45 protein-coding genes (2 of these 45 only partly in view) are annotated in these 57,671 nt (G+C 73.0%); 27 read left to right on the top strand and 18 right to left on the bottom strand.

Translation table 11 applies throughout. The features are described from left to right. From ACH4E8_RS10830 to era, 10 genes are all read left to right on the top strand, one after another. A protein-coding gene (locus ACH4E8_RS10830; protein ID WP_398447275.1) for a carbohydrate kinase family protein crosses the window boundary here: on the top strand, window positions 1-139 show its final stretch. Its footprint begins 905 nt before the window's first position; 139 of the gene's 1,044 nt are visible here — the last part of the coding sequence; the start codon falls outside the window, past its left edge; the stop codon is at window positions 137-139. Between the two features lie 368 nt (window positions 140-507). Then, complete coding sequence (locus ACH4E8_RS10835) at window positions 508-1,608, top strand: PhoH family protein (RefSeq protein ID WP_398446531.1); 1,101 nt, start codon at window positions 508-510, stop codon at window positions 1,606-1,608. 14 nt (window positions 1,609-1,622) lie between these two features. Then, the gene (gene ybeY / locus ACH4E8_RS10840; protein ID WP_361965577.1) at window positions 1,623-2,120 is read left to right on the top strand and encodes an rRNA maturation RNase YbeY; all 498 of its coding nucleotides are present in this window, start codon (window positions 1,623-1,625) and stop codon (window positions 2,118-2,120) included. Further along, a complete protein-coding gene (locus ACH4E8_RS10845) occupies window positions 2,117-3,418 on the top strand; it encodes a hemolysin family protein (protein WP_398446533.1) in 1,302 nt (433 codons plus the stop codon). Before ybeY ends, ACH4E8_RS10845 begins: the two co-directional genes overlap by 4 nt. Window positions 3,419-3,432: 14 nt before the next feature. Next, a complete protein-coding gene (locus ACH4E8_RS10850) occupies window positions 3,433-3,786 on the top strand; it encodes an MmcQ/YjbR family DNA-binding protein (RefSeq protein ID WP_398447276.1) in 354 nt (117 codons plus the stop codon). Between the two features lie 65 nt (window positions 3,787-3,851). Next, on the top strand, window positions 3,852-4,229 hold the full coding sequence (locus tag ACH4E8_RS10855; RefSeq protein WP_398446535.1) for a cytidine deaminase: 378 nt from the start codon (window positions 3,852-3,854) through the stop codon (window positions 4,227-4,229). 412 nt (window positions 4,230-4,641) lie between these two features. After that, window positions 4,642-5,118: a hypothetical protein gene (locus ACH4E8_RS10860; RefSeq protein ID WP_398446537.1), complete on the top strand. Its 477-nt coding sequence runs from the start codon at window positions 4,642-4,644 to the stop codon at window positions 5,116-5,118. A 200-nt stretch (window positions 5,119-5,318) separates the two neighbouring features. Then, on the top strand, window positions 5,319-6,686 hold the full coding sequence (locus ACH4E8_RS10865) for a beta-xylosidase (RefSeq protein ID WP_398446539.1): 1,368 nt from the start codon (window positions 5,319-5,321) through the stop codon (window positions 6,684-6,686). 61 nt (window positions 6,687-6,747) lie between these two features. After that, on the top strand, window positions 6,748-7,710 hold the full coding sequence (locus ACH4E8_RS10870; protein WP_398446541.1) for a WxL protein peptidoglycan domain-containing protein: 963 nt from the start codon (window positions 6,748-6,750) through the stop codon (window positions 7,708-7,710). Window positions 7,711-7,770: 60 nt separating this feature from the next. After that, window positions 7,771-8,724: a GTPase Era gene (era, locus tag ACH4E8_RS10875; protein WP_398446543.1), complete on the top strand. Its 954-nt coding sequence runs from the start codon at window positions 7,771-7,773 to the stop codon at window positions 8,722-8,724. Window positions 8,725-9,018: 294 nt separating this feature from the next. On the opposite strand, the gene ACH4E8_RS10880 is transcribed toward era, so the two are convergent. Next, the gene (locus ACH4E8_RS10880; RefSeq protein WP_398446545.1) at window positions 9,019-9,285 is read right to left on the bottom strand and encodes a protealysin inhibitor emfourin; all 267 of its coding nucleotides are present in this window, start codon (window positions 9,283-9,285) and stop codon (window positions 9,019-9,021) included. 37 nt (window positions 9,286-9,322) lie between these two features. Further along, a complete protein-coding gene (locus ACH4E8_RS10885) occupies window positions 9,323-10,378 on the bottom strand; it encodes a M4 family metallopeptidase (RefSeq protein WP_398446547.1) in 1,056 nt (351 codons plus the stop codon). A gap of 364 nt (window positions 10,379-10,742) precedes the next feature. Between ACH4E8_RS10885 and leuA the strand changes: the two genes are divergently transcribed. After that, the gene (gene leuA, locus ACH4E8_RS10890; protein WP_398446549.1) at window positions 10,743-12,503 is read left to right on the top strand and encodes a 2-isopropylmalate synthase; all 1,761 of its coding nucleotides are present in this window, start codon (window positions 10,743-10,745) and stop codon (window positions 12,501-12,503) included. Window positions 12,504-12,723: 220 nt separating this feature from the next. Beyond that, window positions 12,724-13,428 (top strand): TerB family tellurite resistance protein, encoded by a 705-nt coding sequence (locus tag ACH4E8_RS10895; RefSeq protein WP_398446552.1) that lies wholly within the window; start codon window positions 12,724-12,726, stop codon window positions 13,426-13,428. Between the two features lie 12 nt (window positions 13,429-13,440). On the opposite strand, the gene ACH4E8_RS10900 is transcribed toward ACH4E8_RS10895, so the two are convergent. Then, on the bottom strand, window positions 13,441-14,913 hold the full coding sequence (locus ACH4E8_RS10900) for an MFS transporter (RefSeq protein ID WP_398446554.1): 1,473 nt from the start codon (window positions 14,911-14,913) through the stop codon (window positions 13,441-13,443). Window positions 14,914-15,027: 114 nt separating this feature from the next. Between ACH4E8_RS10900 and ACH4E8_RS10905 the strand changes: the two genes are divergently transcribed. From ACH4E8_RS10905 to ACH4E8_RS10930, 6 genes are all read left to right on the top strand, one after another. Beyond that, complete coding sequence (locus tag ACH4E8_RS10905; RefSeq protein ID WP_398446557.1) at window positions 15,028-15,795, top strand: AraC family transcriptional regulator; 768 nt, start codon at window positions 15,028-15,030, stop codon at window positions 15,793-15,795. A 397-nt stretch (window positions 15,796-16,192) separates the two neighbouring features. Next, window positions 16,193-18,325, top strand: a complete 2,133-nt coding sequence (locus ACH4E8_RS10910; protein ID WP_398446559.1) for an MMPL family transporter — start codon at window positions 16,193-16,195, stop codon at window positions 18,323-18,325. A gap of 74 nt (window positions 18,326-18,399) precedes the next feature. Continuing rightward, window positions 18,400-19,638 carry a sensor histidine kinase gene (locus tag ACH4E8_RS10915; protein ID WP_398446561.1) on the top strand — a complete coding sequence of 413 codons (1,239 nt, stop codon included), beginning with the start codon at window positions 18,400-18,402 and terminating at the stop codon, window positions 19,636-19,638. Continuing rightward, window positions 19,635-20,342: a response regulator gene (locus tag ACH4E8_RS10920; protein ID WP_398446563.1), complete on the top strand. Its 708-nt coding sequence runs from the start codon at window positions 19,635-19,637 to the stop codon at window positions 20,340-20,342. The genes ACH4E8_RS10915 and ACH4E8_RS10920 overlap by 4 nt, the downstream gene beginning before the upstream one ends. A 63-nt stretch (window positions 20,343-20,405) precedes the next feature. After that, the gene (gene recO, locus ACH4E8_RS10925; RefSeq protein ID WP_361965609.1) at window positions 20,406-21,152 is read left to right on the top strand and encodes a DNA repair protein RecO; all 747 of its coding nucleotides are present in this window, start codon (window positions 20,406-20,408) and stop codon (window positions 21,150-21,152) included. A 72-nt stretch (window positions 21,153-21,224) separates the two neighbouring features. Beyond that, entirely contained in the window at window positions 21,225-22,061 is an 837-nt protein-coding gene (locus ACH4E8_RS10930; RefSeq protein ID WP_398446565.1) for an isoprenyl transferase, read from the top strand. A 64-nt stretch (window positions 22,062-22,125) separates the two neighbouring features. On the opposite strand, the gene ACH4E8_RS10935 is transcribed toward ACH4E8_RS10930, so the two are convergent. The 4 genes from ACH4E8_RS10935 to ACH4E8_RS10950 all read right to left on the bottom strand — a co-directional run bounded on the left by ACH4E8_RS10935 (window position 22,126) and on the right by ACH4E8_RS10950 (window position 25,931). Continuing rightward, window positions 22,126-22,557 carry a transcriptional repressor gene (locus ACH4E8_RS10935; protein ID WP_361532000.1) on the bottom strand — a complete coding sequence of 144 codons (432 nt, stop codon included), beginning with the start codon at window positions 22,555-22,557 and terminating at the stop codon, window positions 22,126-22,128. Window positions 22,558-23,205: 648 nt separating this feature from the next. Then, complete coding sequence (locus ACH4E8_RS10940) at window positions 23,206-24,090, bottom strand: metal ABC transporter permease (protein WP_398446567.1); 885 nt, start codon at window positions 24,088-24,090, stop codon at window positions 23,206-23,208. Window positions 24,091-24,093: 3 nt separating this feature from the next. Then, the gene (locus ACH4E8_RS10945) at window positions 24,094-24,870 is read right to left on the bottom strand and encodes a metal ABC transporter ATP-binding protein (protein ID WP_398446569.1); all 777 of its coding nucleotides are present in this window, start codon (window positions 24,868-24,870) and stop codon (window positions 24,094-24,096) included. After that, window positions 24,867-25,931 (bottom strand): metal ABC transporter substrate-binding protein, encoded by a 1,065-nt coding sequence (locus ACH4E8_RS10950; protein WP_398446571.1) that lies wholly within the window; start codon window positions 25,929-25,931, stop codon window positions 24,867-24,869. Before ACH4E8_RS10950 ends, ACH4E8_RS10945 begins: the two co-directional genes overlap by 4 nt. Before the next feature lie 144 nt (window positions 25,932-26,075). Here ACH4E8_RS10950 and ACH4E8_RS10955 point away from each other — a divergent pair, with 144 nt between their 5' ends. Further along, complete coding sequence (locus tag ACH4E8_RS10955; protein WP_398446572.1) at window positions 26,076-27,461, top strand: glycine--tRNA ligase; 1,386 nt, start codon at window positions 26,076-26,078, stop codon at window positions 27,459-27,461. A gap of 216 nt (window positions 27,462-27,677) precedes the next feature. Then, a complete protein-coding gene (locus ACH4E8_RS10960) occupies window positions 27,678-27,914 on the top strand; it encodes a DUF6243 family protein (protein WP_398446574.1) in 237 nt (78 codons plus the stop codon). Window positions 27,915-28,025: 111 nt separating this feature from the next. On the opposite strand, the gene ACH4E8_RS10965 is transcribed toward ACH4E8_RS10960, so the two are convergent. Beyond that, the gene (locus tag ACH4E8_RS10965) at window positions 28,026-29,471 is read right to left on the bottom strand and encodes an MFS transporter (protein ID WP_398447278.1); all 1,446 of its coding nucleotides are present in this window, start codon (window positions 29,469-29,471) and stop codon (window positions 28,026-28,028) included. A 73-nt stretch (window positions 29,472-29,544) separates the two neighbouring features. Here ACH4E8_RS10965 and dusB point away from each other — a divergent pair, with 73 nt between their 5' ends. From dusB to ACH4E8_RS10980, 3 genes are all read left to right on the top strand, one after another. Then, a complete protein-coding gene (gene dusB, locus ACH4E8_RS10970) occupies window positions 29,545-30,753 on the top strand; it encodes a tRNA dihydrouridine synthase DusB (RefSeq protein ID WP_398446576.1) in 1,209 nt (402 codons plus the stop codon). A 434-nt stretch (window positions 30,754-31,187) separates the two neighbouring features. Beyond that, window positions 31,188-33,905, top strand: coding sequence for a pyruvate, phosphate dikinase (gene ppdK / locus ACH4E8_RS10975; RefSeq protein ID WP_398446578.1), 2,718 nt, complete (start codon window positions 31,188-31,190; stop codon window positions 33,903-33,905). Window positions 33,906-34,583: 678 nt separating this feature from the next. Then, complete coding sequence (locus ACH4E8_RS10980) at window positions 34,584-35,633, top strand: ArsR/SmtB family transcription factor (RefSeq protein ID WP_398446580.1); 1,050 nt, start codon at window positions 34,584-34,586, stop codon at window positions 35,631-35,633. Window positions 35,634-35,681: 48 nt separating this feature from the next. Here the strand turns inward: ACH4E8_RS10980 and ACH4E8_RS10985 are convergent, their stop codons facing one another. Beyond that, window positions 35,682-36,842 (bottom strand): alkaline phosphatase PhoX, encoded by a 1,161-nt coding sequence (locus ACH4E8_RS10985; RefSeq protein ID WP_398446582.1) that lies wholly within the window; start codon window positions 36,840-36,842, stop codon window positions 35,682-35,684. 163 nt (window positions 36,843-37,005) lie between these two features. Beyond that, the gene (locus ACH4E8_RS10990) at window positions 37,006-39,051 is read right to left on the bottom strand and encodes an APC family permease (protein WP_398446584.1); all 2,046 of its coding nucleotides are present in this window, start codon (window positions 39,049-39,051) and stop codon (window positions 37,006-37,008) included. Window positions 39,052-39,264: 213 nt separating this feature from the next. Between ACH4E8_RS10990 and ACH4E8_RS10995 the strand changes: the two genes are divergently transcribed. Further along, on the top strand, window positions 39,265-39,894 hold the full coding sequence (locus ACH4E8_RS10995; protein WP_398446586.1) for a hypothetical protein: 630 nt from the start codon (window positions 39,265-39,267) through the stop codon (window positions 39,892-39,894). 218 nt (window positions 39,895-40,112) lie between these two features. Then, window positions 40,113-41,126: a HemK family protein methyltransferase gene (locus ACH4E8_RS11000; RefSeq protein ID WP_398446588.1), complete on the top strand. Its 1,014-nt coding sequence runs from the start codon at window positions 40,113-40,115 to the stop codon at window positions 41,124-41,126. Here ACH4E8_RS11000 and ACH4E8_RS11005 read toward each other — a convergent pair. Next, the gene (locus tag ACH4E8_RS11005; protein WP_398446590.1) at window positions 41,053-41,727 is read right to left on the bottom strand and encodes a class F sortase; all 675 of its coding nucleotides are present in this window, start codon (window positions 41,725-41,727) and stop codon (window positions 41,053-41,055) included. The genes ACH4E8_RS11000 and ACH4E8_RS11005 overlap by 74 nt on opposite strands. A 156-nt stretch (window positions 41,728-41,883) precedes the next feature. Then, window positions 41,884-42,441, bottom strand: coding sequence for a hypothetical protein (locus tag ACH4E8_RS11010; RefSeq protein ID WP_398446592.1), 558 nt, complete (start codon window positions 42,439-42,441; stop codon window positions 41,884-41,886). 257 nt (window positions 42,442-42,698) lie between these two features. Here ACH4E8_RS11010 and ACH4E8_RS11015 point away from each other — a divergent pair, with 257 nt between their 5' ends. Beyond that, window positions 42,699-43,334: an NADPH-dependent FMN reductase gene (locus ACH4E8_RS11015; protein ID WP_398446594.1), complete on the top strand. Its 636-nt coding sequence runs from the start codon at window positions 42,699-42,701 to the stop codon at window positions 43,332-43,334. A 39-nt stretch (window positions 43,335-43,373) separates the two neighbouring features. Beyond that, window positions 43,374-43,760, top strand: a complete 387-nt coding sequence (gene cutA, locus ACH4E8_RS11020; protein ID WP_398446597.1) for a divalent-cation tolerance protein CutA — start codon at window positions 43,374-43,376, stop codon at window positions 43,758-43,760. A gap of 592 nt (window positions 43,761-44,352) precedes the next feature. Here the strand turns inward: cutA and ACH4E8_RS11025 are convergent. From ACH4E8_RS11025 to ACH4E8_RS11050, 6 genes are all read right to left on the bottom strand, one after another. Continuing rightward, on the bottom strand, window positions 44,353-44,940 hold the full coding sequence (locus ACH4E8_RS11025) for a TIGR03086 family metal-binding protein (protein ID WP_398446599.1): 588 nt from the start codon (window positions 44,938-44,940) through the stop codon (window positions 44,353-44,355). 113 nt (window positions 44,941-45,053) lie between these two features. Beyond that, the gene (locus ACH4E8_RS11030; RefSeq protein ID WP_398446601.1) at window positions 45,054-45,770 is read right to left on the bottom strand and encodes a vancomycin high temperature exclusion protein; all 717 of its coding nucleotides are present in this window, start codon (window positions 45,768-45,770) and stop codon (window positions 45,054-45,056) included. A gap of 87 nt (window positions 45,771-45,857) precedes the next feature. Further along, complete coding sequence (locus ACH4E8_RS11035) at window positions 45,858-47,855, bottom strand: hypothetical protein (protein ID WP_398446603.1); 1,998 nt, start codon at window positions 47,853-47,855, stop codon at window positions 45,858-45,860. Beyond that, window positions 47,852-51,430 carry a DUF5682 family protein gene (locus ACH4E8_RS11040; RefSeq protein WP_398446605.1) on the bottom strand — a complete coding sequence of 1,193 codons (3,579 nt, stop codon included), beginning with the start codon at window positions 51,428-51,430 and terminating at the stop codon, window positions 47,852-47,854. Before ACH4E8_RS11040 ends, ACH4E8_RS11035 begins: the two co-directional genes overlap by 4 nt. Further along, the gene (locus ACH4E8_RS11045) at window positions 51,417-52,604 is read right to left on the bottom strand and encodes an AAA family ATPase (protein ID WP_398446607.1); all 1,188 of its coding nucleotides are present in this window, start codon (window positions 52,602-52,604) and stop codon (window positions 51,417-51,419) included. Before ACH4E8_RS11045 ends, ACH4E8_RS11040 begins: the two co-directional genes overlap by 14 nt. After that, on the bottom strand, window positions 52,601-57,671 hold the 3' portion of the coding sequence (locus ACH4E8_RS11050) for a hypothetical protein (RefSeq protein ID WP_398446609.1). Its footprint extends 17 nt past the window's final position; 5,071 of the gene's 5,088 nt are visible here — the last part of the coding sequence; its start codon lies off the right edge, out of view; the stop codon is at window positions 52,601-52,603. Before ACH4E8_RS11050 ends, ACH4E8_RS11045 begins: the two co-directional genes overlap by 4 nt.

Genomic DNA, 57,671 nt, shown 5'->3' on the forward strand with positions numbered 1-57,671 from the left:
GCAGTACGCGCGGGATGCGCGGGACCAGGACCCCGCGGCGCTGCGGCGGTACGCCTTCCTCGACGACCTGCTCCCCACCCCCGCGACCCCCCGCCCCCTGCGCCGCGCGGTCCCCACGATCGGCTTCCGCCACGCCTGACGCTCCGCTGGGGCGGCTTGGACCTGCCCGCCGTTGTGGTTGCGGCGCGTTGGTCTCCGCGACCCGGTGGTGGGCTTGCCGCGCAGTTCCCCGCGCCCCTGAAAACCCATGCCCTGCGGGCATGAGCGCCCCAGCGCCCGCAGGGCGCAATAGGGGCGCGGGGAACTGCGCGACGAGCCACAGATCAGCCGCAGAGCACAACGCGCCCGCAGGGCTACGGCGAGTAGGCCCGCACCCCGCCCCGCACCGCACTCCGCGGGAAAAGGCTTCCGCTGTTGCGGCCGGGGGGACGTACGCTGGGGTACCAGAGGTTGTCGAGTGGCGAGAACCCCGCACGAGGAGGTCAGGCAGGCCCGTCGGGCCGGACCATGACTCAGACATCCACAGCACAGACCTCGGCGCCAGGTCAGGCGCGAGCCTTCTTCACCGTCCCGCCCAAGCACCCCATGGTGACGGTCCTCGGCTCGGGTGACGCACTGCTGCGCGTGATCGAGGCGGCCTTCCCGGCGGCCGATATCCACGTCCGGGGCAATGAGATCAGCGCGGTCGGAGACGCGGCGGAAGTCGCCCTGATACAGCGACTGTTCGACCAGATGATGCTCGTGCTCCGCACGGGACAGCCGATGACGGAGGACGCCGTGGAACGCTCGATCGCCATGCTCAGGGCGGAGGCGAACGGCGACGGAGACGGCGCCGAGACCCCCGCCGAGGTGCTCACCCAGAACATCCTCTCCAGCCGCGGTCGCACCATCCGCCCCAAGACCCTCAACCAGAAGCGCTACGTCGACGCCATCGACAAGCACACGATCGTGTTCGGCATCGGCCCCGCCGGCACCGGCAAGACGTACCTCGCCATGGCGAAGGCGGTCCAGGCGCTCCAGTCCAAGCAGGTCACCCGGATCATCCTGACCCGGCCCGCCGTGGAGGCGGGGGAGCGGCTCGGCTTCCTGCCCGGCACGCTCTACGAGAAGATCGACCCGTATCTGCGCCCGCTGTACGACGCGCTGCACGACATGCTCGACCCCGACTCCATCCCGCGCCTGATGGCCGCGGGCACGATCGAGGTCGCGCCGCTGGCGTACATGCGTGGCCGTACGCTCAACGACGCGTTCATCATCCTCGACGAGGCGCAGAACACGAGCCCCGAGCAGATGAAGATGTTCCTGACGAGGCTCGGCTTCGACTCGAAGATCGTCATCACCGGCGACGTGACCCAGGTCGACCTGCCGAACGGCACCAAGAGCGGCCTGCGCCAGGTCCAGGACATCCTGGACGGCGTCGAGGACGTCCACTTCTCCCGGCTCACCTCGCACGACGTGGTCCGGCACCGGCTCGTCGGACGTATCGTCGACGCGTACGAGAAGTACGACGGCCGCAACGGTGCGCAGGCCGGCGGTGCCCAGCACGGCCAGCAGGCCGCGCACCAGCACCACCACCAGCACTCCGGCCGCAACGCCCAGGGGAAGTAGAGCACCACCACACCATGTCGATCGACGTCAACAACGAGTCCGGAATCGAGATCGACGAGCAGGCGGTGCTCGACGTGGCCCGCTACGCGCTCGCCCGGATGCGCATCCACCCGCTCTCCGAGCTCTCGGTGATCGTCGTGGACGCCGAAGCCATGGAGCAGTTGCACATCCAGTGGATGGACCTGCCCGGCCCGACGGATGTCATGTCCTTCCCGATGGACGAGCTGCGCCCGCCGGTCAAGGACGACGAGGAGCCCCCGCAGGGGCTCCTCGGTGACATCGTGCTCTGCCCCGAGGTCGCCCGCCAGCAGGGCGAGCAGGCGCCCACCGGGCACTCCATGGACGAGGAGCTCCAGCTCCTCACCGTCCACGGAGTGCTCCACCTGCTGGGGTACGACCACGAGGAGCCGGACGAGAAGGCGGAGATGTTCGGGCTCCAGGCCGCCATCGTCGACGGCTGGCGGGCCGAGCGGGGGCTGACCGGCCCGTCCCCCGCGCCGACCGTGTCATGAGCGGCTTCCTGATCGCCGGGGCCGTCCTGCTGGTCGTCGTCGCCTGGCTGGCGGCGTGCGCCGAGGCCGCCCTCGCCCGGGTCTCCAGCTTCCGTGCGGACCAGGCGGTGCGCTCGGGCCGGCGCGGTGCGGCGAAGCTCGCGCAGGTCACCGCGGACCCCACCCGCTATCTGAACGTCGCCCTGCTGGTGCGGGTGGCCTGCGAGATGGCCGCCGGCGTGCTCGTCACCTACGTCTGCCTCCGGTCGTTCCCGGAGACCTGGGAGGCGCTGACCGTCGCCATCGCGGTGATGGTCCTCGTCTCGTACGTCGCCGTCGGCGTCTCCCCGCGGACCATCGGCCGCCAGCACCCGCTGAACACCGCGACCGCCGCCGCCTACGTACTGCTCCCGCTGGCCCGGATCATGGGTCCGATCCCGCAGTTGCTGATCCTGATCGGCAACGCCCTCACCCCCGGCAAGGGCTTCCGCAAGGGCCCCTTCGCCAGTGAGGCGGAGCTGCGGGCGCTGGTCGACCTCGCCGAGCAGGAGTCGCTGATCGAGGACGAGGAGCGCCGCATGGTGCACTCCGTCTTCCAACTGGGCGACACCCTGGTGCGCGAGGTGATGGTGCCGCGCACCGACCTGGTCTGCATCGAGCGGTACAAGACCGTCCGTCAGGCGCTCACCCTCGCGCTGCGCTCCGGCTTCTCCCGGATCCCCGTCACCGGGGAGAACGAGGACGACGTCGTCGGCGTCGTGTACCTGAAGGACCTGGTGCGCAAGACCCATGTGAACCGCGACGCCGAAGGCGACCTGGTCGCCACCGCGATGCGGCCTGCGGTCTTCGTCCCCGACACCAAGAACGCCGGCGACCTGCTCCGCGAGATGCAGCAGAAGCGGAACCACGTCGCCGTCGTCATCGACGAGTACGGCGGCACCGCCGGCATCGTCACGATCGAGGACATCCTGGAGGAGATCGTCGGCGAGATCACCGACGAGTACGACCGCGAGCTGCCGCCCGTCGAGGACCTCGGCGGCGGACGCTTCCGGGTCACCGCCCGCCTGGACATCGGCGACCTGGGCGAGCTGTACGGCGTGGGCGCGTTGGACGACGAGGACGTGGAGACCGTCGGCGGGCTGCTCGCCAAGTCGCTGGGCCGGGTCCCGATCGCGGGCGCGACCGCGCTGGTCGACCTGCCCGACGGCCGGTCGCTGCGGCTCACCGCGGAGTCCCCGGCCGGCCGCCGCAACAAGATCGTCACGGTGCTGACGGAGCCGGTCAAGGACCGTCCCGAGGCCGAGGTGGCGGTCGGATGACCACGCCCCGCCCGCTGACCGCGGCCCGGCTCCGGGCGTTCTGCCTGGAGTTCAACGACGCCGTCGAGACCTTCCCCTTCGGCCCGGAGAACTCGGTCTTCAAGGTCGCGGGGAAGATGTTCGCGCTCTGCGCGCTGGACGGCCGGCCGCTGACGGTCAATCTGAAGTGCGAGCCGGAGAACGCGGTGCGGCTGCGCGCCGAGTACCCCGCGATCACCCCCGGCTACCACATGAACAAGCGCCACTGGAACACGGTCGCCGTCGCCGACCTGCCCGCACGCCTGGTCAAGGAGCTGATCGAGGACTCGTACGACCTGGTGGTGGCCAAGCTCCCCAGGGCGGAACGACTCCGCCTGGACCGGCCCTGACCTGCCGCGTCCCGCCGGGTGGCCCGACCAGGAGGCGCCGGCGGGACGCGATCTATGCTTCGGGCATGACCCTTAGCAGCGAATCCCAGGGTGCCGACGGGGCGGATCTCGGCGCCGAGGACCGCAAGATCATCACGTTGGCGCGCAGCGCCCGGGCCCGCAACGCGGTGCCCGAGGGCGCCGCGGTGCGCGACGAGACCGGACGGACCTACGTCGCCGGGACGGTGGCGCTCGACTCGCTGAAGCTGAGCGCGCTCCAGACGGCCGTCGCGATGGCGGTGGCGAGCGGGGCGACGTCGCTGGAGGCCGCGGCGGTGGTCTCGGAGTCCGCCGCCGTCTCGGAGCAGGACCGGGCGGCCGTACGGGACGCGGGCGGGCCCGCCACCCCGGTGCTGCTGGCCGGCCCGGACGGACGGCTCAGGGCCAGCGTCACGGCCGGCTGAACCCCCGCCCCGTACCTCGCGCCCACCCCCGTACGCCCTCGCGAATCGACCCGTCCCGCCGGTCCCGCCGTGGATTCCCAGAAGGATCACGGCCGTCCGTCTTGCCTTCGTCGGCCGGTTGCGCATCAATGAACAGCAGCTCGAACCGACGGATCGTCAGATTCACCCGCTCCACCCCCTGACGGCCCGGTCCGGGACCCCGATCCGCGGTCCCGAGCCGAGTCCGGCCGTCCCTTCGTCCGTGCGGCGTGCGCACCCCGCCCGCGGAGTTCGCCGACGATCCACGCACACCCTTGTGACGCGGCCCGCGACCCGGCGCGTCCGTGCGCGATGACGTCCACGTGTCACCACGCGCGGTCCGCCGCGTGCGGCGGGCTGCCCCGACCATCCCTGGCAAGGGAAAGGGGAATCCATGCGAGGCAGCAGACTGGGCATCGGCGCCGCAGTGGCGGCGGGGGTGCTCGCCGTCACGTCCCTGGCGTTCGCGCCGGGCGCCGGGGCGGTCACGCCGACCGAGGCGACCGCCGACTACGACTGCGGCATGTGGGGCGGCGGCCAGGCGAGGCTGACCGCCACCCAGAACGGCACCGCGGCCACCATCACCCTGCGCTCGGCGGTGAAGACGCCGGTGGCGGTGGGCGCCGACACCATCAACGCGACGCTCACGCTGGCGAAGGCGGGCGGCGGCACCCGGCAGTTCACCGGGCAGAAGAACCCGGCGCTGGCGGCCGGCTCGTCCGTGGAGATCGGCCCGTTGAAGGCGACGGTCGCGCTCGGCGAGAGCCTCAACTCGTACTTCGCCGGGCCCGCCCTGACGATGACGATCTTCGGGTTCCCGGTGAGCTGTGACGCCGTGAGCTCGCAGTCGCCGGGGCCGTTCGTGTTCTGACCGTCCCTCCTGTCGTACGGAGCCGGGGTCGGCGTCGCCGTGCGCGGCGCCGGCCCCTCCGGCACCGTTCCACCGGGGCCGCACGCACCGATCTTGACAGCAACTGATGGGTCATCAGTTGGCGGATTTCGCTTCCCTTGACTTCTTTTGAGCACCCCTGGTCAATGGCCGTCCGCTTTCCTCCGAAGGGGGCACACCACATGGCCTCAGCCACCCGCAACGCCGGGCGAAGACCAGCGGCCCGCCGTCGCGCGGCCGGGCGTCGGCGGTGGACCGCCGCGCTCGGCGGCCTCGCGCTCCTCGCCGGCGCGGCCGCCCTGGCCGCTCCCGCACGCGCGACGCCCGCCGCGTCCGCACCGGTCGACTTCGCGACCCGCTGCGTACCGCCGCCGATCGCCGGCATCCCGCCCATCAACGGCACCACGACCGCCGAGATCACCGTCGACAACGCCGCGCCCAAGGTCGGCGACGCGGTCACGGTCACCTACCGGGTCACCAAACCGGCCGCCAGCAACCCGGTCGACCTCGCGCTCCCGGCCGACATCATGACCCCCACCGGCAAGGTCACCATCGGCGGCGCCCAGACCGGCGCCCTCACCGTCGCCGGCCCGAAGAAGAACCCGCCGGTGCCCGGCAAGGGGGAGTTCCCGCCGTTCGCCATGACCGGCACGTTCACGGTCACCGCGGCCGGCTCGATCACCCTCTCGCCCGGCGACTACAACATCCACACCAGCTACATCATGGAGCTGGACACCCCCTGCGCGGTCAGCAGCCCGCCGGCGCCCGTCTCCAGCACGATCGTGGCGAGCGAGCGGCCCGGCGCCAACGAGCGCGCGATCTCGCTGGGCACGGCGTCCGGCAAGCCCGGCGAACGCGTCACCGTCACCGGTACCGCGTTCACCCCGCTCGCCGACGTCACCGTCGCCGGCCGGGCCGGCGGGGCCGAGACCGCCGACAAGATGACCGTCAGGACCGACGCGGCCGGCGGCTTCACCGCCCGGCTGAAGGTGAACTCCAAGGGGACCAGCGGAGTCGTCGCGTACGAAGGCAGCTCCTGGTCCGCCGACAAGGGCGCGGGGCCGGCCGCGTACACCGTCGTCGACGACACCCCCGTGCCGGGCAACAGCCAGCAGCTCACCGCGTCCGTCGTCGCCGGCACCCTGTCCATGACGCAGGCCGGGGACGCCGTCCGACTCTCCGCGGTGAACTTCGGCGCCGGCGGAGCGGCCACCGGCGACCTCCAGAAGGTGACGGTCCGGGACTTCCGCGGCGGGCCCGCGGGCTGGTCCCTCACCGGGAAGGTCACCGACTTCACCGGCCCCGGCGGCCGGATCGAGGCGGGGAAGCTCGGCTGGACCCCCGCCTGCGCCACCGAGACGGGCAGCCCCAGCACCTGCGTGCCGGGCTCCGCGGGGACCGTGGGGAGCGCCGGTGCGACCCTCGCCTCCACGCCCAACGGCACCGTCACCGGCGGAGAGTTCGCGGTGGACGCGAAGGTCTCGCTCGACGTCCCGGCGTTCACCCCGCCCGGTGCGTACACCGGCGTCCTCACCCTCACCCTCACCTGACCGCACGGCGGGCCGGGCGCGCACCCGGTCGGCCCGCCCCGACCCCGGGGGTCCCGCACCCATGACGAGAGCCCGCCGAGCACGCGCACGGGCCGTCCTGCCGGCCCTGCTCGCCGCGCTGCTGGCCCCGACGGCGCCCGCCGCCCGGGCCGCCGAGAACGGCGAGTGGTCCGTCTACCCCGCCGCGTCCGAGCTGGGCAGCCGGCCGTACTTCTACCTCACCGCCGAACCGGGGGCCACCCTCACCGACCGGATCACCATCGGCAACAAGACCGCGACCCCCCTGACCTTCCGGCTGTACGCGGCCGACGCGTACAACACCGAACGCGACGGCGGCTTCGCCGTGCGCGCCCCGGACGAGCAGCAGCGCGGCATCGGCGCCTGGGCCAGGCCCGAGCGGGAGCGCGTCACCGTACCGCCGCGCTCCTCGGTCACCGTGGGCTACGCCCTCACCGTCCCCGAGGGCGCCGAGCCCGGGGACCACCCGGGCGCCCTGGTGGCGCTGGACGAGCGCGTCGGCCGGGTCGGCGGGGACGTCGCGCTCGGCGTGCAGCAGGCCGTCGGCGCCCGGGTGTACCTGCGGGTGAAGGGCCCCGCGGTGCCCGCGCTCTCCGTCGAGGACGTCACCCTCAGCCAGGACCGCCCGCTGCTGCCCGGCGCGGGCGAGAGCAGCGCCGTCATCTCGTACACCCTGCACAACCGGGGCAACGTGACCCTGAACCCGCAGGTCGCCCTGAAGGCCGAGGGGCTCTTCGGCCGCGATCTGCTGGCGCGGGAGCTGCGGAAGGTGCCGTCCGAGCTGCTGCCGCGGCAGAAGATCCGGCTCACCGAGCGCTGGCGCGGCTCCCCGCAGGCCGACTGGGGCGAGATCCGGCTCACCGCGACCGCGAAGGACGTCCGGGAGTCGGCCGCGGTCTCCTTCTTCGCCCTGCCGTGGCTCCTCGCCGCGGTCGTGGCGGCGCTGCTCGGGGGCGGCGGAGCGTGGGCCCGCGCCCGGCTGAAGGCCCGCGCACGGGCCCGGTGAGCACCCCTCGCGGCGCCGAGTGGGGCACGGCGGGCACGGGCGCGGCGGGCATCAGCGACAATGAACGGCATGAGCGTGCGTAACCAGCCCACCGAGTCCGCCCCCCACCGGTCGGGCTTCGCCTGTTTCGTCGGCCGACCCAACGCCGGCAAGTCCACCCTCACGAACGCTCTGGTCGGTCAGAAGGTGGCGATCACCTCGAACCGCCCGCAGACCACCCGGCACACCGTGCGCGGCATCGTGCACCGGCCCGAAGCCCAGCTAATCCTGGTCGACACCCCCGGCCTGCACAAGCCGCGCACCCTGCTCGGCGAGCGGCTGAACGACGTGGTGCGCACCACCTGGGCCGAGGTCGACGTGATCGGCTTCTGCATGCCGGCGAACGAGAAGGTGGGCCCCGGCGACCGCTACATCGCCCAGGAGCTGGCCGGGATCAAGAAGACCCCGAAGGTCGCCCTCGTCACCAAGACGGACCTGGTCGACTCCAAGCGCCTCGCCGAGCAGCTCCTCGCCGTCGACCAGCTCGGCCGGGAGCTGGGCATCGAGTGGGCCGAGATCATCCCGGTGTCCGCGACCGGCGGCCAGCAGGTCACGCTCGTCGCCGACCTGCTGGTCCCGCTGCTGCCCGAGGGCCCCCCGCTCTACCCGGAGGGCGACCTCACGGACGAGCCCGAGCAGGTCATGGTCGCCGAGCTGATCCGCGAGGCGGCGCTGGAGGGCGTACGGGACGAGCTGCCGCACTCGATCGCGGTCGTCGTCGAGGAGATGCTGCCGCGGGAGGGCCGCCCGGCGGACAAGCCGCTGCTGGACATCCACGCCAACGTCTACATCGAGCGCCCCAGCCAGAAGGGCATCATCATCGGCCCCAAGGGCAGCCGGCTGAAGGAGGTCGGCAGCAAGTCCCGCAAGCACATCGAGGCGCTGCTCGGCACGCCGGTCTTCCTCGACCTGCACGTGAAGGTCGCGAAGGACTGGCAGCGGGACCCCAAGCAACTCCGCAAGCTCGGCTTCTGAGCGCCGACGGCGCTCCCTCGCGGCTTCGGCCGGAGCGGCGCTTTGCTCCGCGGGTGCGTTGGTCTCTGCGGCCTGGGACACCGGCGCCGTTCGCGCACGAGTGCGTTGGTCTCTGCGGACCGTGGTGGGCCTGTCGCGCAGTTCCCCGCGCCCCTGTATCGCTGCCCCCGTGCCGGCAGGGCACAGGGGGAGGAACTGCGCGACAGGCCCACCACCGGGCCGCGGGGAACGCCGCGGGGAACAACGCTCCCGCAGAGGCACCGCGGCTACGGTCGGACGCGCCGCGGAGAGGGACTAGGCGCCTTCCTTCAGTACGCGGGAGACCAGCTCGCGCTGGGCGTCCGTCAGACGGGGGTCCGCGGTGTGCAGCGTGCGGCCGTCGACGGTGATCTCGTACGCGAAGCCGTCCGGCACCCCGGCGCGCGGGGCGAGGGACGCGCCTGCGAGTGCCTCGTCGGCCAGCGCGCGCCAGGCGTCCCCGTCGGACCGGCCCGTGGTGTCCACCGTCGCGGACCGCTCGATGCCGGCGAATCCGCCGGTGCGCCGTACCTGGATGCGCATGGGCTCCGCTCCCGTGTGTTCGGCCGCCCCGGGCCCGCTACGCGGTGGGCACGCCCACCGTGGACCACGCCTTGAGCACGGCCTCCGTCTCGTCGCCCTCACCGTAGCGCGCGCGTGCCGCGGCCACCGTCTGCCGGGCGAAGTCGGTGAAGTCCGCGTCGCTCGAAAGCTCCCCGCCGGTCAGGGTGTCGAACCAGATCTGTCCCGCGCGCTCCCACGACTTGCCGCCGAGCCGGGTGGCCAGCAGGTAGAAGGCGTGGTTCGGGATGCCGGAGTTGATGTGGACGCCGCCGTTGTCCCGGCCGGTGCGCACGTAGTCGTCCATCGTCGCCGGCTGCGGGTCCTTGCCGAGGACGTCGTCGTCGTACGCGGTGCCCGGGGCCTTCATGCTGCGCAGGGCGACCCCGCTGACGTCGGGCGCCAGCAGCCCGGCGCCGATCAGCCAGTCCGCCTCCTCCGCGGTCTGCTCCAGGGTGTACTGCTTGACCAGCGAGCCGAAGACGTCCGACACGGACTCGTTGAGGGCGCCCGACTGGCTGAAGTAGTCGAGGTTCGCGGTGTACTGGGTGAGCCCGTGCGCCAGTTCGTGCGCGATGACGTCGACGGGGATGGAGAAGTCCAGGAAGATCTCGCCGTCGCCGTCGCCGAAGACCATCTGGGCGCCGTCCCAGAAGGCGTTGTTGTAGTCGCGGTCGTAGTGGACGCTCGCCTTCAGCGGCAGCCCGGCGTCGTCGAGGGAGCTGCGCCCGTAGGACTTCAGCAGCAGCTCGAAGGTGGCGCCGAGGCCCGCGTAGACGCGGTTGACGGTGGCGTCCTGGACCGGTGCGTCGCCCTCGCCGCGGACCTTCTTGCCCGGCAGGTCGGTGCGGTGCTCGCAGTCGTACACGGTGCGCTGCGGGGTGTCCCCGGGGCCGGGCGGTGCGGCCGCCGCGGTCAGGCCGCGCACGGTGGTGATCCGACGGCGGGTGCGCTGGAGCGCGTCCAGCTCCAGGGTGCGGTGGGCGCGCCGGGCGACCTCGCCCGCGGCGGAGCGCGCGATGCTGTCGAGCAGATGAGGGGGCACGACGGTGCAGAAGACGGTGTGGAATGCCATGTCTGGCAATGTGGCACCGCGTCACCGAACTGTCACTAGCTGCGACGGCCTTTAGTGAAATGGAGTGAAGCGTCCGCTTCCGCTGACGCCCCCGACGCCACTTGCACCCCCGCGGCCCAGGGTCGCCCCCCCTGCGGGAATGTTCGGCGGACATTCCAGGTTCCGCATACTGATACGGGCGGGTCCGACTCGCGGAGCGTCGGTTACGATGCCAGGCATCATGCGTTTCGGGCTGCTTCTTCTTAGCTGCCGCGGCGAGGGCCTGTAGTCGTAGGCCGACCCCCTCCCCGCGGGACCTGCTGCTGCTTCGAACCGTCGGCCGGTTGAGACCTTCCATCCATCCGGATTCCGAGGAGCCCGCGCAATGTCCGACACCACCGTTGGTCGTCCCACCCCGCTGACGAACGCGAGTCACACGCAGAAGCCGTCCGGGATGCCGATCCACAAGTACCGCCCCTTCGACGCGGTCGACATCGCCGACCGCACGTGGCCGGAGAACCGCATCACCGAGGCGCCCCGCTGGCTCTCCACCGACCTGCGCGACGGCAACCAGGCGCTGATCGACCCGATGTCCCCGGCGCGCAAGCGCGCGATGTTCGACCTGCTGGTCCGGATGGGCTACAAGGAGATCGAGGTCGGCTTCCCGTCGTCCGGCGATACCGACTTCGCGTTCGTGCGCTCCATCATCGAGGAGGGCGCGATCCCGGAGGACGTGACGATCTCCGTACTCACCCAGGCGCGCGAAGAGCTGATCGAGCGCACGGTCGAGTCGCTGAAGGGCGCGCACCGGGCCACCGTCCACCTGTACAACGCCACCGCGCCCACCTTCCGCCGGGTGGTGTTCCGCGGCTCCAAGGAGCAGGTCAAGCAGATCGCGGTGGACGGCACCCGGCTGGTGATGGAGTACGCCGAGAAGCTGCTGGGCCCCGAGACCGTCTTCGGCTACCAGTACAGCCCGGAGATCTTCACGGACACCGAACTGGACTTCGCCCTGGAGGTCTGCGAGGGCGTCATGGACGTCTGGCAGCCGGAGGACGGCCGGGAGATCATCCTGAACCTGCCGGCGACGGTCGAGCGGTCGACCCCGTCCACGCACGCGGACCGCTTCGAGTGGATGTCGCGCAATCTGTCCCGGCGCCAGTACGTGTGCCTGTCCACGCACCCGCACAACGACCGCGGCACGGCCGTGGCCGCCGCCGAACTGGCCGTGATGGCGGGCGCGGACCGGGTCGAGGGCTGTCTGTTCGGGCAGGGCGAGCGCACCGGCAACGTCGACCTGGTCACCCTGGGCATGAACCTGTTCTCGCAGGGCGTCGACCCGCAGATCGACTTCTCGCAGATCGACGAGGTCCGGCGCACCAGCGAGTACTGCAACCAGATGGAGGTCCACCCGCGCCACCCGTACGCGGGCGACCTGGTCTACACCGCCTTCTCCGGCTCCCACCAGGACGCCATCAAGAAGGGCTTCGACGCGCTGGAGGCGGACGCGGCGGCGGACGGCAAGACCGTCGACGACGTCGAGTGGAACGTGCCGTACCTGCCGATCGACCCCAAGGACGTGGGCCGCTCCTACGAGGCGGTCATCCGGGTCAACTCGCAGTCCGGCAAGGGCGGCATCGCGTACGTCCTGAAGAACGACCACAAGCTGGACCTGCCGCGCCGGATGCAGATCGAGTTCTCGAAGATCATCCAGGCGAAGACCGACGCCGAGGGCGGCGAGGTCACCCCGGGCGCGATCTGGGGCGTCTTCCGGGACGAGTACCTGCCCAACCCCGACAACGCCTGGGGCCGGATCCAGCTCCGTTCGGGCCAGTCCACCACCGACACCGACGGCGTGGACGCGCTGACCGTGGACGCGGTCGTCGACGGCGTCGAGACCCGGCTGGAGGGCGCGGGCAACGGTCCGATCTCCGCCTTCTTCGACGCCCTCCAGGCCATCGGGATCGACGTGCGGCTGCTGGACTACACCGAGCACACCATGAGCGAGGGCGCCTCCGCGCAAGCCGCTTCGTACATCGAGTGCGCCATCGACGGCAAGGTCCTGTGGGGGGTCGGGATCGACGCCAACACCACGCGGGCCTCGCTGAAGGCCGTCGTGTCGGCGGTCAACCGCGCCGCCCGCTGACCGCATTGGCCCGGCGTCCATCCGTGCGACGCCGGGCGTCCGCACCCCGTGCCCCGGGCCGTTCCCGTACGGATACGGCCCGGGGCACGGGCGTCGTGACGGTCGTCGGGAATCGGCCATGTGCCGTCCGGCTGGCTCCGAGGTGCTGACGGCCCCCCGTCCATGTGGCTAACATCACGCCAACGCGGCGGTGCCGCGGGGAGCATGGCGGAGGTGCTGAGTGCGGACTGGCCGAGGAGTATTTGGCCGGAAGGTAGTGGTCTGCGGCGTTCACACCTCGTGGCACACCGTCGCCGACGGGGAGTTCTTCTGCACGGCGTGCGGCGGCGACCGCAACTACCGCCGGCGCACCGGCCGTAGGCGCTTCACCCTGCTGGGCATCCCGCTGCTGCCGCGCGGCTCGGCCGGACCCGTCGTCGAATGTGCCGCCTGTCACGGCCACTTCGGCATGGACGCGCTCGACCACCCCACCACCGCGCGCTTCTCCGCGATGCTGCGCGACGCGGTGCACACCGTCGCCCTCGCCGTCCTCGTCGCCGGCGGCGTCTCGTCGCGCTCCGTACGGGAGACGGCCCTGGCCACCGTCCGGGCCGCCGGTCTGCACGACTGCACCGAGGACCAGCTCACCGCGCTGATCGAGGCGCTGGCCGCCGACACCGGTCGGTTCGTCACCGACGCCGGCCCCTACGGGGGCGCTGCCGCCGCCCTCGCCATCGAACTGCACGAGGCGCTGGAGCCGCTGGCGCCCCACCTCGCGCCGGCGGGGCGGGAGTCGATCCTGCTCCAGGGCGCCCGGATCGCGCTCGCCGACGGGCCCTACACCCCGGCGGAGCGGGAGGTGCTGACGACGGTGGGCACGGCGCTGCGGCTGCCGGCCGCCGACACCGTACGACTGCTGGACACCGCCCGCACCCACTCGCCCTGACCGCGGGCGCGTTCAGCCGTCGGCGTCCGATGACGCCGCTGCCGTCGGCGCCTCCTTCGCGTCGCCCGGCCTTCCGTCGGTCGGCGTGCGGCCCGGCATCAGCGTCGCGATGGCCACCGCGCCGAGCGTCATGAACCCGGCCGCCACCACCATCGCGAGCGCGAAGCCGTCCGTCGCCGCGTCCCCGCCGCCGTGCACCGGGTCGCCCTGGCTGGACGCCAGCGACACCAGTGCCGCGATGCCCACCGCGCCGCCGATCTGCTGCACGGAGCTCAGCAGCGCCGACCCTAGGCCCGCGTCCCGCTCCGTGGTGTCGGTGACGGCGGCGATCGCCAGCGCCGGGAAGCCCAGCCCCGAAGCGACGGAGACGACGATCACCCCGGGCAGCACCGCGGTGGCGTAGCCGTCGCCCTCCGACACCCGCGACAGCATCAGCATGCCGATCGCGCTCACGACGAACGACACCACCAGCGGCGGACGCACACCGAAGCGCGCGACGGTGCGCGCCGAGAGCCAGACGCCGGTCAACACGCCGCCCGCGTACGGCAGGTAGGCCATGCCCGCGCCCAGCGGGCTGTACCCCAGCACGTTCTGCAGGTGCAGCATGATCAGGAAGGTCAGGGCGAAGAAGGCCGCGGTGAACAGCAGGGACGTGCCGTACGCCACGGCCCGGACCCGTACCGCCAGGAACGCCAGCGGCACCAACGGCTCGGCGGTGCGCGCCTCCACGACGAGGAACGCCGCCCCCAGCACCAGCGCCAGCAGCAGGGACACCGCGGTCTGCGGGTCCCAGCCCGACTCCGCCGTCCGCAGCAGACCGTTGACCAGCGCCAGCAGGGCGCCCGTACCCAGCAGCGCGCCGGGAACGTCGATGCGGGGCCGGTGGGCCGGCCGGCCGCCGGGCAGCAGACGCGGCGCCAGCAGCAGCGCGCCCACCGCGATCGGCACGTTGATGAAGAAGGCCCACCGCCAGGACAGCAGGTCCGTGAGCACGCCGGAGACCACCAGGCCCGTCGTGCCGCCCAGGGCTGCGACCCCGCCCCAGACGCCCATGGCCTTCGCCCGCTCGCCCTCGCCCGGGTACATCAGCGTGATCATCGACATCGCGGCCGGGCTCGCCAGCGCGGCGCCGGTGCCCTGGAGGAACCGTCCCGTCACCAATTGCCAGGGCTCCTGCGCCAGTCCGCACGCCAGGCTCGCCGCCCCGAACAGGCTCACGCCGGCGACGAACACCGCGCGGCGGCCCAACAGGTCGGCGGCGCGCCCGCCGGGGAGCAACAGGGCGCCGAAGGTGAGGAAGTAGGCGTTCACCACCCAGGCGAGGCCGGCGGTGCCGAATCCGAGGTCGTCCCGGACGGTGGCGAGAGCGACGTTCACCACCGAGTCGTCGAGGACCAGCATGAAGTGGACGAAGGACAGCAGGACCAGCGCCGCGGTGCGGCGACTGCCCCGGATGACCTGCGTCGTCGTTGTGATTGCAGTCATACGACGACGCTATTCAGCAGGTCAGATGGCCGCGATATGCTACCGGGCCAGGCAATAGCGCATTGAGGACACGGTGGTGTGCGCCGGCGCGCGCCACGGGAGGTGACGAGCCGGGTGGCCATCCCCGAACCGTGCGACGCCCCCGTCGGCATAGGCGCCATCGTCGTCGGCAGCTTCCCGCTCACCTCGGGCGAGTGGTTCGAGGCGCACAGCCACTCCCAGCACCAACTCGCCTGGAGCAGCCGCGGGGTGATCTCGGTCGCCGTCGACGACACCTACTGGGTGCTGCCGCCCACCCGCGCCCTGTGGATACCGGCCGGCACCGTCCACCGGCCCGGTGCCACCCGTGAAGCGGTCCTCAGCTCCCTGTACTTCCGACCCGAACTCTGCACCGTCGACTGGTCCGAGCCCACCCCCGTCGCCGTGGACGGACTGCTCGCCCGGCTCATCGTCCACCTGGGGCGCACCGACCTCGCCGACGACGCCCGGCTGCGGGCCGAAGCGGTCGTACCGGACCTGCTGCACCCGCTGCCCGCCGCGCCCATCGACGTGCCGAGCCCGTGCGACGAGCGGGTGCGGGCCGTGGCGGACGCCCTCCTCGCCGACCCCGCCGACCCCCGCACCCTCGACGCCCACGCCCGCGCGGTCGGCGTCAGCCGGCGGACCCTCACCCGGCTCTTCGTCCACGACACCGGCATGCACTTCGACCACTGGCGCACCCACGCGCGGCTGCGCGCCGCCCTCCCGCTGCTCGCCGAGGGACAGCCGGTGTCCCGGGTCGCGCACGCCGTCGGCTACGCCACCGCCAGCGCCTTCCTCGCCGCGTTCCGCCGCACCGTGGGCACCTCGCCCGGCCGCTACCTCAGCGGTACCGCGGACTAGGTCGTGTCTTCAGAGTCCCGTCTGCCTGGCGGGGTCTGGCACGCACGCTCTCCCCCGTAGCCCTTCGGGCACGGAGGCACCCCCAGCGTTGTCGTCATTCGCCAATGCACCGCATTGACTCCCTCCTCCGCCTGGAGGTCCCCCCGTGCCCTCTGGGCACAGGGGGAGATCGCACGCACCAGACCCCGCCAGGCCCGCCCCAAGGGCGGACGACGCCACTTTGAAGACACTCCCGAGCCGCTGGCCGTACTCCCCGGGGAGTAACCGGCCGGGCGGACCCACCGCCGCAGTACGCCCCATCTCGCCCCACCGTCCGACGAATCCACCGCGCAACGGCGGGAGTCTGGTGGCCTCGGACGGGCGAGGCACCGTCCGGTCACGAAGGGGGAAACGACCCATGGGTTCGACCACACCTGCTCCCGTCGAGCAGCCGCCGCCGACGCCCGCGACCAACGGGCCGGGCGCAGCGGGCCGGCGACGGCGGACCCTGCCGTGGGCCCTCCTCGCGCTGTGGGTCGCCGTCGTCGCCGTCGCGCTGCCCTTCGCGGGCAAGCTCGAAGAGGTCCAGCGGGACAACGTCGTCGACTACCTGCCGGCCAGCGCCGACTCCACCCAGGTGGCGAAGGTCGAGCAGAGCCTGCCCGGCGGCGCGACGACCGAGGTCGTCCTCGTCTACACCCGGGACGGCGGCCTCACCGAGGCCGACCGCGGCGCCGTCGAAGGCCAGGTGGCGGCGATCGCCGCCGAACACCGGTTGACCGTGCCGCCCCAGTCCGTGCCGTCGACGGACGGCGGCACGCTGATGGTGCCGCTGGTCACCACCGAGCCCGGCAACGACGAGGAGAAGCAGGCCGAGTTCGTCGCCGACATCCGCGACGCCGTATCGGGCGGCGACGGGCTGCGGGCGGAGGTCGGCGGCCCCGCCGCGCTCCAGGCCGACATGGAGGAGGTCTTCTCCACCATCGACGGCACCCTGACCTTCGCCACCGTGGCCGTGGTGACCGTGCTGCTGATCATCACCTACCGCAGCCCCTTCCTGTGGCTCGTGCCGCTGCTCACGGTCGGCGTCGCCGCCCTGCTGACCCGGGCCGCCGTCTACGGCCTCGTGGAGGGCTTCGGCCTCACCGTCACCAGCCAGAGCGCCGGCGTGATGACGGTCCTCGTCTTCGGCGCCGGCACCGACTACGCCCTGCTGCTGGTCGCCCGCTACCGCGAGGAGCTGCGCCGCCATCCGCTGCCGTACGACGCGATGGTGGCCGCGCTGCGCGGCTGCGGGCCCGCCGTCCTCGCCTCCAGCGGGACGGTCGCGGCCGGACTGCTCTGTCTGCTCGCGGCCGACCTCAACAGCGTCAGCGGGCTCGGCCCGGTCGGCGCGATCGGCGTCGTGGGCGCCCTCGCCGCGATGATGACGCTGCTGCCGGCGCTCCTCGTCCTGCTGGGGCGCCGGGTCTTCTGGCCGCTGGTCCCGGCGTACGGGGCCGCGGCGCCGAACCGCACCTCGCTCTTCGCCCGGATGGGCGGCTCCGCCGGCCGCCGGCCGCTCGCGGTGCTCGTCACCGGCGTCACCCTGCTCGGCGCGCTCGCGCTCGGTGCGTTCAACCTGCCGGGCGGGTTGAAGACGGAGGACGGGTTCACCGACCGGCCCGAGTCCGTGTCGGCGATGGAACGGCTCGCCGACGCCTACCCGGAGCGCAGCGCCCAGCCCATCAGCGTGATCGCGCCCACCGGCCGCGCGGACGAACTGCGGGCCGAGGCCGCGGCCGTGGAAGGGGTCGCCGGAGTGGAGCGCGGTCGCAGCGCCGACGGTTGGACCGAACTCGCCGTCTTCGCCGAGGACCCGCCCGAGTCGGCGGGGGAGACCGCGACGATCGAGGAGTTGCGGGACGCACTTTCGGGGGCGTACGTCGGCGGGCCCAGCGCCCAGGCGCTCGACCTGGCGGACACCAACGCCCGGGACCGTGCGATCGTCATCCCGCTCGTCCTCGGCGCGGTCCTGCTGATCCTGATCGCCCTGCTGCGGTCCGTGGTCGCCGCCGCCCTGCTCACCGCCGCGGTCGTCGCCGTGTGGGGCGCGGCCTGGGGCCTGGGCGGGCTCGTCTTCGAACCGCTCTTCGGCTTCGAGGGCGTCGATCCGACCATGCCGCTGCTGTCCTTCGTCTTCCTCGTCGCCCTCGGAGTCGACTACGGCATCTTCCTGATGCACCGGATGCGGGAGGAGGCGCTCGCCGGGAAGGAGCCGGCCGACGCGGCGCTGACCGCGCTGCGCACCACGGGCGGCGTGATCGCCTCCGCGGGCGTGGTCCTCGCCGCGACCTTCGCGGTGCTGATGAACCTGCCGCTGGTGGCGCTGGTCGAGATGGGCTTCCTGGTCGCCGTCGGCGTCCTGTTGGACACCTTCCTGGTGCGGACGTACCTGGTGACCTCCGCCAGCCTGCTGCTGGGGCGGGCCGTTTGGTGGCCGGGGAAGCTGTCCAAGCCGGTGACCGTGCGCGAACGGCCCGTGGTGGAGCGGGAGTCCGTCGGCACCTGACCGCCGGAGCGATCCGGGCGGACGAGTGCGCCCCCGCCCTCCCCACCACCCGACCCGTGACCCAGGATGGAGCGATGCAACCGAAGCCGTCGAAGGACGCCGCACGGGGTGGGGGCCGGCTCGGGGGCGTGCTCACCGCGGTGAGCCGGGATCCGCTGTCCACCCCGCACCGGACCCGCAACGACGCCCTCATCACCGCCGTCATCGCGGTGGCCGCCGTTGCGGCGGCCTTCCTCGCCGGCGAGGAGCGCCGCCCCGACGCCCTCGGCTGGACGCTGCTGGCCGGCGCGATCCTGCCGCTGGTGTGGCGGCGCTCCCACCCGTACGCCGTGCTCGTCGTCTGCGTGCTGTGCGTGGCGCCGTACCACGCGCTCGACAACGCGCACGGCGCCCCGATGGCCGGGTCGGTGCTCGCGGTCTACACCTTCGCCTCGCTCGTCCGCCCGCTGCACGCCGTCGTCGTCGGGGGCGCCGTCGTCGGCCTCACCTTGACGACCATGTTCACCGTCGGCGCCCACGAGGGCCTGGAGTCGCTGCGGACCTCAGGCTGGATCATCGTCTTCCTCGTCGTCGGCATGGACGTGCGGATCTACCGGCAGTACGTCGCCTCCATGGTCGCCCGCGCCGAACACGCCGAGCGCACCCGGGAGGAGGAGGCCGCCCGGCGCGTCGCCGAGGAGCGCATCCGCATCGCCCGCGACCTGCACGACCTCCTCGCCCACTCGATCACCCTCATCGGCGTGCAGACCTCCGTCGCCTCCCACGTGCTGACCGTCGACCCCGACCGGCTCGACCGCGCGGCCATCGCCAAGGCGCTCGACGACATCGCCGACACCTGCCGCGCCGCCCGCGGCGAACTGCGCACCACGCTCACGGTGTTGCGCACCGACACCACCGGCGCCCCCAGCGGCCCGCTGCCGGAACTCGCCTCGCTGCCCGAACTCACGGCCGCGTCCGGCGCCCGGCTGACCCTGCGCCCGGGCGGGGAACGCCTCCCGCCGGCCGCCGAGGTGGCCGCGTACCGCATCGTCCAGGAGTCGCTGACGAACGCCGTGCGCCACGGGGGTGCGGGCGTGGGCATAGAGGTCTCGGTCGAACGTCGCGGCGAGGCCCTGCACGTCGCGGTGAGCGACGACGGCGCCGGCGAGCCGCTGCCCGCCGCCGCCCCCGGCCAGCCGCCCGGCTTCGGCATCGTCGGCATGCGCGAGCGGGCCCGCAGCGTCGGCGGCACCCTGCTGGCGCGCCCCCGCCCCGACGGCGGCTTCGAGGTCCTCGCCGTCCTGCCCCTGAGACAACCGGAGCCCGCCGCATGAGACCCGCCCCCGCAGACCCGGCTGCCACGGCCGCCCCGATACGCGTCCTCCTCGCCGACGACCAGCACCTCGTCCGCGCCTCCTTCGCGCTGCTCGTCTCCTCCGCCCCCGACATGGAGGTCGTCGCGCAGGCCGGCAACGGCGCGGAGGCCGTCGAACTCGCCCGCAGCGAGCGCGCCGACGTCGCCGTCATGGACATCCGGATGCCGCACCTCGACGGCATCGAGGCCACCCGGCGGATCGCCGCCGACGACGACCTCGCGGGCGTCCGGGTCCTCGTCCTGACCACGTACGACACCGACGAGTACGTGGTCGAAGCGCTGCGCGCCGGCGCCTCCGGCTTCCTCGTCAAGGACACCCGTCCCGCCGACCTGCTGGCCGCGATCCGCACGGTCGCCGCGGGCGAAGCGCTGCTCTCGCCGGGCCCCACGTCCCGGCTCATCGCCCGCGTGCTGGCCGCGCCGAGCCCGCCCGTACCGAACGCCGGCGCCGGACCCGACCACCTCACCGACCGCGAGCGCCAGGTCCTCGCCCTGGTCGCCCGCGGACTGAACAACGCCGAGGTCGCCGATGCGCTCGCCCTCTCACCGCTCACCGCGAAGACCCACGTCAGCCGGATCATGGGCAAGCTGGGCGCCCGCGACCGGGCACAGCTCGTGATCGTGGCGTACGAGTCGGGCCTGGTCGTTCCCGGGGAGGGGTAGCCCGGCCCGGCCGGCGGCCCGGGCCGTCCGAGGGGCCCGTCGCGCTGGGGGACAATGGGGCCCATGAGTCTGTTCCGCGACGATGCGATCGTGCTGCGCACGCAGAAGCTGGGCGAGGCCGACCGCATCATCAGCCTGCTGACGCGGGGGCACGGACGGGTCCGGGCGGTGGCGCGCGGGGTGCGGCGGACGAAGTCGAAGTTCGGGGCCAGGCTGGAGCCCTTCTCCCACGTGGACGTGCAGTTCTTCGCCCGCGGCAGCGAGCTGGTGGGCCGCGGCCTGCCGCTGTGCACCCAGAGCGAGACGATCGCCCCGTACGGCGGCGCCATCGTGGCCGACTACGCCCGCTACACGGCCGGCACCGCGATGCTGGAGACCGCGGAGCGGTTCACCGACCACGAGGGCGAACCCGCGGTCCAGCAGTACCTCCTCTTGGTCGGCGGGTTGCGCGCGCTGGCCCAGGGCGAGCACGCGCCGCACCTCATCCTGGACGCCTTCCTGCTGCGCTCGCTGGCGGTGAACGGCTACGCGCCCAGCTTCGTGGACTGCGCCAAGTGCGGCCTGGAGGGGCCGAACCGCTTCTTCTCCGTCGCGGCGGGCGGCGTCATATGCGGCGACTGCCGGGTGCCGGGGAGCGTCGTACCCTCGGCTGAGGCCATCACGCTGCTCAGCGCGCTGCTGACCGGCGACTGGCCCACGGCGGACGCCTGCGAGGCGCGCCACGTCCGGGAGGGCAGCGGGCTGGTCTCCGCCTATCTGCACTGGCACATGGAGCGCGGGCTGCGCTCCCTGCGCTACGTCGAGAAGTGATCGAAGCAGTACGAGCGACACCCGCAGAACACGCAGAAGCAGTACGAGCGACACGTAGGAGAAGTGAGCCGCATGGCACGACGCGGAATCCTGGGCCGTTCCCGCCGCGAGTACAAGGTCCCCGAGCCGCACCCCTCGGGCGCGCGCCCCCCGCGGATCCCCGCCGAACTGGTGCCGAACCACGTGGCCTGCGTGATGGACGGCAACGGCCGCTGGGCGAAGGAGCGCGGGCTGCCGAGGACCGAGGGCCACAAGGTCGGCGAGGGCGTCGTGCTCGACGTGCTCAAGGGCTGCCTGGAGATGGGCGTCAAGAACCTCTCCCTGTACGCCTTCTCCACCGAGAACTGGAAGCGCTCGCCCGACGAGGTCCGCTTCCTGATGAACTTCAACCGGGACGTCATCCGGCGCCGCCGCGACGAGATGGACGAACTCGGCATCCGGATCCGCTGGGTGGGCCGCATGCCCAAGATGTGGAAGTCCGTGGTGCAGGAGCTCCAGGTCGCGCAGGAGCAGACCAAGGACAACGACGCCATGACGCTGTACTTCTGCGTCAACTACGGCGGTCGGGCCGAGGTCGCCGACGCCGCGCAGAAGATCGCCCGGGAGGTGGCGGCGGGCCGGCTCGACCCGTCGAAGGTCACCGAGAAGACCTTCCAGAAGTACCTGTACTACGGGGACATGCCCGACGTGGACCTGTTCCTGCGACCCAGCGGCGAGCAGCGCACCTCGAACTACCTGCTCTGGCAGAGCGCGTACGCCGAACTCGTCTTCCAGGACGTGCTGTGGCCCGACTTCGACCGGCGCGACCTGTGGCGGGCGTGCTTGGAGTACGCGCAGCGCGACCGCCGCTTCGGGGGCGCGAAGCCGAACGAGGTGCCGGCGCAGGGCGCGGGGACGAGCGCGGGCTGACGTCGAAGGCCCCCGGAGGCGGTGCGCCTGCGGGGGCCTTCCTCCGTGAGCTTCCCGGCCCGGGTCAGTTCCCGGCGGCGGCGCACTCCGCGCAGGTGCCGAAGATCTCCACCGTGTGCGCCACGTTCACGTAGCCGTGCTGGGCGGCGACGGCCTCCGCCCACTTCTCCACGGCGGGGCCCTCGACCTCGACGGCCTTGCCGCAGACGCGGCACACGAGGTGGTGGTGGTGGTCGTCGGTGGAACAGCGCCGGTACACGGACTCGCCGTCGCTGGTGCGCAGGACGTCGACCTCGCCCGCGTCCGCGAGGGACTGGAGCGTGCGGTAGACGGTCGTCAGCCCGACCGAGTCGCCCCGGTGCTTGAGCATGTCGTGCAGCTCCTGGGCGCTGCGGAACTCGTCCACCTCGTCGAGCGCCGCGGCCACCGCGGCGCGCTGCCGGGTGGACCGGCCTCGCACGGGGGCGGTGTTCCCGCCGGTTGGCGCCGTCGTCACAGGTGCCTCCTCGTATGGCCCGCGTACCCTGTCCCCCCAATTCTGCCAGCCCGCCACCCGCGGACCGAACCATCGGCCCACGCTCCGTAAGTCCCGCGCCCCTCTCCGCGCTCGCCCGGGCGTTTCCGGGCGCCCCTGACCCACCCGCCGTAACCCTGTGGCTGCACTGGTCCCCGTGGACCGTCGCTGGTTGCCCGCGCATATCTGTCCCCTGTGCCCTGCGGGCACGGAAGCACCCCCACCACGCCCAGAGGGCGTGGTGGTACCCCCAGCGCCCCGTACTGGCAGGCCACGCAGCAGCGCCGTTGCGGACGACGCGGTAGGGCGTCCGCGGCCCGTCTGTGGTTGTTCGCGCAGTTCCCCGCGCCCCTAAATGCCATGCCCTCGGCCCGCAGACGAGTGACGGGGGCAGCGAATCAGGGGCGCGGGGAACTGCGCGAACAACCACAGACGGCGGGGCGGACGCCCTACGACATCATTTGCTACGGCGTGATGCGGCGCTTTCAGGGGCGCTGGGGGTGCTTCCGTGCCCGCAGGGCACAGGGGGAGGAACTGCGCGACAAGCCACAGACGGGCCGCAGACGCCCTACCGCATCGCCCGCAACGGCGCTCGCGCGCCCGCTGGCGCGCCCGCAGGGCACCAGGCGGCTAGCGCTGGGCCGGGACGCCTCCGGTGGGCGTGGGCGCCGTCGCGCAGGTCGCGTCCGCTTCCGCGGCGCGGGCACGGCGGCGGGCCAAGGGCGCCGCCGCTGCCGTCAGCGCCACGAAGACCCCGATCGCCAGCAACACGATCGTCGCGCCGGGCGGCAGGTCACGGTAGTACGACGCCGTCGTCCCGCCCAGCGTCACCGCCACCCCGATCCCCACCGCCAGCGCGAACGTCGCGCGGAAGGAGCGGGACACCTGCTGCGCCGCCGCCACCGGCACCACCATCAGCGCGCTCACCAGCAGCAGGCCGACCACCCGCATCGCGACCGAGACGGTCACCGCGGCCGTGACCGCGATCAGCAGGTTCAGCGCCTGCACCGGCAGGCCGGTGACCCGGGCGAACTCCTCGTCCTGGCTGATCGCGAAGAGCTGGCGGCGCAGGCCGACGGAGACCAGCACCACGAACCCCGCGAGCAGCGAGATCGCCAGCAGGTCCGCGTCGGAGACCGCGGAGAGCGAGCCGAACAGGAAGGAGCTGAGGTTCGCCGTGGAGCCGCCGTCGGAGAGGTTGACCAGCAGCACGCCGCCCGCCATGCCGCCGTAGAAGAGCATCGCCAGCGCGATGTCGCCGCGGGTGCGTCCGTACGCCCTGATCAGCTCCATCGTGACCGCGCCGAGGACGGAGACGACGGCCGCCGTCCAGATGGGGCTGGTGGACAGCAGGAAGCCGAGGCCGACGCCGGTCATCGCGACGTGGCCGATTCCGTCGCCCATCAGCGCCTGGCGCCGCTGCACCAGGTAGACGCCGATGGCGGGGGCGGTGATGCCCACCAGCAGGGCCGCGAGCAGGGCCCGCTGCATGAACGCGGTTTCGAGGATTTCCATGGGTCAGCTCAGCAGTCCGGTGCGCAGCGGCTCGCCGGCCGCGTGCGGGTGTACGTGGTCGTGGCCGGGCAGGGCGTGCTGCCCCACGGCCTTCGGGGGCGGGCCGTCGTGCGCGACGCAGCCGTCCCGCAGCACCACCGCCCGGTCGATCATCGGCTCGATGGCGCCCAGCTCGTGCAGCACGAGCAGTACGGTCGTGCCCGCCGCGACCTGCTCGCGCAGGGTCGAGGCGAGGACTTCCTGGCTGGCCAGGTCGACGCCGGCCATCGGCTCGTCCATGATCAGCAGCTCGGGCTCGGAGGCGAGGGCGCGGGCGATCAGCACCCGCTGGTGCTGGCCGCCGGAGAGCGCCTCCACCGAGTCCTTCGCCCGGTCGCCGAGGCCGACGAGGTCGATCGCTCGGTCCACGGCGGCCCGGTCGGCGCGGCTGAGCAGGCCCAGCCGGGTGCGGGAGAGCCGTCCGGAGGTGACGACCTCGCGCACGGTCGCGGGCACCCCGCTCGCGGCGCTGGTGCGCTGCGGCACGTACCCCACCCGGGCCCACTGCCGGAAGTGCCGCAGTTCGGTGCCGAACAGCTCGACGCGGCCCTCGGTGAGCGGCACCCGGCCGATCACGGCGCGCACGGCGGTCGACTTGCCGGAGCCGTTGGCGCCGAGCAGGGCGACGACCTCGCCCTGCTCCACGGTCAGGTCGACGCCGCGCAGCACGGGCCGGGAGCCGAGCGCGGCCCGCGCCCCGCGCAGCGCGATGACCGGCTGCTGCGTTCCCCGGGCGCTCACTTCGCCCCCAGGGCCGTCTTGAGCGCGACCAGGTTGGCGTTCATGACCTCGAAGTAGTCGCGGCCCTTGGACTTGTCGGTGATGCCTTCGAGCGGGTCGAGGACGTCCGTCTTGAGTCCGGTGTCGGCGGCGAGGGTCTTCGCGGTGCGGTCGCTGGCGAGCGTCTCGAAGAAGACCGTGGTGACGTTGTCCTTCTTGGCGACGGACTGGAGTTCCTTGATGCGGGCGAGGGAGGGCTCGGCCTCGGGGTCGACGCCCGCGACGCCCTCCTGCTCCAGCCCGTACCGCCCGGCGAGGTGGCCGAAGGCGGAGTGGGTGGTGATGAAGGTCTTGGTGGTGGTGTTCTTCAGCCCGTCCCGGAAGGAGGCGTCCAGCGCCTTCAACTTCGTGACCAGCGCGTCCGCGTTCTTCTCGTACGCGGCGGCGTTGTCGGGGTCCGCCTTGCCCAGCGCGGCGCCGACGCCTTCGGCGATCTCCGCGTACTTCACCGGGTCCAGCCAGACGTGCGGGTCGGCGCCGTCCTCGCCGTGGTTGTGTCCGTCGTCGGCGCTGTGCCCGCCGTCCTCGCCCTCGCCCTCGGCGTGCTCGTCGTGGCCGTGGCCGTGGCCGTCGTCGGCGCCGTTCCCGCCGCCGCTCTTCCCACCGCTCTTCCCGCCGCTCTTCCCCGCGGTCGTCTCGATGCCGGCGACGTCCAGGTCGGTCAGCGCGGCGGCGTCCGTGGTGTGCTTGACGCCGGCCTTCTCGATGGCTCCGTCGACGGAGGGCTGCACGCCCTTGAGGTACAGCACGTACCCCGCCTCGCTCAGCTGCGCGGTCTGGCGCGGCTTGAGTTCGAGGTCGTGGGGCTCGACGCCCGGCTTGGTGAGGGTGGTGACCTTCACGTGCTCGCCGCCTATCTGCTCGGCGAGGTACTGCATCGGGTAGAACGACGCGACGACCGACAGCTTCCCGCCCTCCTTGCCGTCGGCTGCTCCGGCGTCGGAGCAGGCGGACAGTGCGAGCAGACCGAGAACGGCCGCTCCCGCGGCGGCGGCGGTAGGTATCGGGCGACGTATGTTCATGACACTCATTTTCAACAAAAGTGGAAACGATTGTCAACAAGCTTCCCCACCCCGGGAACGGGCCGCTCGATTTGATCCGGAGGGTGCGAGCGCCGGTAACCTGAGGCATTCGCCCTTAGCCGTCGTTCCCTAGAAGAGAGCACCGTGGCCGCCGACAAGATCGAAACGATTGTCAGCCTGAGCAAGCGCCGTGGCTTCGTCTACCCCTGCAGCGAGATCTACGGTGGTCAGCGCGCTGCCTGGGACTACGGGCCGCTCGGAGTCGAGCTGAAGGAGAACCTGAAGCGCCAGTGGTGGCGCGCGATGGTCACCTCCCGTGAGGACGTCGTCGGAATCGACTCGTCGGTGATCCTCGCCACCGAGGTCTGGGAGGCGTCCGGCCACGTCGCGACCTTCAGCGACCCGCTCACCGAGTGCACCTCCTGCCACAAGCGTTACCGTGCGGACCACCTCGTCGAGTCGTACGAGGAGAAGCACGGCGGTCGCTCCCCCGAGAACGGCCTCGCCGACATCAACTGCCCGCACTGCGGCACCAAGGGCGCCTTCACGGACCCCAAGCAGTTCTCCGGCCTGCTCTCCACCCACCTCGGCCCGACCCAGGACTCCGGCTCCGTCGCCTACCTGCGGCCCGAGACGGCCCAGGGCATCTTCACCAACTTCGCCCTCGTGCAGCAGACCTCGCGCAAGAAGCCGCCGTTCGGCATCGCGCAGATGGGCAAGTCCTTCCGCAACGAGATCACGCCCGGAAACTTCATCTTCCGCACGCGTGAGTTCGAGCAGATGGAGATGGAGTTCTTCGTCAAGCCGGGCGAGGACGAGACGTGGCACGAGTACTGGATGGAGCAGCGCTGGAACTGGTACACGGGCCTCGGCCTGCGCGAGGAGAACATGCGCTGGTACGAGCATCCGAAGGAGAAGCTCTCCCACTACTCCAAGCGCACCGCCGACATCGAGTACCGCTTCCGCTTCGGCGGCAGCGAGTGGGGTGAGCTGGAGGGCGTGGCCAACCGCACGGACTACGACCTCAACGCGCACTCCAAGGCGTCCGGCCACGACCTGTCGTACTTCGACCAGGAGGCCGGCGAGCGCTGGACCCCGTACGTCATCGAGCCCGCCGCGGGCGTCGGCCGCTCGATGCTGGCCTTCCTGCTCGACGCGTACAACGAGGACGAGGCGCCGAACGCCAAGGGCGTCCTGGAGAAGCGCACCGTGATGCGGCTCGACCCGCGCCTGGCGCCGGTGAAGGTCGCGGTGCTGCCGCTCTCCCGCAACCCGCAGCTCTCCCCGAAGGCCAAGGGCCTCGCGGCCGACCTGCGGAAGAACTGGAACATCGAGTTCGACGACGCCGGCGCCATCGGCCGCCGCTACCGCCGTCAGGACGAGATCGGCACGCCGTTCTGCGTCACCGTCGACTTCGACACCCTCGACGACAACGCGGTGACCGTGCGCGAGCGCGACACCATGCAGCAGGAGCGGGTCTCGCTGGACCAGATCCAGGCGTACCTCGGCGCCCGACTGCTGGGCTGCTGAACCGCGTAAGGGCATGAGGAGGGGCCGGCCGGGCGCAGAGCCCGGCCGGCTCTTCCGTGCGCAGGGAAAACCGGGTGCATCCGGCAGTCGGGCGGGGGTAGTGTCGAGGGCATGTCTTCGTTCTTCCAGGTCTACGAGTGAGAGCGCGGCGGCCGCAGCGCCGCCGCCCCGTCTGACGATTCCTCCAGTCACTTCTCACCCTCATGGGAGAACACCATGGCCAAGAGCCGCAACAACCTCCTCGGCGTGGGTGGACAGCGCAAGAAGCTGTCCCGGGCCGAGCAGCGGGGCCACGGCCCCGCAGGCTCCGCCGACCGCCAGGCGTCCGCCGACCAGAAGGCGGAGCTGCTGCGCAAGATGCGCAGCCGTGCGGCGGGCGACGCGTCCGCCGATGCGCCCGAGTCCACCGAGCCGCAGCAGGCCGGGGACGGCGCGGCGCAGCAGGACGGCTGAGCAACTGAGCAGCGCCCCGTAGCGGGCAAGAGAGCATGAACCGGCCCCGGACCGCAGTATGCGGTCCGGGGCCGGCTGCGTTGTTCGGGCGCCCGACTGCGTCATTCACGTTCAGGCGCGGGACGGCTCGGGGCTGGGCTCCGGCTCCTCAAGCCGGTTCGCGCAACTGAGCGCGGTGCTCTGGGCCCAGGCACCGGTCGTCAGCGCGCCCACCAGGAACACCAGGAACCCGCAGCCCGCGATGATCCACCAGGCGGTCCGACTGGCGTCCAGGAAGGAGTCGGCGTAGGCGGTGCTGCGGGCCGCCGCGCCGGCCGCGGTGGCCACCCCGGACGCCAGCACCGTGCCGATCACGGCGACCCCGAGGGTCGCGCCGATCTGGCGGCTGGTGGAGGCCACGGCCGCCGCGACGCCCGCCTGCGCCCTCGGCATCCCGGACACGGCGGTGTTGGTGATCGGCGCGTTCACCAGGCCGAAGCCGATGCCGAACAGCACGTAGCCGGTGAACAGCAGGGCGTTCGAGGTCTCGGCCTGGAAGATCGCGAACAGCAGTCCGCTGGCCGCCATCGTGGCCCCGGCGATCAGCAGCGGCAGCCGGGGGCCGCGGCTGCCGACCATGCGCCCCGACAGCGGTGCGCAGACGAAGGTGAGGCCGGCCATCGGCAGCATGTAGAGCCCGGCGTGCAGCGCGGAGTAGCCGCGGACGTCCTGGAGGTACAGCGTGTTCATGAAGAGGAAGCCGGCCAGGGCGGCGAACGCGGCGATCGCGATGACCGTCGCCCCGCTGAACGGCGCGCTGTGGAAGAAGCGCAGGTCGATCAGGGGCTCCCGGCGCCGGGGCTCGTACAGCAGCACGCCCAGCAGCGCAGCGGCGGCGACCCCGGCGGCGACCGGGCTCTTCTCGATGATCGCGTACGTGAGGGAGCCCAGCAGCGCGATCACCAGCAACTGGCCGACGGGGTCGGCGCGCCGTGGCCTCGGGGCGCGGGACTCGGGGACGTAGCGCCAGGTCAGCAGGAGCGCGGCCAGGCCCACGGGCAGGTTGACCCAGAAGATCGAGCGCCAGCCGACGGAGTCCACCAGCAGTCCGCCGACCAGGGGGCCCGCGGCCATGGAGATGCCGACGACACCGCCCCACACCCCGATCGCCCGGGCGCGTTCGGCCGGGTCGGTGAAGGTGTTGGTGATGATCGACATGGCGACCGGGTTGAGCATGGAGCCGCCCACGGCCTGCACCATCCGGAAGACCACCAGCAGTTCCAGGCTCGGTGCGACGGAGCACAGGGCCGAGCCGAGGGTGAAGAGCACCAGGCCCGCCATGAAGACCTTGCGCCGGCCGATGCGGTCCGCGGTGGAGCCGGCGAGCATCAGCAGGGAGGCGAGGACCAGCGTGTACGCGTCGATCGTCCACTGGAGTCCGGAGACGGAAGCGCCCAGCTCCCGGCCCATGGACGGCAGTGCCACGTTGAGGATGGTGTTGTCGAGGCTGACGATCAGCAGGCTCATGCAGCAGATGCCCAGCACCAGCAAACGGCGCCGCGATGTGAGCTCAGACACATGCATATGTCGATAGTACGGTTAACTAATGACCTTCGCGCTCCCGTGGTGCGCCATACGCGAGAATGGACGGATGACCACGCTCGCCCCGTCCCCCGAACCGACCCCGTCCGCGCCCGCCGCACCGACCTCGGCGCCCGCGGCGTCTGCGGTGCCGTCCGTGCTGGCGATCGGGCCGCACGCGGTGCAGCCGCCGGTGGTGCTCGCCCCGATGGCCGGCATCACCAACGCGCCCTTTCGCACCCTGTGCCGGGAGTTCAGCGGCGGCAAGGGGCTGTTCGTCAGCGAGATGATCACCACCCGGGCGCTGGTCGAGCGCAACGAGAAGACCATGCAGCTGATCCACTTCGACGCGACCGAGACGCCGCGCTCGATCCAGCTCTACGGGGTCGACCCGGTGACCGTCGGCAAGGCGGTCCGGATGATCGTGGACGAGGACCTCGCCGACCACGTCGACCTGAACTTCGGCTGCCCCGTTCCCAAGGTGACCCGCAAGGGCGGCGGCTCCGCCCTGCCGTTCAAGCGCCCCCTGCTGCGCGCCATCCTGCGCGAGGCGGTGGGCAACGCGGGCCCGCTGCCGGTCACGATGAAGATGCGCAAGGGCATCGACGACGACCACATCACGTATCTGGACGCCGGGCGGATCGCCGTGGACGAGGGCGTCACCGCGATCGCCCTGCACGGCCGCACCGCCGCCCAGCACTACGGCGGCACGGCCGACTGGGACGCCATCGCCCGGCTGAAGGAGCACGTCCCGGAGGTCCCGGTGCTCGGCAACGGTGACATCTGGTCCGCGGACGACGCGCTGCGGATGGTCCGCGAGACCGGGTGCGACGGCGTGGTGGTCGGCCGCGGGTGCCTGGGGCGGCCCTGGCTCTTCGCCGACCTCGTCGCCGCCTTCGAGGGCGGTTCCGCGCGCACGGCGCCCACGCTGCGCGAGGTCGCCGCGGTGATGCGCCGGCACGCGGAGCTGCTGGGGGAGTGGATCGGGGACGAGGCACGCGGTGTCATCGACTTCCGCAAGCACGTGGCCTGGTACTTGAAGGGCTTCGCCGTCGGCTCCGAGATGCGCAAGCGGCTGGCCATCACCTCGTCCCTCGCGGAGCTGGACGAGCAGTTGGCGCTGCTGGACCTCGACCAACCGTGGCCGGCGGGCGCCGACGGGCCCCGGGGCCGCACCTCGGGCAACAACCGCGTCGTGCTGCCGGACGGCTGGTTGAAGGACCCGTACGACTGCGCGAGCGTCAGCGCCGACGCCGAGCTGGACACCTCCGGCGGCTGACCGCCAGCCGGCGGATCGGGCGTGCCGAGCGGTGCGCCGCACCTCGGGACGCTCGTCCGGATGATGGAACGGACCCCCTCGCCAGCGCGTGATTCTCGCCACCCTTGATAAGGGTTGCGCTCGGATGAGCGCTCAAAGGTCGATTGCACATCTCAGACGAGTGACACTCCGTGCCAGGCCCTCTGCGTTCACAAGGTGGAGCACTCCTTCACCTTCCGTCGACTCTTCCCCGTTCGTGCGTGACGACCCGTCCCCTTGGCTTCAAGTCGTGAAGCGAAGCTTCTCGGCCGCTCGCCCGTCGGTTCACTTTCGATCCGGTGGCGGACGAGTGGTTACAGCCGTATGACGACCAAGTGGACGTACCCAGACGCCTTTGATCTGGGTATGTTCCTCGCCGTCAGGGCAGCCAGCGAGCCTCGGAGGAGTCGAGAGCCGTGTCGGAAACCAAAGAGCTCCAAGGGCAGAAGTTCGTCTACGACTTCACCGAAGGTAATCGCGACCTCAAGGACCTCCTGGGCGGCAAGGGGGCCAACCTCGCCGAGATGACCAACCTCGGTCTGCCCGTCCCTCCGGGCTTCACGATCACCACCGAGGCGTGCAAGGTCTACCTGGACAGCGGCGAGGAGCCGCCGGCGCTGCGCGCCGAGGTGAGTGCGCACCTCGACGCCCTCGAAGCGAAGATGGGCAAGAAGCTCGGGCAGGCCGACGACCCCCTCCTCGTGTCGGTCCGCTCCGGTGCCAAGTTCTCCATGCCCGGCATGATGGACACCGTCCTCAACATCGGCCTGTCCGACGCCTCCGTGGTCGGGCTCGCCCAGCAGGCCGGCGACGAGCGCTTCGCCTGGGACTCGTACCGCCGGCTCATCCAGATGTTCGGCAAGACCGTCCTCGGCGTCGACGGCGAACTCTTCGAGGAGGCGCTGGAGGACGCCAAGGCCGCCAAGGGCGTCAGCGTCGACACCGACCTCGCGGCGGACGACCTGAAGAAGCTGGTCAAGCAGTTCAAGAAGATCGTCAAGACGCAGGCGGGGCGGGACTTCCCGCAGGACGCCCGCGAGCAGATGGACCTCGCCGTGAAGGCCGTCTTCGAGTCCTGGAACGGCGACCGCGCCAAGCTCTACCGCCGCCAGGAGCGCATCCCCAACGACCTGGGCACCGCCGTCAACGTCTGCTCGATGGTCTTCGGCAACCTCGGCCCGGACTCCGGCACCGGCGTCGCCTTCACCCGCGACCCCGCCAGCGGACAGCAGGGCGTCTACGGGGACTACCTCCAGAACGCCCAGGGCGAGGACGTCGTCGCCGGCATCCGCAACACCGTGCCGCTCGCCGACCTGGAGTCGATCGACAAGGCGTCGTACGACCAGCTCATGCGGATCATGGAGACGCTGGAGAACCACTACCTGGACCTGTGCGACATCGAGTTCACGATCGAGCGCGGACGGCTGTGGATGCTCCAGACCCGGGTGGGCAAGCGGACCGCCGGCGCCGCCTTCCGGATCGCCACCCAACTCGTCGACCAGGGGCTGATCGACGAGGCCGAGGCGCTCCAGCGGGTCAACGGGGCCCAGCTCGCCCAGCTGATGTTCCCCCGCTTCGACGAGGACGCTCCGGTGACCCTGCTGGGTCGGGGCATCGCCGCATCGCCGGGCGCCGCGGTCGGCAAGGCCGTCTTCGACTCGTACACCGCGATCAAGTGGTCGCGCTCGGGCGAGAAGGTCATCCTCATCCGGCGCGAGACCAACCCCGACGACCTGGACGGGATGATCGCCGCCGAGGGCATCCTGACCTCGCGCGGCGGCAAGACCTCGCACGCCGCCGTCGTCGCCCGCGGCATGGGCAAGACCTGCGTCTGCGGCGCGGAGGAGCTGGAGGTCGACACCAAGCGGCGCCGGATGACGGTGAACGGCACCGTGGTCGAGGAGGGCGACGTCGTCTCCATCGACGGCTCCACCGGCAAGGTGTACCTCGGCGAGGTGCCCGTCGTGCCGTCCCCGGTCGTCGAGTACTTCGAGGGTCGGATGCACGCGGGCGCGGACGACGCCGACGAACTGGTCGGCGCCGTGCACCGGATCATGGCGTACGCGGACCGGGTGCGCCGGCTGCGGGTGCGGGCCAACGCGGACAACGCCGAGGACGCGCTGCGCGCCCGGCGGTTCGGCGCCCAGGGCATCGGGCTGTGCCGCACCGAGCACATGTTCCTCGGGGAGCGCCGCGAGATGGTGGAGCGGCTGATCCTCGCCGACCACGACGAGGAGCGCGCCGAGGCGTTGGAGAAGCTGCTGCCGCTCCAGCGCAAGGACTTCGTCGAGCTGTTCGAGGCGATGGACGGACTGCCGGTGACGGTCCGGCTGCTCGACCCGCCGCTGCACGAGTTCCTGCCGGACATCACCGAGTTGTCCGTGCGCGTGGCGCTCGCCGAGTCCCGCAAGGACCACAACGAGAACGACCTGCGGCTGCTCCAGGCCGTCCACCGGCTGCACGAGCAGAACCCGATGCTGGGGCTGCGCGGCGTACGGCTCGGGCTGGTCATCCCCGGTCTGTTCGCGATGCAGGTGCGCGCGATCGCCGAGGCCGCCGCGGCCCGCAAGGACGCCAAGGCCGATCCGCGCGCCGAGATCATGATCCCGCTGGTGGGCACGGTCCAGGAGTTGGAGATCGTCCGCGACGAGGCGGAGCGGGTCATCGCCGAGGTCGAGGCGGCCACCGGCACCTCGCTGAAGCTGGCGCTGGGCACGATGATCGAGCTGCCGCGGGCGGCGCTGACCGCCGCTCAGATCGCGGAGGCCGCGGAGTTCTTCAGCTTCGGCACCAACGACCTCACCCAGACCGTGTGGGGCTTCTCCCGGGACGACGTGGAGGCCAGCTTCTTCACCGCCTACCTGGAGAAGGGCATCTTCGGGGTCTCGCCCTTCGAGACCATCGACAAGGACGGCGTCGGATCGCTGGTGCGCAGCGCGGTGGAGGCGGGGCGGGCCACCCGTCCGGGGCTGAAGCTGGGCGTGTGCGGCGAGCACGGCGGCGACCCCGAGTCGGTGCACTTCTTCCACGAGGTGGGGTTGGACTACGTGTCCTGCTCGCCGTTCCGGGTGCCGGTGGCGCGGCTGGAAGCGGGGCGCGCGGCCGCGGTGTCGCAGGGCAGCGACTCGCGCTGACCGCGGGCGGGGAGGCCGCGGCTGAGCCGCGGCCGCAAGACGAGGAGCGGGCGCCATGTGCGGGGCGCCCGCTCCTTCTTCATTGCCTTCGTACGTCCTCGTAGGTCTTCTGACGCCTTCGTGCAGCGACGGCGGGTGCGGCGTGCTGGGGCGTGCGGGTGGGGCGTGGTGGCGCGTGAGTGGGGCGCGGGGCGTGGGGGTGTGCGCCTGCGTTGGGCTGCGTTGATTCGCCCGTTGGGACGCGTTCATTTGCGCTCAATGGCGCTCCGTGGTGCTCAGCCGTGTGGGGCCGTGTGCCCTGGCGCGGTGTTTACCGGACTTCCGAAAAGTGTCTTCTGAATTCAGCTCTTCAGACGCCACAAACGGCGGAGGATGACATTCCGTCCAACATGGGCGGGGCGCGGCCCGTGGATCCCCATCCGCGGGCCGCGCCCCATTACCCCGGCCGGACAGGGAGCCGCACCTTCTGTCACCCGCCGCCGGACGTGCAAAGCCCCCCACGGTCTTCGCCTCGTCCATCGGAGACAGAAGGAACCTGCCCGACGCGGTACAGGATTTCGGTTCGCACCCGGGCTGGGCGAGACATTTCAACTCTGGCTGAAACTCCCTGGTAACCGGTTGTGATGACGTGCATACTCAGGGGTAGGGGGCGATTGCTGGTGCAACAGTGGGGGTTCAGTGCTCCGTATCCATTTCACGGGCGACGATCTGGCCAAAGTGAGAATGGCGGCAAAACCGGATGTCCTGTGGGAAACGATTCTCAGTTTTCATCGATTGCGGGAGCGGCGCCGTGCCCTGATGTTCGGGGAATGGCGTACGGAAACCCGTGCCCGGTTGAACGGTGAAACAAACCTGCTGGCCGCACTGGTCCCGCCCAAGGGATATTTTCCGGACTTCCTGACCCCGCCGGAAGCGGGCGGTGGGTTGGAATCCGGCCTCGAAGCGATACGGGCCACCGCGCCCGCGCGGTTACATTCCGAACTGACCCTCGCTTCAGCAGCACGTGCATCCGCGCGTGCGTCCGGCCCTGCATCCGGCCCCTCTGCCGGGCCCGCGGCCCCTTCGGGAGCGGCCGTCATCGGCGGTCTCGCCGAGGGCGCGCCCCAGGCGCTGTCCCGATTGCTTTCGGCCCTGCGCGGGTATCACCGGGCGGCGATCGAGCCGTACTGGCCGCACATTCAAGCCAGGGTCGAGGCGGACCGGGCCGTACGGGGCCGGGCGCTGCTCGACGGCGGCGCCGCTGAACTCCTGGGCTCGCTGCCGCCGGTGTTGCGCTGGCGCGCGCCCGTCCTGGAGGCGGACTACCCGGTCGACCGCGAACTGCACCTCGACGGGCGCGGATTGCTGCTCCAGCCGTCGTTCTTCTGTCGCGGCACCCCCGTGGTGCTGCGGGACGCGACGCTGCCGCCCGTCCTGGTCTATCCGGTGGCCCATGCGCCCGACCCCGCCTTCGGCGAGGGGTCTTCGGCGCTCGGCCCCTCTCTCGGGCGGCTCGTCGGCCACACCCGGTCGGTCGTGCTCCAGGCCATCCGGTACGGCTGCACCACCAGCGAACTGGCCCGCAGGGCGGGCGTTTCGCTCGCCTCGGCCAGCCAGCACGCCGCCGTGCTGCGGGAGGCGGGGCTGGTGCTGACCCTGCGGCACGGCAATGCCGTGCTGCACACCCTCACCCCGCTGGGCGCCGCCCTGCTGCGGGGCGGCGCTCCTGCGGAGGCGCCGGCGGGTTGACCCCCGCCGGCGCGGGCGCGGGCGGGCTTCAGGTGCGGAAGGGGCCCGTCACGTGCGGAAGGGGCCCGTCACCTCGTAGGTGATCCCGTCGGACGACGAGCCGGTCGTGCCGCGCTGGCTGGAGAAGTACAGCCGCGACCCGTTCGGCGAGAAGGCCGGCCCGCAGATCTCCGACGACGACTGGCCGTTGATCCGCAGGAACGGTGCGACGACCCCGGTCGGGGTGATCACGCAGATCTCCATGTTCCCGCCGTCCTCGGCGACGAAGAGGTCCCCGGACGCGGCGGAGGTGACGTTGTCCACCCCGGTGAGGGGCGCGCTGCCGCCGGTGACCAGGGAGTCGTCGTACGCCAACTCGTAGGTGCTGCTGGTCAGGTTGAGCTGCCAGACCCGGTTGTCGCCCTTGGTGGTGAACCACAGCTTGTCGTCCGCGTAGTGACAGCCCTCGCCGCTGCTGAACTTCTTCGCCCCCGACACCTGGCTGCGGGTCGCGGTCGGGGAGCCGTCCGGGTCCGGGACGTCCGCCCAGCGGTAGCTGCCGGTGGTCGAGGAGCCCGCCACCAGCACCTGGAGCTTGCCGGAGGAGAGGTCGCCCCAGGTGGTGGGGGTGAAGCGGTACAGACAGCCGTTGGACTCGTCCTCGGTCAGATAGATCGTCTTGCGGACCGGGTCGGCCGCCGCCGCCTCGTGCACGAAGCGGCCCATCGCGTCCCGGCGCACCGCGGGCTTCACGCCCCAGGGGTCCGTCTCGAAGACGTAGCCGCGACCGACCTCCTCGCAGGAGAGCCAGGTGTTCCACGGCGTCGCGCCGCCCGCGCAGTTGCGTCGGGTGCCCGACAGGATGGGGTACGCGTCCGTGATCGCCCCGGACGAGGAGAAGCGCACCGCGCCCGCGCCGCCTCCGGTGGACAACTCCGCGTTCGACACGTAGATCCAGCCGGTGCCGTCCACGAAGCACGCACCGCCGTCGGGCGCGCCGTGCCAGGCGTACGAACTGGGCCCGACCCGTTGCCCGGAGCGGGCGATCAAGCGGCTGCTGAAGCCGTTCGGCAGTTGGATGCCGTTGGCGTCGGCCGGCCGCAGGGCGCCGTAGGGGCCCGGGCCGGGTTGGGCGGGGTCGGCGAGGGCGGCGCCCCGCCACAGCGAGCCGCCGAAGGCGGTCGCCGACGCACCGATGACCGCTCCGCGCAGGAAGTTGCGACGTTCCACGTATCGCTCCAGGGGAATGGGGGGTCACCCGTCGCGCCGGACGGCGGACGGGGCCGTGCGGAGGGAACGTAGCACCAGCGGTTGACGAGTGCACGACAAAGGTCGGGCCTTTCGTCGTCGTACATGTGAACGGGCGTGGTCCCCGACTGCTCCTACCGGCCCATCAGTTGACGGGGTCCGACGGGGACGGCGGCCCCGGGACCGGACCCGGACCCGGCAACCGGAAGCGCAGTCGACAGATCACCGCCTGCGTGTCCCGGCGCACCGCGTGCGCCAGCACCGCGCCCCGCTGGTTCTGCAGCAGCCGCTGCCACCAGCGGTCCGGCTCCACCTCCGGTATCAACACCGTCACCCGGGTCCCCGGGTGGTACTGGTACACCCGCCGTACGTACTGGGACACCGGACGTCCTATGGTCCGGTGCTCCGAGCGCAGCTCCACCAGCTCCACGCCCGGGTTCCACCGCGCCCAGTCCCGGCGCAGCTCACGCGCCGCCTCCTGGTCCTCCGCGTCGTCGTGGGTGACCGTCACCGCCCGCACCTCGTCGCCCAGGGACACGGCCGCGTTCACCGCCTCGCAGGTGAGCCGGGACAGGTGCGACACCGGCACGATCACCAGGGAGCGGTCCCGGTGCGGTGCCTCGGGGACCCGCCCCAGCCCGATCCGGTCGTCGATGCTGCCGTACGCCCGGTGCACCCGCTCGAAGAGCAGCACCAGCAGCGGCAGCGCGATCACCACCAGCCAGGCGCCCTCGGTGAACTTGGTCGCGGTGACCACGACCGTGCTCACTCCGGTCAGCAGGGCGCCCAGGCCGTTCAGGGCGGCCTTGAGCCGCCAGCGCGCGGAGCGTTCGGCGTACCAGTGGACGACCATTCCGGCCTGGCAGATGGTGAAGCCGACGAAGACGCCGATCGCGAACAGCGGCACCAGGGTGTTGGTGTCGCCGCCGGAGAAGAGCAGCAGCAGCGCCGCGACCGCGGCCAGCGCCAGCACGCCGTGGCGGTGCACCTCGCGGTCGGCCTTCAGCCGGAAGACGTGCGGCAGGTAGTTGTCCCTGGCCAGCAGGGACATCAGCACCGGCAGCCCGCCGAAGGAGGTGTTCGCGGCCAGCGCCAGCAGGACGACCGTGGCGAACTGCACCACGTAGAAGCCCCAGTTGTGGCCGAGGGAGGCGTCCGCGAGCTGCGCCAGCACCGTCACGCCCTCCACCGGTTGGAGCTGGAAGCGGCCGATGAGGACGGACAGCCCGATCAGCATCACGCCGAGGAGCGCGCCGAGCGCCACCTCGGTGTGCTGGGCGCGGCGGGCGGCGGGCGCCCGGAAGGACGGCACGGCGTTCGCCACCGCCTCCACTCCCGTCAGCGCCGAACAGCCGGACGCGAACGCCTTCAGCAGGAGCAGCGCGCCGACGGTGGTGGCGTCGTCGCCCAGCGCGGAGGCGTGGCCGGCGGCGGCCTCGGTGGACGCGGGTGCGCTGCGGAACAGCCCGACCACGATCAGCGTCAGGATCGATCCCACGAAGACCGCCGTCGGCACGATGAACGCCTTCGCCGAATCGACGATGCCCCGCAGGTTCACGCCCGTCACCAGGACCAGGACGCCCGCGCACAGCCACATCCGGTCGTCGTAGAGGGAGGGGAAGGCGGAGGTCAGCGCGGCGACGCCGGCGGTCACCGACACGGCCACGTTCAGCACGTAGTCGAGGACGAGGGAGGCGGCGGCCGTCAGCGAGGTGCGCTTGCCCAGGTGCCGGCGGGCGACCGCGTACGAGCCGCCGCCGTTCGGGAAGGCGGCGATGACCTGGCGGTACGACGCCACGAGCACCGCGAGCAGCGCGGCGATCGCCAGGGTCACGGGGAGGGTGTAGCCGAGCCCGGCCGCGCCGGCCGCGGCGAGGACGAGCACGATGGCCTCGGGGCCGTACGCCACCGAGGCCATCGCGTCCAACGAGAGGGCGGCGAGGCCCTGGAGCGAGGTCAGCCGGTGCTTCTCGCGCCGGTCGGGCTTGGTGGGGCGGTCGGTGTCTGCGGTGTTCCCGATGCCTCCGGGCGCATCGGTGTTCCCGGTGTTCTTGGTGTTCCCGGTGCCCCGAGGGGCTCCGGCGCCTCCGGGGTCGCTGACGCCGTTCGGGCCTGCGGGCGTGTCGGGTCTGGCTGGGGCGTCCGGAGTCGGCGTGGCCGCGTCTCCGGAGGCGTCCGACGACGTGGACATGCTGGTCATCGTGGTGGATCCCTCCCTGGTGGCCCTCGCCGTGAGGGCGGCACCCCAGCGTGAGGGAGCGTTTTTCGTCGTGCGCGTCCCTTTGTCATGACTCTTGCGTCCAAGGGGGCCGTCTTCACGGGATGTTGACGCGGGGCGTAGGGAACGCGTCAGGAATCCGTCGGGCCGCCGCCCGCGGGCGCACGACGGCCTACCGTCCGGGCCATGGAGAGTCGACCCCGCGGCGGCGGTCTGGAGGACGGCGGAGACCGGGACGGGCTCGGCGGTCCCGGCAGCGGCGGCGTCGACCGCCCGGTGGGCGACGGCGGTTCACCGGACGGCGGCGACGTGCTCGCCGAGGACCGGAGATGGATGCCCGACCTGTGGGCGGCCTGTTTCTGCGCCCTCGCGCTCCTCCTGCTGCTGCACCTCGTGGACCTCGGCGCCGGCACGCTCAGCGCACCGCGCTGCGCCCTGTGGTGCACCCTCGGCACCACTCTGTTCGCCGTGCTCTACCCGCCGCGGGTGACCGTCGGTCGCGGCTGGCTGTCGGTGCGGGGCCTGGTGCGGGAGCGCCGGATCGACACGCACCTGTTGGTCCAGGTCGAACGGCGCGGTGGCGTCGCGCAGCGGGTGGTGCTGCGGGACGCGCGGGGCGGCCGGGTCGAGGTCGACCCGAGCACCCTCGTCGACAACCCGCTGATCTGGCACGCGGTGGACGTCGGTGTCCGTCGCTCGCGCGCGAACGGGCTGCTGCGCACCGGCGGCCCCGCCTTCGACTCGCTCGCCCTGCTGATGGCGCGGGTGGAGAACGACGCGGCGCGGGCGGTCTTCGAGGCGTCGGACCTGAAGTGAGCGCCTGACCGCGGTGGCGCGGGCACGGGTGCGCCGTGGGGGAGGGTCGGATAGTGTGGCCGTCCCCTCGCCCGAGCCGGGCGGGACCGATCGAGGAGGTGGGACCCATCACTGCCGTGTCAGATCGGGCGTTCCCCTCGCACGGGCCCGCGGCCCATTCGGAACACCGGAGCCGGTGATCCGAGGAGCGTCCTTCGTGTTGTCGAAAGGCCGCTCCCATGTCGTACGTTCCGCTGCCCGTCGATCCGTCGGACACCGCTCCTTCCCTTGCTGCCGATGTTGTCGGTGCTGGTGTCGGTGAGGCGGTCGTCGAGCGGCTGCGCGCGGCCGGCTGCGTCTTCGCGGAGGACGAGGCACGGCTGCTGCTGGCCGCCGCGGACCGGCGCCCCGACCGACTGAACGCCCTGGTCGAGCGACGCGTCGCCGGGCTTCCGTTGGAACACGTGCTGGGCTGGGCCGAGTTCTGCGGGCTGCGCGTCGAGGTCGACCCGGGGGTCTTCGTACCGCGGCGTCGGACCGAGTTCCTGGTGCGGCACGCCCTCGCCCCGGCCCGGCCGGGCGCCGTCGTGGTCGACCTGTGCTGCGGCTCGGGGGCGCTCGGCGCGGCCCTGGCCGCGGGCGTCGGAGCAGGGGACGGAGCAGGGGATGCTTCGGCGGGCGTCGCGGGCGTCGCGGGCGTCGCGGGCGTCGCGGGCGTCGCGGGAGGCGCGGGAGGCGCGGGAGGCGGGGTCGGTGTCGGTGTCGGTGTCGAACTGCACGCCGCCGACATAGACCCGGCGTCGGTCCGCTGCGCCCGTCGCAACGTGGCGCCCTACGGCGGCCGGGCCTACCAGGGCGACCTCTACGCGGCGCTCCCCGCCCGGTTGCGCGGCACCGTCGACGTACTGCTGGCGAACGTGCCGTACGTGCCGACCGACGAGATCGACTTCCTGCCGGCCGAGGCGCGGGAGTACGAGGCGCGCGTCGCCCTCGACGGCGGCCGGGACGGCCTCGACGTGCTGCGCCGCGTCGCCGCCGAGGCGCGGAGCTGGCTCGCGCCGGGCGGCTCACTGCTCTTCGAGACCGGCCAGCGGCAGACGGCCCCGGCGGTGGAGGCCGTGTTGCGGGGCGGGTTGGCCGCGCGGGTGGAGACGTCGGAAGAGTCGGCGGCGACGGTGGTCATCGGGAGCCGGCCGGGGCGGTCGCCGCGCCGGCCGCGTCCGTCGGGCCCCGGACCGGCTTCACGCCGATGAGGTGGGCGAAGGCGACCACGTTCCCCTGGTAGCCGCTCTTTTTGTTGAACCCGCCGCCGCAGGTGATCACCCTCAGCTCCGCGCGGTCCTTGGCGCCGTACACCTTCGCGTCGGGGAAGTCGTCCGCCTCGTACACCTCGATCGCGTCGATGGTGAACACCGCCACCCGCCCGTCGGCCCGCACCACCTCGATGCGGTGGCCCTTCTCCAGGGCGCCGAGGGCGTAGAAGACGGCGGGGCCCTTGGCGTTGTCGACGTGCCCCGCGACGACGGACGTGCCGCGGGAGCCCGGGGGCGTGCCGTTGCGGAACCAGCCGGCCAGATTGCCCTGTTCGGCCGGCGGCACCTCAAGGCCGCCCTTGGCGTCCAGGCCGAGTCCCGTCATCGGGGCGTCCACGTCGATGTCGGGGATGCGCAGCCGCAGGGGGGCCGACGGCGGCAGCGGATCGGCCGCGGCGTCCGTGTGCGTCCGGGGGCCGGCGGCGAACGCCTGCGCGGCGGAGGGGGAGGGCGGCGTGACGTTCTGCGCGCCGTCGTGGACGAGCCACAGCCCGGTGCAGACGGCGGCGGCGATGCACCACCCCTTGGCCTGGGAGCCCAAAGGTCCTCCGTGGTGAGGGCGTGTGACGGCGTGCAGCGTGCGGGGGTGGGTACGGGGTGCGGGGTACGGATGTGCCCCGCTCCCGTCGGGCCGAACTGGGCCAGGGCCGACGGGAGCGGGGACGGGGCGGGAACGTGGGGCGCGCGAGGCGGCCCGTCAGCTGCCCTGCGCGTCTCTCGCCCGACGACGCAGAAGCAGGGTCCCGCCGGCGGCGGCAGCGGCCAGTACGGCCACACCCACCGCGATCTGGGTGGTGTCCGGGCCAACGCTGCCGCCGAGACCGGTCCGTACGTGGCCACTGGGCTCGTCGCGGCGCTGCTCGCCCGAGCCTTCGTTGCCCCGGTCCCCGGACTTGTGCCTCATCACCACGTCGCCCGAGCTGCGCTTGCCGTTCTTGCAGCGCACCTCGACGCGGTAACTGCCCGACTCGATGCTGTGCGGCGCCTGGAACTCGCCGACCACGGAATCCCGGTGGGAGCCGGGGGAGAGGTGGAACTCGTCCACCCCGAGCGAACGGGCGTCGCCGGTGCCGTGGCCGTCCTTGCCGCACGCCGTCGTGTTGACGGTGATCGTGGTGCCCGGCTCGGCGGTGGACGGGAAGACCTCCAGCCGACCGCCGCCGTCCTCGGCGTGCGCTGCGGAGGCGCCGAGGCCGAGCCCTATGGTCGCGGTGGCGAGCGCGGCGCTGGACAGCAGGCGGGCGGTGGTGCGCATGGTCTCCTCCGGAGCACGGCGAATTGGTCCGTCTCCTCCGAGGTAATGCACGGGACGTCGACACCGCCTGCTGATAAGTCATCAGATCACGCCCCATTGCGCGGCGTGGCGTCCTGGACGTACTGCGTCACCGCAGGTCAGGTGGGGTGCTCTGGTTTTCCTCCGCGGTGCGCGCCGATCGGGTGACGCGGTCGGTCCGGGCGTGGGCGCAAGGTCGGCTTGACCTCAAGCGAGCTTGAGGTCAGAGGCTCTCACCCATGAACACGACCACGCGGGAGAACCCGCAACTCGCCCCTGCCCGTACGCACTCGGGCACGCATCCGCAGCAGGATCCGCTGAAGTTGGCCGTCATCGTCGCCAGCAATCGACGGGGGCGCTTCGCCCCCGTGATCGTCCGCTGGTTCGTGCGCCATGCGCAGCAGCGCGACGATCTGGACGTCACCCTGGTCGACCTGGCCGACCTCGACCTTCCGACGGCGCTCGGGTCGGCGGCGCCCGAAGGGCTGGCGGCCGTCTCGGCGACGCTGGCGCAGGCCGATGCGTTCGTCGTGGTGACGCCCGAGTACAACCACTCGTACCCGGCGGCCCTGAAGAGCCTGATCGACTGGCACTACGCGCAGTGGCACGCCAAGCCCGTCGCCTTCGTCTCCTACGGCGGGGTCTCCGGCGGCCTGCGCGCCGTCGAACACCTCCGGCAGGTCTTCGCCGAACTGCACGCCACGACCGTCCGCGACACGGTCTCCTTCCACAACGCCCACGGCGACTTCGACGGCGAGGGCCACCACAAGGACCCCGCGGGCTGCGACGCCGCGGCGAAGGCGCTGCTGGACCGGTTGACCTGGTGGGGGCACGCCCTGCGGAACGCGCGGAGCGAGCGACCGTACGCCGCGTGACGCCCGGCGCGGGGCCGTGCGCGTGCGTACGGTGTGCGCATGACCGACGCCACCGACTTTCCCGACGCCGTTGCCCTTCCCGACGCCGCTGACTTCGCGGGCGTCGTCGCCCTGACCGTACTGACCACGACCGACAGCGCCGCGAAGGCGGAGGAGTTGGCGCGGGGCGCGGTGGAGGCGCGGCTCGCGGCGTGCGCACAGATCTCCGCGCCGGTCACCTCCGTCTTCCACTGGCGGGACGCCGTGGAGACCACCCGGGAGTGGCAGGTGCTGTTCAAGACGGTGCCGCAACGGTACGCGGAACTGGAAGCCCATCTGATCGCCGCGCACGACTACGACACCCCGGAGGTGCTCGCGACCCCGGTCGTCGCGGGCGCCCCCGCGTACCTGACCTGGCTCACCTCCGAGACCACCCCCCGCACCTGACCCCCACCCGCGCCCCTCCGCGCCCCGGTGGTGCGTTCGTCGCGCAGTTCCGCGCCGGCAGCCCCTGACCCACCCGCTGTGCCCCTGCGGGTGCATCGGTCTCCGCGCCTCGGCGTGTGGCTTGTCGCGCAGTTCCGCCCCCTGTGCCCTGCGGCTTGGGGGATCCCAGCGCCCCTGAAACCCCACGCCCTTCGGGCGTAGGGGGGAGCGAGCCGAGATGGACAACCCGAAGGTGGCCGTCGAGGGCAGCGAATCAGGTGCGCGGGGAACTGCGCGCGTTCCGTCTACCGGGCCGCGGCGACCGATGCTCCCGCAGGGGTACGGCGGGTGGGTCAGGGGCGCTGGGGGTCCCCCATGCCCGCGGGGCACAGGGGGCGGAACTGCGCGGGTGCCCCATCACCGGGCCGCGGCGACCGATGCTCCCGCAGGGGTACGGCGGGTGGGTCAGGGGCGCTGGGGTCCCGCCCATGCCCGCGGGGCATCGGGGGCGGAACTGCGCGAACGGGCCCCACCGGCTTGCGGTGACCAACGCTCCCGCAGGGGGAAGGTCGGTTCGGCGGGGCCGGCCCGAAAAGGGGTCGGGCACGGAATTTCAGGCGCGGCCCAGGAGCGCCAGTAGCCTCGCCTGGTGGCTGTCACCCGGCGGCGGCTCGACCGGCGGCGCGAACAGGCCCGTCTTCGACAGGCCCGAGGCGTACGGAGTGACTTCGTCGAGCGCGAAGTTCACCAGTTCGTCCGGCAGCCGTTCGGGCGCCCCGATCGCCCGCGACAGATCCCACGCGTGCACCACCGCGTCCGTCGTCATCTGCGCGCAGTACGCGACGGCCGGGGTCTCCCCGTACGACAGCCACACGGTCCGCTCCAGCGCTCCCGGCGCGGCGAACGCCTTCCGCGCGGCGCGGGCCGCCGCGTCCCAGACGGCGCGCGGGTCCTTCCCGAGCACGTCGCCGTCGTACGCGTCGCCGACGTCGGCGGTGGTGGCGCCGTCGGTCACCAGGTCGGGCACCCAGAGCTGCTCGGCGGTGAGGTGGTTCACGAGGTCGCGCACGGACCACTCCGTGCAGGGCGTCGGCTCGCCCCACTGGTCGGGCCGCACGGCGTGGACGCGGTCGGTGAAGAGCGCAAGCGCCTCGGAGTGACGGTTGAGCAGGGTCGTCACGTCCTGTTCCAGGTGTGCCATGGGGCCACTGTCGCGCGCCGGGGGTGACGACGCGAGCGTGCGCCCGTTCGTCAGCGTGTCCGTGGCCAGGTGGCGCCGCGCCCGTTTCCGCCCGGCGCGACGGGCCCGCGACGTCAGTCCCCGGCCGACGCCAGTGCCTTGTGCACGCCCTTCTCCTGGGCGCCCAAGAAGCGTGGGTCCGGCTTGAGTGCCACGTCCAGCGCCGCCTTGCCCGCCGCCGCCAACTCCCGCGCACCGCCGTAGTACCAGGTCGCGTCGCGGCGCTCGCTGACCCCGACCCCGTACGCCTCGATGCCGGCCGACTCGCAGAGCGCGAGGGCGCGCCGGATGTGGAAGCCCTGGGTGACCAGGACCGCGCGGTCCACGCCGAAGATCTTCTTCGCCCGCACGCAGGAGTCCCAGGTGTCGAACCCGGCGTAGTCGCTGACGATGCGCCCGTCGGGCACACCGCGCTCGGTGAGGTACGACCGCATGGCGCTCGGCTCGTCGTACTCCGCCCGGCTGTTGTCCCCGGTGACCAGGACGACCTTGACCTTGCCCCGCTCGTACAGCTCGGCCGCCGCGTCCAGCCGGTGCGCCAGATACGGCGTGGGGCGGCCCTCCCACAGGCCGGCGCCGAAGACCACGGCCACGTCCTGCGCCGGGACCTCCGCGACCGTACGGATCCGGTCGTGGGCGGACAGGTGCATCCAGGTCGCCGGGGCGAGCGCGAGCACCGCCCCGAGCATCGCCGACTGCACCAGCCTGCGCTGGCCCCGTCGGGTGCGCGGCAGCCCGAAGCGCGGACGCCGCCCGGCGGACCTGCGCGTCCGCACCCGGATGGCTGCCACAGCAGCCCGCGCCGCCACCAGACTACGGAGGGGGCGAAGCTCGGGACCGAGGCGTCCGCGGGGTGCTGTCGGTCTCTTCATGCCTGGTCAGACGCTTGAACTGGCACTTTGGTTCTCTTTCGCCCGCATTCCGCCGCCCCGTCCTCCTTCCTGCTCCGTCCGGTCCGGCATGTCCGCCGGGTTCGTTGAGTTCGTTGAGTTCGCTGAGTGCGCTGAGCTCGTCGGGCCGGTCGGGTCGGTCGAGTCCGTCGGGGACCAGAGCGTCGGCAACAGGGACCGGGTCGCCGCCGTCGCGTACACCGACGCCGCGAGCCAGGCCGTGGCGAAGGCGTCCGGGTCGGCCGGCAGCAGTCTGCCGAGGCCGTCACGGCGGCGCTCGGCCGCCGCGCCCGCCAGGGCCCGTATGCACTCCGCGCCCGACGACAGACCCACCGCGCGGAGCCGGCGCGGCAGCTCGTCGTCCGCGGCGGCCGTGACGGCACGGCCGCCGGCGACCGTCCGGTCCACCGCGCGCCGCAACAGGTCGAGCTCCACCGGCAGCGCGGGATGGGCACCCACCGGCCCCGGGCCCGGGGTCGCCTGTCGGGTCTCCGCGGGCAGGTGGGAACGGTTCAGCCGGCGCAACCCGAGGTCCACCCGCATCGGCTCCCCGTCGTGCCCGCGCCAGGCCGCGGCCAGCGCCGCGACGCTGCCCGGCCGGTCGGCACTCACCCGGGCGATCAGCCGCAGCTCCAACCCGGGGCGGGAGGCGAGCAGCCGTACGTTCGCCGCGTACGGCAACTCGGCGCGCTCGTCCGGCGCCAGCAGACGCAGCAGCGGGCCGCCGGCGACCCGGAAGCCGCCGTGCGCCACCACCCCGGTGAGATGGAGCAGGTCGCCGCCGGCGGGCCGGGTCTCGGGCGGGCTGGCCAGCCAGTCCAGCGCCCGGGCCAACTGCTCGGCGGCCGGGCGCTGCCACAGCCCGTCGAGCGGCGGCTCGTGCCAGCGGGCGCCCGCGGTCGTCACGGACCGGATGCGCGAACCGCCGCCGACCCGGCCGTCCGGGGAGACCGTCGGACCGGTCAGGATCACCGCGCCCCCGTCGCCCCAGTCGCGCAGCGGCAGCGCGCAACCGCCCGGCACGGGGGTGCCCGCGGCCTGGAGCGCCCGCTCGGGCACGCCGGGCGCGACGTCCGCCACGGTGTGGACCACGCCTTCGGCGCTGACGCCGTAGCCCACCGCGCCCGCGTAACCCGACGCGGTGACGACGGGCTCGGTGAACAGCCCGTACAACCGCAGGGGCTTGGCCGGCTGGTACGCCCGGCGCGCGGGCGTCACCGCCTCGTCCGGCGACCTCAGCAACTCCAGCAGCCCGGCCAACTCGGCCGACAGCTCCGGCAGCCGGAAGCCGGGGTCCTGCGAACGTGCCTCGCCGAGCCGGCGGGCGATCCGCACGGCGGCGGCCGCCGGCAGGTGCAGCCCGGCGACCTTCGCCGAGTGCGCGGCGTGCAGCAGCCCGGCCCGGTGGACGGCGCCGGAGCCGGTGACCCCGGCGACGAGCACATCGGTGGCGGCGGTGCGCAGCGCGACCAGCGCGGTCGACTGGGCGGTGGTGAGGGTGACGCTGGCGGTGGCGCGGGACGTCGCACCGGCCGGTCCGGACGGGTCCGCGCTCACCGCGGGCGCTTCGTTCGCCGGCGCGGCGTCGGAAGAAGCACCGTCGGAAGAAGCGCCGTCGGAAGAAGCGCCGTCGGGCAGCGGGGCTTCCGGCAGCGGGGCTTCGGCGACCGCTTCGGCGAGCGGCGCACTCGACAGCACCGCCGCCCGGTGCAGACAGGCCGGCGCCAGCAGACAGCCGCACACCGCGTCCGCGGCGCGGGCCACCACGCCGTCGGTGAGCGTGAGCGTCACCGCCGTCTCCGCGTCCACCCGGATCCGTACGCCGTCGGGGACGGCCTCCACCGGCCAGCCGGCCACCTTCGCCGTCGCCCCGTCCACCCGCTTGCGCAGCCGGGCCGGCAACAGGTCGAGAGCGCCGGCCGCCACGTCCGCGGCCACCGGAGGCAGCGCACCGGCAGTGGACACCGAGGGCTGAGGGGTCGTCATCGGGCGCTACCTCCCACGCGTTCGCCGACCCAACGGGCCAGCTCCAGAGGGCTGAGTGCGGCGACCGGCATGCCCGCAGCCACCAGGCGGCCCGCCACACCCGTCGAGTACCGGGGCCGTCCCCCGTCGTCCAGCGAGGCGCAGCCGAGGACGTGACAGCCGGCGTCGACCAGCGCCCGCACCTCCGCGAGCAGCGGCCCGACCGGGCCGCCCTCCTCGAAGTCGCTGACCACGACCACCAGCGTCCGGGACGGGACCTTCACCATCGAACGGGCGTGCCGCAGGCCCCGCGCGATGTTCGTGCCGCCGCCGACCCGGACCTCCAACAACAGGCCCAACGGGTCGTCCACACGATCCGTGAGGTCCAGCACCTCGGTGGAGAACGCCAGGAAGTGCGTACTGACGGCGGGCACCCCGGCGAGGACCGAGGCGGTGAGCGCCGACCAGATCGTGGACGCCTCCATCGACCCCGACACGTCGACGACGAGCACCAGCCGCCAATCCGTCGACTTGCGCGCCCGGGTGCGGAACACCGGGCGCTCCGGGAGGACCGTCACCGCACCCGTCCGGGCGTCCCGGCGGGCCGTCGCCAGATTCGCCCGCACCGTCCGCGCCAGGTCCAGCGGTCCGCCCGGCCGGCTCGTCGGCCTCGGGTGGGTCAGACCGGTGAGCGCCGGCCGCAGCCGGTTCGCCAGGGCGGCCGTCAACTCCCGCACCAGCGCCGCGACCAGCGGGCGCAACCGGGCCAACTGGTGCTCCGGCATGCCGCCCGCGTACGAGAGCACCGTCCGCAGCAGGTCGACGGAGGGCTGCACGGACGCCGGGTCCAGTTCCAGGGCGGCATCGAGGCGGCCCGTGTCCGCGGCGGCGGCCAACACCTCCTCGCGGACGCCGGCGCCGAAGAGCGCTACCAACTCCTCCGACCACTCCCGCACCCCGGGGAACGACGGCCCGTCGCCCCCGCCGCTCCCCGCGAACTCCTCGTCGCTGAGGGAACCCTCGCCCTTGCCGCGGCCGTACAACTCGTCCAACGCCGTGGCGGTGCGCCGCGCCTGACCGCTCAGGCCCTGGCCGCGGCCGAGGAGCAGCCGCCACCGATCGCCGGGCGACAGGGCGCGGTCCGCGTCCGCAACGGCCGGCTTCTCGACCCGCGGGGCGGGTGCGGCGGTCTCCGCCTCGGCCGGTGCCTCCCCCACAGGGGCGCGTACGGTCAACCCGCGCGCCGCCAGGGCCTCCCGGCCCGACTGGTCCGCCAACGCCAGCAGGGCCAGTGCGGCCGGGTCCGTCACCGGCCCGGACAAGGTGCCCGCCGCCGTGCCCGTACGGTCCTCCACCACGGCGAGGAGCCGTGAACGAGCGGCGGGCGACAGCACGTCGAACCCGGCCCGCAGCGCCGGAAGGCGATCCAGGAAGGCCCGGTCCGAGAAGGACTCCACTCGCTCCACCAGCGGATCGAGCGCGCTACCGGTCTCCAGGAGCGGCCCCGCCCCCAGGAGCGCACCCCGCAGCACGTCCGTGAGCCGGGCCCGCAGCTCGCGGGAGGTCGCGCCGTCCGCCCGCGACGCCAGGCGCGCGCCGAACGCGGCGGCGTCCTGCTGCCCCAGCAGCACCCGGGCGGCCCCCGCGGCGCCCTTCATCAGCGCCGTGCCGTCCGACTCCAGCCGGGCCAGCGCGTCCACCAGCCGCAGCCCACCGCCGAGCCCGGCCGCCCGGTCCACCAGCGCGAGCAGGGCGTGGGCGTCCGACGGCTCGGTGGAGCCGGCGAGCCCGTCGAGCGCCCGCACCCCCGCCGCCGTCAGCTCCTCATACGCCCCCTCCACGGCCGGGCGCTCCCAGTCCGCGTCGATCCCCGGCACATGGCCGGACCTGATCCGCTCCAGGAGGGACATGCCGTCCAACAACTCAGGCAAGGTGCCCGTGGCGGGCAGCAGTTCGGCCAGCTCGGCGAGGCGCTGCGCCGCCAGCGACGGCAGCACGCAGCGCGTCGCCTCCGCCAGACCGCCGACTGCGTCGGCCGCCGTGGGCCCGCCGCCGCGGTGCTGCTCGGCGCTCCGACGGCGCAGCACTCCCTCCGCCGCCTGCTCCAGGGTCACCCCGTGCACCCCGGCCACGTCGAGCATCGCCGCGGTCGACGGCGACCAGGCCACGTGCCACCGCGTGGTCAGCGCGGACGCGTCGCCGACGGTGGCGACGGAGGACTCCTCCCCGTAAGGCACCCCGCAGACCACGAGCCGCCGCAGACCGATCTCCCGGCGCCGGTCGAGGTCGCTGCGCAACACGTCGAGCCGCAGCTCGCGGCGGTCGGACGCATCCGGCCCCGGCAGCTTCAACTCGGACAGCAGCGCCTCCACCGAAGGTCCGAGGCCCGAGCGCGGAGTGTCCGGCGCGAGCCGCCCCCTGCGGCTTCCGACGAGGACGTCCTCCATCGCCGCCGCCACGACCCGGCCGCGCCCCAACAACTTGCCCTGGGTGAGCACGGTCTGCACGGCCTCCGCCAACTCGCCGCGGCCGGCCGCCGGCAGCCCGCGCAGCGTCGCCAGGTCCCGGGCCACGCGCACCACCTCGCGGGCGTCGGCCGGCCCGCTGGGATGCCCCGCGGCCCGTACGGCGGCGCAGATCCGCACCGCCGTCGCCGTCAGCAACTCGTCCATCCGCGCCGGATCGCCCCCGGCCCGGAACACCCCCTCCTGCCACTCCGGATCCCGGATGCCGGCCGGATAGCCCGACCGCTCGTCGAGCAGCGGATACGCGTACGGCACCAGGGAGGTGACGACCTCCACCGATGCACCAGCCTCCGTCACGGGGGCTGCCACCGGCTCCGCGGCGGAGGCGCCCACCAGGGCGGGCGCGTGGAACGCCCCGATCACCGCCGCCGCACGCCGCTCCCCGCGCTTGGCGAGCCGCCGCCGCATGTGGGCCTCCCGCCGCAGGTCGTACGGGTCGACCCCACCGGGCGGCGTCAGCTCGTCCTCGCGCAGCGCCCAGCCGACGAGCAGCGCGGCGCGCCGCAGCGCCTCGGGCGCGCAACCGGGGGCGGCCGCCTCGACCAACCTCTCCCACAGGTCGTCACCGGGGCGGCCCCCGGCCCGGGCGCGCAGCGCCGCCGCGAACCCGGGCCCGGGACCTGCCTCTGCCTCGTCCGGCCCGTCGCCGGGCAGGGCCTCACCCCGGTGGCCGTCCGAGCCGTGCCGGGCCGCGAGCGGCAGGTCGAAGGGGACGACCTCCACCCCGGCCGCCCGCGCCCACCGGATCGCCGCCAACTCCGGCGAGAACTCGGCGAACGGCAGGAACACCAGGTCAGCGCCGCTGCCCGCGAGCGCGACCGGCGGCACCGTCCGCGGGTCCGCCAGGTGCCCGAGCCAGGGCGCGAACTCCTCCGGCAGCTCCACGAACACCACCTCGGGCGCGGCCTGCTCCAACAGGGCCGGCACGGCCGCCGCCAGCGCGGGGGAGTGGTGCCGCACCCCGATCAGATACGGCTCCCGACACCCCGCGAGCACGTCCGCCGCCTCGGTCGGCGACCAGCCCCCGGCCACAGCGCCGGAGGGCTCCGCCGCCGGGTCACCCGAGGCCATCGCGCAACTCCCACAGCGTCCGCCACAGCGGCGCACCGCTCTCCGCCCGACGCCGCACCGGCCCGTCCCAGTAGCCGAGGAGCCGGGCGTGGTCGGCGGGGTCGTCCTTGCGGACGGTGCCCAGCAGATGGCCGGGCAGGGTGCGCACCACGTCCCGGCCGTCGCCGAGGTACGCCGCACCCAGCCCCATCGCCGTGGCCACGTGCACGGCCTCCGCGGTCGACATCACCGTCGACGGCCGCTCCACTTCCCAGCCCTCCGCGCTGCGCCCGGAACGCAAGTCCCGAAACGCCGTGACCAGCGCCTCCAGGACCGCGTCGTCCACCCCGAACGCCGCACCCGAACGCGTCAGCGCGGCCGTGGCCTGCGCCCGGACGAGCGCGGTCTCCGCGTCCAGGTCGTCGATCGGGCCGACCTCTTCGAAGTTGAACCGGCGCTTCAGGGCCGCGGACATCTCGGAGACGCCCTTGTCGCGCAGGTTCGCCGTGGCGATGAGGGTGAACCCGGGGGCCGCGTGCACCGTGCCCTCCGCCGCCCCGTCACCCGCCAGCTCCGGCACGGCCATCCGCCGCTCCGACAGCAGGGACACCAGGGCGTCCTGCACCTCCGGCAGACAGCGGGTGACCTCCTCGATCCGGGCGACCGCGCCGGTGGTCATCGCGGTGAGGACGGGGGAGGGCACGAGGGCGGCGCGGCTGGGGCCCTGCGCCAGCAGCATCGCGTAGTTCCAGCCGTAGCGGAGCTGGTCCTCCGTGGTGCCCGCGGTGCCCTGCACCGTGAGCGTGCTCGTACCGCACACGGCGGCGGACAGCAGCTCCGACAGCATCGACTTCGCCGTGCCCGGCTCGCCGACGAGCAACAGCCCCCGCTCGCCGGCGAGCGTCACCACGCACCGCTCCACCAGCGCGCGATCGCCCACGAACTTCCGCGCCACCACCAACTGGCGCCCGTCCGCCGCCCGCAGCGGCTCGTCCCCCGAACCGCAGACGAAGAGCACCACCGCGCGGGGCGTCATCCGCCAGCCCGGCGGCCTCGGCCCGTCGTCGTACCCGGCGAGGAACGCCAGCTCCTGCGCGTACCGGTCCTCCGGCAGCTCCATCTGCCGGGCCCCCGGCTGCGGCTCCTGCGACGGGCGCGCCGATCCCGCCCCGTTCCCGTTCTCGTACCCGCTCATCGCGAACCTCCCCTGGACTTGCGCCCCTTGAACTCCTCGAACCCGGGCGGATCCCCGGCCACCACCCGTTGCCACGCCGCCGCGTACAGCGCCGCCACTGCCACCTCCGGCACCACGAACTCCGCGCCCTGCCAGGGCAGCAGCGTCGTCTTCCACGTCTCGACGGGGAGCTTCGGCGCCTTCGCCTCCAGCCAGCCGCCCGGCAGGAAGAGCGAGCGGCCGGCCCGCGCCCGCTTCGCCTCCACCACCAGGTCCGTGGCCGCCAACTCGGCGCGGGCCTTCTTCAACCGGGCCGGCTTCCAACCGGTCCATTCCGCCTGGTTGCGGTCCGTGGGGTCGGGCAGCGCCAACAGCATCAGATACAGGGCCGCCGCGTCTTCGCCGAGCCCCAGCTCCTGCACGGCGGCCCCCACCAGCTCCGGTGCACCGATCGCCGGGCACTGGGCCGCTCCCGGCGCGCCGTCGGCCGTCACCAGGGCCTCGAACTCCGGGCTGAGCAGCGCCCGCAGCGCCATCAGTTGCTGCCGCTCGCCCGCGGTCCCCAACAGCAACTGCACCGCGGGGTGGTCGGCGCCGGGAGCCGCATCGGCCGCCGCCATCAGCGCAGCCGGGCGCACCCACACGTCCTCCCAGCCCGAGTAGTACTGCTTCGGCGACAGGACCAGCGCATCGCCCAGCTCGACGAATCCCTTGGCGTCCTCGGGCCGCGCCCCGACGCCGTGCGCATCGCGCAGCCGCTTCGACGTCGCATTGCCCTCGGCGTCCCAGTCCACGGCGAGGTGGAGCAGCAGCCCGGGGTCGCGCAGCCGCTCCCGCAGCATCCGCAGGGCTACGGGCAGCACCTCCCGCAGCGGATCGCCGAACGGCAGCCGGTACGCCAGCCAGCGCAGCGTGGTGACGTACGCACCCAAGTCCGCGCCCGTGAGCAACTTGTCGCGCTCCACCGGGACGAGGGCCTCGTCCTTGTCGAGCTTCTGCTCGGTGCGGCCGATCAGCTCCGGCTGCACCTCCGGGTTCAACGTGCGGTCCAGCAGCGAGGCGGGCCCCAGCTCCGCCACCGCCCGACCCGTCAGCCACGGGGGCACCGTCCGCTGCTTGCCGCGCGCCGCCACCCACGCCGAGGCCAGCGCATCCGTGTCCAGTCCGGCCCGCCACAGCTCGTCGACCCGCTCCGGCTCCAGCGGCAGCAACAGGCTCGTGTAGTGCTGTCGTTCGCGAGGGGCCAGTCCGTTCAGGACGCCCCGCGCCGCCTTGGCGTCGGCCGACTTCAGCCCCAGCGGCGCCAGGTACTCCGCGGACAGCAGTCCGTCGCGGCCCGAGTCGGTGATCCCCGGCAGGCCCAGCGTCAGCAGCGCGCCCACCGCCGGATTCGTCCCCGTCGCCGTGGCGAACCGCTCGATCGGCTCGGTCAGGTACGGCAGCGGCCCCTGCTCGCGGACCGCGGCCACCATCCGGCCCACGGCGTCCGCCCGCAGCGGGTCGTCCGGCGCCCCCAACACGTCGGACTCGACGACGGCGAAGCCGTCCCACGCCCCGAACGCTCCGGTCGGGTCGTATTCGAGGCAGTGCCAGTGCGCCAGGTCGTCCCCCGCGTAGCGGCGGTCCAGGAAGACCAGCCGGCGCGCCCCGTCCTGCTGCACCTCGCCGAGCATCTTGGTGAACGTGCCGGACTTGAGCGCCTTGAGGTGCACCGTCCGCAGCCGCCCGCGCGGATCGACGAGGACGGCGTCCCCCTCCGCCCGGACCTTCAGCACCGCGTCCAACAGCTCCAACAGGCCCGCCCGTTCGCCGGCGGGAAGCTGCGGGGCGCCCGCGCGCACGGCGGCGGCGACGACACCGGGGCCCACGAGGGTCAGCCAGCCGACATGGGTGTCGAACACCTCTTCGCCGCCGGCCTCCTCGCCGCCCAGCGTCCTGCGCACCAGGTCGACCTGGGTCATGGCGGTCGCGGTCCGGTCGTCGCCGGAGTAGTACCTGTACACGCGGCCGGTGTCGACGAGACCGTCCAGCGCCTTCTGCAACAGCCCGTCGAAGGCGTGCTCGGTCCTGGCGGCCGCGGACGGGGCGGCGGACTGCGCCTGGCGCCCCTTTTCGGCCCGCTCGGCGAGTTCGGTGACCCGGCGCGCGAACTTCGCCGACTGCTCCACGAAGGAGGCCACTCCGGCCACCAGGCCCGGGTGGCTGACCAGCGGAAGCAGTTCGCGCACGGCGTCCTGCGCAGGTGCACCGCCCACCACGGCGGCCACCAGCTTCCCGGCCTCCGCGTCGGTCACCTCCCGCAGCGCCGCAGACCCGGCCTCGTCCCGCGGACGCAGCGCGTGCCAGTACGCGACGGGCGGCACGGCCGTGGTGCCGGCCGCGTAGGCGCCGCCCCAGGAGCCCTCGACGACGCTGGACAGCAACAACCCCTGGTCGTCGCGGAACTCGATATGGGTGCGCTGGCCACGGGTCTCCAGCGGATGCAGCGCGGCGCCCGCGGGCAGCCGCATCGGCGGCATCGGCACGGCTTCCGTGCGGTACGAGAAGCGGGTCGACCTCTTCGTGACGGCCGCAGACGTGCTGCTGCCGTCCACGGAGCAGGCGGTGGCCGTGCCGGAGTTCGGCTCCGACCGTACCCACCAGCCGAGGAGGCCGTCCCGGGTGCCGAACGGGGAGCCCTCGAAGCCCGAAGGCACCGGCAGCAACCGGCAGTACTGCTCCATCAACGACCCGCCGGTGCCCAGCGCCGAGTCGAAGAACGACGGCACCGACACCCGGCCGCGGCGGGCCGTCTCCGGGTCGTAGTCCCACCACTGGCCCTCGTGGAACACCCACAGCGACACCCCGTCGAAGGCGATCGCGCGCCACTCCTGCGCGAACGACGTGTCCCCGGGGGAGATGGGGCGGGCGCCGAACGTCCGGCTGCCGTCGGCGAGCTCCAACGACGGGTGCTGATAGGAGACGTAGCGGTCCGTCACCATGCCGTCCGGGGCGAACACCTCTGCCGGCCGGCCCGACCAGCGGGCCCTGCGGTCGTCGCCCACGCCACTGACGGTCAGCCACTGGCCGCCGATGTGGCGCACGTCAGGGGTGTCCCAGCCGTACTTCTTGCTCGACGGCAGCGAGATCGTCAGCCGGTCGACCACCTTCTCGGCGCCGACCAGGACGGCCTGCATCCCCAGCCGGACGATCAGCCCGGGCCAGGCGTCCATCATCCGGTACCAGTCGTCGCGGTGTCCGTGGCCGGTGTGCTCGTCCGGGGGAGCCGGGGCGCCCAGCTCCGCGACGGCCTCCTCCAACGCCGGCCAGCCCAACTCGTCCCACACGCCGGCCCGCAGGGTGCGCCCGAGCGCCGCTGCCGGGGAGAACGAACCGATCCGGGCCAGGGCCTGCGGAGCGGTCGCCAACACGGGGGCGTGGGCGAACGGGAGGAGCCGCTGCAACAGTTCCTCGATGCCCGGCAGGCCGATCGGCTCGGCCAACTCGTCCGCCCGGTCGTCGAACCACCCCACCAGCACCGTGCGCAGCACGGGATGGTCCGCGATCTGCTGGAGCCGGGCGGTCGAGCTGCGGCCCCGCGTCAGATTCTCCAGACCGGCACGGAGCAACGGGGCGAACCGCGGATCCGCGGCCAGCGCCGCCAGGTCCCGGCGCCCGGCCTCCGCACCGGTGAGCCAGCTCTCCAGGTCCAGGGACTCCACGTCGTCACCCGGCGGCGCGACCGGCACACCGAGGGCCAGGCACAGGTCGAGGACGTCCAGGTCGACGCTGACGCGCCAGCCCGAGCGCACCAGCCGCACCGGGACGCCGTCCGCCACCAGCCGGTCCGCCAGCCCTTCCACCAGCACGAGTTCGTCAGCGATGCGGGCCGTCGCCTGCCAGCCCCGCTGCCGGTGCTCGGCCCACGCGGACAGCCACTGCGCCGCCGGTACCGTCCCGTCCAGGAGCAGGTCCACCGCGCCGCACGTCTTCAGCAGCGCCAGCCACGACGCGTCGAACGTCTCCGGGCTGTCACCGCCCGTCTGCGGCAGCAGCGCCAGCAGCCGCCGGCGCACGGCTTCGTCCTCGGCGGCCAGCACCTTCAGCGCCGGCAGCGCCGACCGCCAGAACCCGCCCGCCGCGCGGTTCACCGCGTCGGTGTCGACGATCTCCTTCACCAGGGAGCGCTCCACGGTCAGCGCGTCGTGACCCGCTGCCTTCGCCAGCCGCCGCAGGTCCTCCAGCATCCCGGCGTACGGGGTGAGCCCGGAGGCACAGCGCTGCGAACAGACCGTGCGGAACTCCTCGAACGCCCGCTCCGCGGGAAGGCGCTCCGCCAGCCCCTTCGCGTACTCCCGCAGCACCTTGCCGCTCAGCGCGCCCGCCCCGGCGAACTCCAGGAAGACCTCCCGCAGCCGCTCCTCGTCCACGGGCAGCGCGTGCCGCTGCTCGGCGGCGCGCGCCTTGCCGAAGAACGTGGACGCCGTCTGCTGCGCCTCCGCCGCCAGGAACAGCCGCGCCACCTGCTCGTAGTACGTCGGCAGGAACTGCGGTACGGAACGGTCCAGCCGGCTCCCGATCTCGTCGAAGCCGTCCTTCGCCTGTCCCGGCTTGGTCGGCACGAGCCGGGTCAGCCGCTCCATCTCCTTCACCACGGCCAGGGCGTGGTGCCCGTTCTTCGGGTCGTGGACCAGGGCCCAGGCGGGGAAGCCCAGCGACTGCCGGCGCACCCGGCCCACCGGCTCCGTGCCGGTGGGCTCGAAGCCCAGGTACTCCAGCGCGAGGTCTTCGGCGGGGCCGATCGACTCCGGCACCAGCCGCACCACGGTGCGCCCCTCCAGGGCCGGGTGGACGAACGACCGGGCCGTCAGGACGTCGCCGGCACCGCCCTCTCCCGCCCCCGGGTCCGCCGACCTCCCGGCCCGGGATCTCGCCGCGCCCCGCGGCGCCTTGGCGTCCGGTGTGCCCCCGCCGGCCCCGGCGTCGAGCGGCAGCACCGCACCCGCCGCCAGCAGCGCGCTGTCCACCCGCTCCGTCCGGTCCACTGTCCTGCCCCCTGTCGCGTCCATGGCTTCCCCCACCGTCGCCCCCTGCTGCCCGTCGTCCGTG

Origin of the sequence: Streptomyces sp. NPDC017979 (assembly GCF_044328175.1) — a bacterium.
In the GTDB taxonomy this organism is placed as follows: domain Bacteria; phylum Actinomycetota; class Actinomycetes; order Streptomycetales; family Streptomycetaceae; genus Streptomyces.

What these genes read in the sequence shown, in the direction of transcription:
- ACH4E8_RS10920 (WP_398446563.1), top strand. Translation starts at nt 19,635, where the DNA reads ATGAGACCCGCCCCCGCAGACCCGGCTGCCACGGCCGCCCCGATACGC.
- ACH4E8_RS11010 (WP_398446592.1), bottom strand. Translation starts at nt 42,441, where the DNA reads ATGCGCACCACCGCCCGCCTGCTGTCCAGCGCCGCGCTCGCCACCGCG.
- recO (WP_361965609.1), top strand. Translation starts at nt 20,406, where the DNA reads ATGAGTCTGTTCCGCGACGATGCGATCGTGCTGCGCACGCAGAAGCTG.
- ACH4E8_RS11015 (WP_398446594.1), top strand. Translation starts at nt 42,699, where the DNA reads ATGAACACGACCACGCGGGAGAACCCGCAACTCGCCCCTGCCCGTACG.
- ACH4E8_RS11040 (WP_398446605.1), bottom strand. Translation starts at nt 51,430, where the DNA reads ATGGCCTCGGGTGACCCGGCGGCGGAGCCCTCCGGCGCTGTGGCCGGG.
- ACH4E8_RS11045 (WP_398446607.1), bottom strand. Translation starts at nt 52,604, where the DNA reads ATGAGCGGGTACGAGAACGGGAACGGGGCGGGATCGGCGCGCCCGTCG.
- ACH4E8_RS10880 (WP_398446545.1), bottom strand. Translation starts at nt 9,285, where the DNA reads ATGCGCATCCAGGTACGGCGCACCGGCGGATTCGCCGGCATCGAGCGG.
- ACH4E8_RS10960 (WP_398446574.1), top strand. Translation starts at nt 27,678, where the DNA reads ATGGCCAAGAGCCGCAACAACCTCCTCGGCGTGGGTGGACAGCGCAAG.
- ACH4E8_RS10855 (WP_398446535.1), top strand. Translation starts at nt 3,852, where the DNA reads ATGACCCTTAGCAGCGAATCCCAGGGTGCCGACGGGGCGGATCTCGGC.
- cutA (WP_398446597.1), top strand. Translation starts at nt 43,374, where the DNA reads ATGACCGACGCCACCGACTTTCCCGACGCCGTTGCCCTTCCCGACGCC.
- leuA (WP_398446549.1), top strand. Translation starts at nt 10,743, where the DNA reads ATGTCCGACACCACCGTTGGTCGTCCCACCCCGCTGACGAACGCGAGT.
- ACH4E8_RS10995 (WP_398446586.1), top strand. Translation starts at nt 39,265, where the DNA reads ATGGAGAGTCGACCCCGCGGCGGCGGTCTGGAGGACGGCGGAGACCGG.
- ACH4E8_RS10940 (WP_398446567.1), bottom strand. Translation starts at nt 24,090, where the DNA reads ATGGAAATCCTCGAAACCGCGTTCATGCAGCGGGCCCTGCTCGCGGCC.
- ACH4E8_RS10910 (WP_398446559.1), top strand. Translation starts at nt 16,193, where the DNA reads ATGGGTTCGACCACACCTGCTCCCGTCGAGCAGCCGCCGCCGACGCCC.
- ACH4E8_RS10885 (WP_398446547.1), bottom strand. Translation starts at nt 10,378, where the DNA reads ATGGCATTCCACACCGTCTTCTGCACCGTCGTGCCCCCTCATCTGCTC.
- ACH4E8_RS11000 (WP_398446588.1), top strand. Translation starts at nt 40,113, where the DNA reads ATGTCGTACGTTCCGCTGCCCGTCGATCCGTCGGACACCGCTCCTTCC.
- ACH4E8_RS10990 (WP_398446584.1), bottom strand. Translation starts at nt 39,051, where the DNA reads ATGTCCACGTCGTCGGACGCCTCCGGAGACGCGGCCACGCCGACTCCG.
- ACH4E8_RS10950 (WP_398446571.1), bottom strand. Translation starts at nt 25,931, where the DNA reads ATGAACATACGTCGCCCGATACCTACCGCCGCCGCCGCGGGAGCGGCC.
- ACH4E8_RS11025 (WP_398446599.1), bottom strand. Translation starts at nt 44,940, where the DNA reads ATGGCACACCTGGAACAGGACGTGACGACCCTGCTCAACCGTCACTCC.
- ACH4E8_RS10860 (WP_398446537.1), top strand. Translation starts at nt 4,642, where the DNA reads ATGCGAGGCAGCAGACTGGGCATCGGCGCCGCAGTGGCGGCGGGGGTG.
- ACH4E8_RS11035 (WP_398446603.1), bottom strand. Translation starts at nt 47,855, where the DNA reads ATGACGACCCCTCAGCCCTCGGTGTCCACTGCCGGTGCGCTGCCTCCG.
- ACH4E8_RS10915 (WP_398446561.1), top strand. Translation starts at nt 18,400, where the DNA reads ATGCAACCGAAGCCGTCGAAGGACGCCGCACGGGGTGGGGGCCGGCTC.
- ACH4E8_RS10845 (WP_398446533.1), top strand. Translation starts at nt 2,117, where the DNA reads ATGAGCGGCTTCCTGATCGCCGGGGCCGTCCTGCTGGTCGTCGTCGCC.
- ybeY (WP_361965577.1), top strand. Translation starts at nt 1,623, where the DNA reads ATGTCGATCGACGTCAACAACGAGTCCGGAATCGAGATCGACGAGCAG.
- dusB (WP_398446576.1), top strand. Translation starts at nt 29,545, where the DNA reads ATGACCACGCTCGCCCCGTCCCCCGAACCGACCCCGTCCGCGCCCGCC.
- ACH4E8_RS10930 (WP_398446565.1), top strand. Translation starts at nt 21,225, where the DNA reads ATGGCACGACGCGGAATCCTGGGCCGTTCCCGCCGCGAGTACAAGGTC.
- era (WP_398446543.1), top strand. Translation starts at nt 7,771, where the DNA reads ATGAACGGCATGAGCGTGCGTAACCAGCCCACCGAGTCCGCCCCCCAC.
- ACH4E8_RS10865 (WP_398446539.1), top strand. Translation starts at nt 5,319, where the DNA reads ATGGCCTCAGCCACCCGCAACGCCGGGCGAAGACCAGCGGCCCGCCGT.
- ACH4E8_RS10900 (WP_398446554.1), bottom strand. Translation starts at nt 14,913, where the DNA reads ATGACTGCAATCACAACGACGACGCAGGTCATCCGGGGCAGTCGCCGC.
- ACH4E8_RS10870 (WP_398446541.1), top strand. Translation starts at nt 6,748, where the DNA reads ATGACGAGAGCCCGCCGAGCACGCGCACGGGCCGTCCTGCCGGCCCTG.
- ACH4E8_RS10835 (WP_398446531.1), top strand. Translation starts at nt 508, where the DNA reads ATGACTCAGACATCCACAGCACAGACCTCGGCGCCAGGTCAGGCGCGA.